Consider the following 54,889-nt stretch of genomic DNA (forward strand, 5'->3'; position numbering starts at 1 on the left):
ATAAAAAAGGATGTTTTGCTTTTTACGGGATACCCTCTGTATTTTACAGGCTCAAATTTAGTGTATTTTATAAACTTTTTGATCTCTTTTTCAAAATATGGAATGTATTTCAAATTGTGATCATTATAAATATCATGACTAAATTGATCCTTCAAAACCTTTCCATTTTGATCTAAAATGAGTGTAACCACCGTGCTTGAACGGTATTTTTGAAAAGACGGATTGTAATTTTCATAGCCTTCCGGATAAATAAAATTATTGAAGAAGTCTTTATTTAACTGATCATTGTCATCTGTATAGCTGAGATACTTACCTTTATAGGTCCACTCACAATGTTCATCGTTATCAAAGATTTTACCAGGATGTTTTTTTACATATAGGGCTACAGATTCTTTAACGAGACCATCCATAAAATCTTTACCAAATTTTTTTTCAGTCAATTCAGTCATTACCGAGTAATAACATTCATCATAATACCAACCTATATCACTGCCCATCCATTCTCCGCCCCAAATGATATTATGCTTTTTTAAAATTGTTTTGAGCTCTTCTCCGGGTAAAAACTTATCACCATCGGGAGCTGCTATATTGATGAAATATTTGTTTTGAATTTCCGAACTTTTTACAGCCCTGATTGAATCTTCGCTGCAATGCTTTTTATTATAGCTTTTTCTTTCAGCAATAGCAATTTTCTGTAATTCTTTAAGAGAGTCACTTTTTAAAGTTGTTGATTCCTGGGCATATAAACAACTTTGCAAAAAAACAGAGAATAAAAATAAATATAGCTTCATTGCTTATTGATAAAAACTACTACCATCCAAATACTCAAAAACTTCTGGTGGCAGCATAGGTCTTACATTTTTACCATCCTTTATCATATTACGGATTTCCGTAGCTGAAAGCTCTATTATGGGTGCTTTTACCAGAGAGATATTTTCATGCTGTAAATATTCCGTATCTTTTTTCTCGCCTTCAAATACTCTTGGGTAAACAATAATATGATGATTTTTGATCAGGATATCAGAGTTTTTCCATTTGTTAAGGCTTTTCAGATTATCCTCTCCCATGATCAGACTGAAAGAATAATCAGGGTATTTCTCATGCAGATATGTTAAGGTATCAATAGTATAACTTGGTTTCGGAAGAGAAAACTCCACATTGGAAGCTCTCATATTGGGGTAATTCTTTACTGCCAGTTGTACCATATCAAGCCTGTTATGATCATTCAGTAAAGACTTTTTGTCCTTAAACGGGTTTTGCGGGCTTACCACAAACCAAAGTTCATCCATATCAGAATTTTCCAGAATATAATTGGCCAGAATAAGATGCCCGATATGAATAGGATTAAATGATCCGAAAAATAAACCGATTTTTTTCATTGTTATAAGGAACTAGGTAGCAGGAATTAGGTTTTAGGGGTGTGAAGCTTTGTAATTATTGCATTCAGCATTTTTGATATTTCAGATGTTTTTTTAATTAAAATTTGAAACTCTTCAGGATTCAAATAATGTAAGTTTTTTGAAATAATCAATTGGGTTTCTAGTTCAGCACAACTACCTCTTGCAATTTTTAAAAACTGGAGGTAGTCATTGGTAGACCTTCTGGAATGGCCTTCAGCAATATTAGATGGAATTGAAATTGATGATCTTCGGATCTGGTTTGTAAGTCCGTAAAGTTCCTCTTTTGGGAAGGCTGTCGTCGCGGTATAGATTTCTGTAACGAGATCTACAGACTTTTGCCATACAATTAATTCCTTATAATTTCCCATATGATTCTCCTATTCCCTTATTGCTAAATCCTAATCCCTGAATTTTACATCCTTGATATTAAGATAATGAGTGACATTGCCTTTCCAGTGATTCTCTTCCAGGGTAAAAGCAAGATCAAAATTTTTATTTTTAAAATCTTCAGCAAACTGTCCGAGTTTGAATCCGACACATTCAATATTTCGTCCCGTAGATTCCTGCTTGATATAAAACTTCAGGTGATTATTATCTTTTCCCATGGTTTTTACATATCCGGAAAGCTTCTGATTGGTTAATGTAAAAATAGGCTTCATATTATGAGGCCCGAATGGCGCCAGTTTTCTGTGGAAATTGATGAACTCTCGGTTGATTTCGTCAATTCTTATTTCCGTATCAATCGTAATAGAAGGTTCCTTTTGGTGCTCCTGGATTTTTTCAGAAACAATTCTTTCAAATTTTTCCTTGAAGGCATCAAACTTATCTTTTTCCATCGAAAGTCCGGCGGCAGCATGATGGCCTCCGAATTTAAGGAAATACTCAGAACACATATCAAGAGCTTCATGTACATCGAAATCAGAAACAGACCTTGCGGAAGCTACCATTTCTCCGTTATTGCCATCGGTAAAAACAAGTGTGGGTTTATAATAGGTTTCAATAAGTCTTGAGGCTACAATACCAATCACTCCTTTATTCCATTCAGGATGATAAACGATAGTAGTATGCTTGGTTTCCTGCTGGGATTCTATAATCTGATTCAGAGCGGAAAGGGTGGAATTCATATCCAGTTCACGCCTTTCATCGTTGAGGTTCATGATATCATTCACAATCTGGTTGGCATGTTTCAGATTGTCAGAAACCATAAGCTCTACAGCTGCTTTACCATGAGAAATTCTTCCGGCAGCATTAATTTTGGGAGCTATTTCAAAAACGATATTGGAAATTTCGAAATGAGAAAGTTTATCCTCAGGAATCAATAACCTTAAACCAAGATTTCTGGTTTTCCTCAGGGTTTTTAATCCCATTTTAGCCAAGACCCTGTTTTCTCCCGTCATCGAAACAATATCTGCTGCAATGGAAATGGCGAGAAGATCTGTAAGTTCAAATAATTCTGCTTCCGGTAATTTATAAATCGTATTCAGTCCCTGGCAAAGCTTAAAGCCAACACCGCATCCGGAAAGTTCTTTGAAAGGATAACGGCAGTCACTTCTTTTAGGATCAAGAACAGCTGCAGCATTTGGAATCTCTTCACCCGGCAGGTGATGATCGCAGATAATAAAATCTATACCCAGATTGCTGGCATAGTTGATCATATCAAGTGCCTTGATTCCACAGTCCAGAGCAATGATTAATGAGAAACCATTTTCTTTGGCGAAATCAATTCCTTCCGTGGAAATTCCATATCCTTCAGAATTTCTGTCCGGGATATAATAATCTAAATATTTTTTCTCAACAATTTTGCTGAGATACAGGTACATTAAAGCAACCGCTGTGGTTCCGTCCACATCATAATCACCATATACCAATATTTTTTCACCGTTTTCAATGGCGGTGGCAATACGCTCTACAGCTTTTTGCATATCTGCCATTAAAAAAGGGTTGTGGATATCGTTAAGGTTCGGTTTGAAGAATTCTCTGGCCTTTTGATAATTGTCAATTCCCCTAAGAACGAGGATTTTAGATTCAAAAGTACCAAAACCAAGTGACGAACTTAGTCTGTCCACAACTTCCTCATCGGGTTCAGGCTTGTAAATCCATTTTTGACTCATTTCACAAAAATAAGGAAAAAAAATAGCATTCAGGGAAGAACTGAAACGAAGTTTTGACTTAATAATTGTTAAAAAAAGACTATCTTCGTGCTCCAAATTTTTAAATGACTATGAAAAAAATTACTCTATGCTTCCTGTTACTGGGAACAGCATGTTCGATCAACGCACAGAAAATTAATCTTGGCAAAGCAGCCGGAATGGTTTCAAATGGTGCAAAAGCCTTAACATTTACCAACGAAGATGCGATTAAATTATCCAAAGAATCAGTAGAGTGGATGGATAAAAATAATCCTGTAGCAGGACCGAAAGATCCTTACACTGTGAGACTGAACAGGCTGTTTGGAAAACACAAATCTCAGGATGGTCTGAACCTTAATTATAAAGTTTATAAAGTAAAAGATATCAACGCGTTTGCCTGTGCAGACGGAAGTGTACGTGTATTCTCTTCCTTAATGGATATTATGACTGATAATGAACTGCTTGCCGTAATCGGACATGAGATCGGGCACGTAAAGAATCAGGATACTAAAGATGCTATGAAATCGGCTTATCTGAAGGCGGCTGCATTAGACGCCGCTTCCTCAGCTTCGTCAGATGTAGCTGCGCTAAATGATAGTCAGGTAGGGAAGATGGCAAATGCATTTTTAGATGCTTCGCACAGCAAAAAGCAGGAATCTGAGGCAGATACTTATTCCTATGATTTCATGAAGGCCAATAAATATGATGTGGTAGGAGCGTATACTGCTTTTAAAAAGTTAGCCTTACTTTCACAGGGAAGCACACAGACTAACTTTGAAAAGATGTTCAATTCTCACCCCGATAGCAATAAAAGAGCGGAAGCGATTAAAAAAAGAGCTGAAAAAGACGGCTTGTGGAAAGATCCGGGAACCGTTTCTTTGCCTGCATCCAAATTAACAAAGTAGGTTTTAATTAACTATTTAAAATAATACAACTGTTTTAAAAGTCAAAATTTTCTGAGCTGTTGTTTGACCATTTCAAACATCACGGTAATCTTAGAATAGGCTTTTAAGGCAGTTTTATTTTTTCTTACCTTTTGATTGCAAAAATTGTAATTTTTATTACTGTCTTATAAGCATGCAATATGATCTAAGGTGGATCAGGATCTCCATTTTCCTTATTTTCTTTCAATAGTTCCAATATGAATGGGCCTTTCAACAAAGCGATTTTGAGCTTTCCAACAAAACGAAATCGTGATGGGCTATGTAATTTTGCTTTATCAGGAATACAGGATAAAGTAAAAATATTTTTTGAATAAACTCCGAGCAAAAAATTAAATAAATTAAAACTAGTTCAAAATGGATTTACAATTAAAAGGAAAAACGGCTCTCGTTACCGGCTCAAGCTCAGGTTTAGGTGAGGCTATTGCAAAATTACTGGCAGACGAAGGGGCTTCTGTGATTATTCATGGCAGAGACAAAGATCGCGCAGAAAAAGTTATGCATTCTATATTGGAGAAAGGAGGCACTGCTGAAATTGCTGTAGGTGACCTTTCAACGGATGATGGTGCAGATCAGGTTGCATCTGCGGCTTTGAATTCCGGGAAGATTGATATCCTCATTAATAATGCAGGCACTACTTCTCACAAATCATGGGGTGAAGCTAGTGCTGAGGATTGGCTGGACATTTACAATACTAATGTAGTTTCGTATGTCCGGATGATTCAACGCATTGTTCCTCAGATGAAAAAATTAGGATGGGGAAGGGTAATACATATTGGTGGAGGACTTGGTATACAGCCTATTAAAGAGCAGCCTCATTATAATGCTACTTTGGCGGCCCGACACAATTTGTCTGTTTCTCTTGCAAGATCAGTTAAAGATACGGGAATTACCTCTAATGTAGTTTCACCGGGAGCAATCATGAATCCAATGGTTGAAGAATGGCTAAAAAATGCTGCACCGAAGTTTAATTGGGGAACTGATCCGAAGGAAATTAAATACAAAGCTGTACAGGAGCTCATTCCTAATGATACGGGCAGATTTGGTGAACCTGAAGAAATTGCAGGAGCTGTGGCCTATCTTTGTAGTCCTTTTGCTGATTATATCAGTGGTTCTGTACTTAGGGTTGATGGCGGTACCATCCGTTGCTTGTAAAACAGATATGATTATAAAAAAGGCTGTCCTGAAAGACAGCCTTTGATTTTTATCTGATATTCTTGAAAGATTAAGAATACATTTTCTCTCTTAATTCTTTTACTTTTTTATCAGCAAGGTACTCGTCATAAGTCATTTCTCTGTCGATGATTCCGGTAGGAGTCAATTCGATGATTCTGTTACAGACTGTTGAAAGCATTTCGTGGTCATGAGATGCCAGTAAAAGGTTTCCTTTAAAGTTGGATAAAGAGTTGTTCAAAGTTGTGATACTCTCAAGATCCAGGTGATTGGTAGGTTCGTCCAATAAAAGAACGTTCGCTTTTTGAAGCATCATTCTACTGAACATACATCTCATTTTTTCACCTCCTGAAAGTACTTTACAGGATTTCAAAGCTTCATCTCCTGAGAATAGCATTCTTCCAAGGAATCCTCTTACGAATTCTTCATGGCGCTCTTCATCATTTTTTGTAAACTGTCTCAACCAGTCAACTAAGCTTAAGTCTTCCTGGAAGAAGTTGGTGTTGTCTAAAGGCATGTGAGACTGGTTTGTTGTTACTCCCCATGCGACTGTTCCTTTATCAGCTTCTACATTTCCAGCAAGAATCTCGAAGAATTCTGTGATGGCTAAAGAGTTTTTAGAAAGTACTGCTACTTTGTCCCCCTTTTTAAGATTTAAATCAATATTTGAGAATAATAATTCCCCGTCTTTGGTTTTTTCAAGACCTTTTACATCTAAAATCTGATCTCCGGCTTCTCTTTCCATTTCGAAAATAATAGCAGGATATCTTCTTGAAGAAGGCTTGATATCGTCAATATTTAATTTGTCGATCATTTTCTTTCTTGCAGTCGCTTGTTTGGCCTTAGCAACGTTAGAACTGAATCGAGCAATGAAGTCCTGAAGTTCTTTTTTCTTCTCTTCAGCTTTTTTGTTGGCCTGAGCTCTTTGTCTTGTTGCCAATTGAGACGCCTGGTACCAGAAAGAATAGTTACCTGTATAAAGGTTAAGTTTAGAATAATCAAGGTCACCGATGTGTGTACAAACCGTATCGAGGAAGTGACGGTCGTGAGATACAACAATTACCGTGTTTTCATAATCCGCAAGGAAGTCTTCCAACCATGAGATCGTGTCGATATCAAGGTCATTGGTAGGCTCATCCAGAATCAAAACATCAGGGTTTCCGAAAAGTGCCTGAGCCAAAAGAACTTTTACTTTGTCTTTGTTCTCAAGTTCGCTCATCAGCTGCCAGTGCATATCATCAGAAATACCTACGTTTGAAAGCATGGTCTGTGCATCAGATTCTGCAGTCCAGCCACCCATTTCGTCATAAATTACACCTAGTTCACCGGCTTTAATACCGTCTTCGTCAGAGAAATCTTCTTTTGCGTATAACGCATCCATTTCCTCTTTTATCTCAAATAATTTCTTATTACCTCTTAAAACAGCTTCAAGAACTGTAAACTGATCATAAGCAAAGTGATCCTGCTCCAAAACTGACATTCTTTTCCCTGGTTCCAGAGATACATGCCCTGTTGTAGGATCCTGCTTTCCTGTTAGTATTTTCAGGAATGTAGACTTTCCCGCACCGTTTGCTCCGATGATTCCGTAGCAGTTTCCTTTGGTAAACATAATATTTACCTCGTCAAAAAGAACTCTTTTCCCGAATTGTAAAGATAAGTTAGATACTGTTAACATATAGTTTTGTAAATTTGGCGCAAAAATACGAAAAGAATTTGGGTATTTTGTAATAATATAATAGTCAAGTTTTTAAATGTACGGTATTTTTTATATATTTCATTAACGAAATTTTAAAATGATGAAGATTGAGAAAACAGTTAACATATTAAACAAAAGAGCCCGTTTTGAATATGAAATTCTTGAAGAATATGAAGCCGGAATGGTTTTAACGGGTACCGAAATAAAATCTTTACGTTCATCCAAAGCATCTATCACAGAATCGTTCTGTCAGTTTATTGATGGGGAATTGTACATCATCAACATGATGATTGATGAGTACAAATTGGGAACTTTTTACAACCACAAAACAAAAAGGGAACGGAAATTGCTCTTGCACAAAAAAGAATTACAAAAACTTGAAAAAAAGTTAAAGGATGCCGGGAACACCATAATACCTTTAAAATTATATATCACCGACCGAGGGAAAGCAAAGGTGCTGATAGCGCTTGGTAGAGGGAAAAAACTTTTCGATAAAAGAGAGGCGATAAAAGATAGAGAAAATAAACGGAACCTCGACAGAATATTAAAGAAAAGTTAAAAATCATTTGAAAAACTTTGTATATAAAGAAAAATTATATTTATTTTGCATTATCAATTATTTAATCATTTAATTCTATGAAAAATCTAAAATTAGGAATTTCAGCATTGGCGCTTACTGTTGCCTCTACTGTTTTCGCACAGACTACCAACAATCCGTGGTTAATCGGAGTTGGTGCTCATGCTGAAAACCATGTAGCAGCAAGAAGTAACTTCAGTAATACGTTCTCTGCTAACAATTTGACAAAAAGTATGTTCAATGTGAACAACTTTTCTATTACACCTCCACTATCTAAGTTAACAGTTGCTAGAAACGTTGGTAAAGGTTTAGTAATTGACTGGCAAACTTCTGTTGGAAATGTTGAAAACAAAAGATTCAACATGGGGAAAGAATTTTTCCTAATGACAGGTCTTGGTTTCCAGGCTCACGCTGCAGGTCTTTTATGGAACGAAGAATCTTGGTTTGATCCATATTTAAGAGTTGGTGCTAACTACTTAAGACATGACTATACAGCTCTTACTTTCCCTAGAACATCTGTTGATGATAACGGTAACCCAATCGAGCCGGTTGTTAACGGTAAGGATGGTAACGAAAACGGTAAAGCAAATCACTTTACTGTAGCTACAGGTGCTGGTGCTAACTTCTGGGTAACTAAGAACTTCGGTCTTGGTATTCAGGGAGATTATGTATCAACTCCAGGTGACCACTCTACAGTGGCTAACTTCTGGCAAGCTTCTGCTTCCATCTTATTCAGATTCGGAAACAGAGACAGAGATAAGGATGGTATCCTAGATAAAGATGACCTTTGTCCAGATACTCCAGGTTTACCAGAATTCCAAGGATGTCCTGATACTGACGGTGACGGAGTTCCAGATAAAGACGATCAATGTCCAGAAGTGGCTGGTCCAGTTGAAAACAACGGATGCCCTTGGCCAGATACTGACGGTGATGGTGTAATCGACAAAGATGACGCTTGTCCTACAGTAGCAGGTCCTGCTGAAAACAACGGTTGTCCTTGGCCAGATACAGACGGTGATGGTATCTTAGATAAAGATGATGCTTGTCCTACTGTTCCAGGTCTTCCAGAATACAACGGATGTCCTAAACCAAAAGAAGTAACAGCTACTGACGTTGAGAAAAACCTTAAGAGCGTATACTTCGATTTCAACAAAGCTACTATCAAGCCTGAATCTAAAGGAGCTTTAGATACTGCTGCTGAAATCATTAAGAAAGACGGAGGTAGATTCCTATTAGTTGGTGAAACTGACAAAAAAGGAAGTGATGCTTACAACTTGAAGTTATCTAAAGAAAGAGCTGCTTCTGTAGTTGCTGCTTTAGATGCAAGAGGTGTAGATACCAACGCATTAAAATCAGTTGGTATTGGAGAGCAAAATGCTAAAGTTGCAGAATCTGCTTCTGACGCTGAAAGACAAGCTGATAGAAAAGTAACTGTTAGATACATTGGTGATGACAGTGAGTGGAACAAATATCAGAAATCTGATGTTGTAGCTCCAGCTAAAAAAGCTACTAAAGCTAAAAAAGCTACTAAAAAAGCTCCAGCTAAGAAAAAAGCTGCTGCTAAAAAGAAAAAATAATTAATTTTTCTAAATAATGAATACCTCCAATTTGATTGGAGGTATTTTTTTTTTGTGGACTTTTGAGTAATTTTGTTGGAAATTTAAAAATTAAAATGGGAAGAGCATTTGAATATAGAAAAGCTTCTAAAATGGCCAGATGGGACAAGATGGCCAAAACATTCTCTAAAATAGGAAAAGATATCGCACTGGCAGTAAAAGCTGGAGGAACAGATCCTGAATCTAATCCTGCCTTGAGAAGATGTATCCAAAACGCAAAAGGGGCTAACATGCCTAAGGATAATGTTGAAAGAGCAATTAAAAAGGCAAGCGGTGCGGATGCAGAAAACTATGAAGAAATCACTTATGAAGGTTACGGGCAAGGTGGTGTTGCTTTTTTTGTAGAATGTACTACAAACAATACTACAAGAACGGTAGCCAATGTAAGAGCTATCTTCAATAAGTTTGACGGTAACCTTGGTAAAAATGGTGAATTGGCATTTATCTTCGACAGAAAAGGTATTTTCACCATAGATTTGGCTCAGATCAAAATGGATTGGGATGATTTCGAAATGGAAATGATCGACGGAGGAGCAGAAGATGTAGAAAAAGATGAAGAAGAAGTAATGATTACTACTGCTTTTGAAGATTTCGGTTCTTTATCTCACAAATTGGATGCGCTTGGAATTGAAGCAAAAAGTGCAGAACTTCAGAGAATTCCTAACAATACAAAAGAAGTAAACGCAGAACAGTTCAAAGCGAATATGAAAATGCTTGAGCGTTTCGAAGAAGATGATGATGTGCAAAACGTTTACCACAACATGGAAATCACAGAAGAGCTGATGAACTCTCTATAAAAAATAATATAGCATTCATATACAGTTAATTTTCAATTAGTTTCTTTGTACAAAACTATGAAAAGAAACGTTGAATTAGTTGTTATATCGGATGTTCATTTGGGAACTTATGGATGTAAGGCTAAAGAATTGCTAAGATATCTCAATTCTATCCAGCCTAAAACTTTAGTTTTAAACGGTGATATTATCGATATCTGGCAGTTTAAAAAGTCTTACTTCCCTAAACCTCATTTGAAGGTAATCAGAAAGATTCTTTCACTGGCTACCAAAAACACAGATGTCTATTACATTACAGGCAATCATGATGAAATGTTCCGTAAGTTCACAGATTTTGAACTGGGAAAACTTAAAGTCTGTAACAAGATCTGTCTGAATATCGATCAGAAAAAAACCTGGATTTTTCACGGTGATGTTTTCGATGCATCCGTCCAGCATTCCAAATGGATCGCCAAACTCGGCGGAAAAGGTTATGATCTCCTTATTATTATCAATAATGTTGTAAATTGGTTCTTGGAAAAAATGGGTAAAGAGAAATACTCATTTTCCAAAAAGATCAAAAACAATGTGAAAAAGGCGGTAAAATATATCGGGGATTTTGAATTGACAGCTTCAGAGCTGGCCATTGATAATCAATATGATTATGTGGTATGCGGGCATATTCACCAGCCACAGATCCGCGAGGTTGTTAATAAAAAAGGATCCTGTACTTACCTGAATTCCGGTGACTGGATAGAAAATCTTTCTGCTTTGGAATATCATGATAAACAATGGAAGATTTTTTATTATGATGAACATAAACATTTACTGAAAGATGATGAAGCAGAAGAAATCCCGGAGATGGATAATTCTGCTCTTTTAAAAATTGTAACTAATTTTTCCTAAATGAAGATTCTGTATGCATTCCAGGGTACCGGAAACGGGCATATTGCCAGGGCACAGGAAATTATTCCTCTTCTCAAGAAGCATGCGTCTGTTGATACCTTGATCAGTGGTCATCAATCGCAATTGAAGGCTGATTTTGACATTAACTTTCAATACAGAGGTATTTCCCTTCTTTATAATAAAACAGGCGGTCTATCTTACCGAAAAACATTTACCGAAAATAAATTCTTTGAAGCAGCTAAAACAATCAGAGAGCTAGAGCTGTCACAGTATGATTTAATTATTAATGATTATGAACCTCTGACTGGCTGGGCTTCCAAACTTAAAAAGCTACCGTTGATAGAACTCAGCCATCAGGCTTCCATGAGTTTTCCTGAAACACCCAAACCAAAGGAAAAAGATTTTCTGGGAGAAATGATCCTAAAATATTACGTTCCCAGTAAAAGGAAAATCGGGTTTCATTTTGAAAATTATCATCCGCAGATCAAAAAGCCTGTCATCAGGAGAAAGATCAGAAACCTTAATCCTTACAAACATGGATATTATCTTGTTTACCTGCCTAGTTTTGCAGATGAAAATATCATCAAGGTTTTAAGAAAAATTCCTGTGGAGTGGAAAGTTTTTTCAAAATACAGCAAAGTACAGGTGAAAATAAAAAATGTAGAAGTATTTCCCATTGATGAAAACCAGTACCTGAAATATTTTGAAGGCTGTGACGGAATTTTATGCAATGCAGGTTTTGAAACCCCGGCAGAAGCACTATTTATGGATAAGAAACTATTTGTGATTCCTATCCACAATCAATATGAGCAGGAATGCAATGCATGTGCTCTGGATAAAATGGGAATTCCCAATTCCAAGGTGTTAAATCTTCAGGAAATAATGGAATGGGTAGCATCAGATCATCATCTCAGAGTAGATTATCCGGATGATATTGAAGATATCCTGGTAAACGAGGTTTTAATTCTTTAGAAAAATATCGTCCACATCACTCATTCTCATCATCACAGACCTTGCATAAGAACAATGCGGATATACTTTCCAGTTATTTTCTCTTGCAAATCTGATGGCTTCTTCCACTAAAAATTTTCCCATTCCTCTGCCTTCAAATTCGGGATGTACCAATACAAAAGAAATAATAAATTTATGATCTTCAGGGAAAATAGTGTAGGTAAGCCTTCCGACTTCTTTTATTTCGTTATTTAAAGTGAGAACTCCGCCGTTCCCGGATTTATTGTTTTCAAATTTCATTGCAGTAAAAATTTGTTATTATTGTTTTTCCAATATTTTTATACGCTTTGTAAGTTCCTGAATTTCTTTTTTTAGAAGGTTAATATATTCCTGCTGATTTTGAAAAAGAAATTCAGGAATGTTATAAAAGTAATTGTTACTAGCGGAATAATTACCAGAAATATTGTCGTAATTATTCACATGATGAATATTAGCTGGATCATCCTCTTTTATATTTTCTACACAAGTATTCAGAACTTTTGCCATACGCTCCCATTCTTCATCTGAAATCTTAATTTCACCCTTTTCTCTTCTATGGTATTGTGATTGCGTCATATGCAGTATTTTGGCCATACTTTCCTGTGTGTATTCTTTGTCCTTTCGGGCTTTGATAAGTTTGTTTTTGATCATCTTTGTGTTTTTATGTTGATACAAATATAGTATTTTACGGATTAGATAAATATAAAAACAGTCATACCTATATCTTTTTTAATAATTCATGAGGGGGTGGTTTTATTACAGGAAAAAATATTATTTAATAATTATAATTAGTATTTATGTGGTAAAATCACATAAAATTCACATAAAAATCATGGATTTATTTCATTCTTGTTTGATATATTTGGAATGGTAAAAACACACAAAACAATTTTAAAAAAATTATTATGAGAAAAATTAAATTACAAAAGGTGCATTTGCATGATGCAAAACCATTATCCAGAACAGAATTGAAAAACGTTTTTGGAGGTAATACTCCGACATCCCCTGGCGGCGGCGGTAATTATAAATGCTGTTCAAATAATAGTGATAGATGCAGTGAATGTGTATATATCGACAGTAATCCTGTTTGTAGTACTGGCTCATATGTTGTGAAATGTTAGATTATTGCCACCATTTATAATAGCTATAATGGTGGCTTTTTATGTAATCTTATAACTTAGTTTTTAATGATGAAAAAAAAGCAAATTTTATTTATTCTGATTATGTTTTATGTATGTTCATCTATAAAAGCACAATATATTCGTTTTATGTACGAATATAGATCAGTTCCTGATACTCTTCAGAAAGATAGTATCATTAAAGAAGTTATGTTTTTAGATGTGTTACCCAATAAAAAATCCATTTTCTATAATGGGAAAAGATTTATTTCAGATTCAACAATGAAAGCTGATGCTAAAAAAGGAGTGATTACAATGCCGGATAAAACTATCAGCACATACTATATAATCAAAAAAAATTATGCAGACTCAAAAACAACTATGGTTATTGATGATCTTTCGACGATCTTAAAATTTCTTGTTGATGAGAATGTCAAATTGGATTGGAAAATCCTTACAGATAAACAACTTATTAATGGATATGATTGTCAAAAAGCCACTGTGGCTTTTGGAGGAAGATTTTGGTATGCTTGGTTTACCAACTATTTTCCATTTAATGATGGACCTTATAAATTTCAGGGGTTACCTGGCCTAATCGTAAAAATAGAGGATGCTCAAAGGTACCATATTTTTCAATTAAAAGGGGTGAAAAAAATTAATCAAGATTCATTGTATGAAGACAATGTCCAAAGTAATAAAAATATAAAAAGACTAAGCAAAGACAAATTTATAGCTTTCTACAGGACGTACCGAAAAGATCCTGCGAGAGAATTTAGACAAAAAGCAATGAATGGAATGATTTATTATGAATCTGATGAAAAAAGACGTGAGCATATTATAATGGTTGAAAAGCTACGGGAAGAAAAAATTCTTCATGATAATAATATAATTGAAATCAATTGGATAAAATAAATGGTTGCAGATGAAATCACTAGTAACACAAAATTGTATGTAAAATCAGACAATGGTTAAATACTTTACGAGCATATGTTGAAGTAAGTCAATAGTAACATGGAAATATGATACAGGAAAAATGTAAATGACCTGATTTTCCTCCTTTCCTTTATACATTACAAATAATGAAAAATATTCTATTTTTTCTTCTTATCATAATAAATATTAATGCTCAAAAGAAGAGATTTATATATGACTATCAATATGTTTCCGATTCTACAAAACACTCAGAAGTAAAATCTGAAACCATGTATCTGGATATTGGGTCAAAAGGGTCTGTCTATTATAGCAGTAGTGCTTATGTGAATGATTCAACTATGATTGCTGATGCAAAACTGGGAAAAATGACTATGCCTGCTGAAGGAAAAATTAATGAGCGTGTATGCAAAAATTACCTGATTATAAAACTTTTCTTTGTACGAAATTCTATATAGAAAAATATAAGGTTTTAGACGAAAGGCAGCAAAATTGGAAAATACATAAAGAGAAGGATAAAATAAGCGGTTTTAATGTCCAAAAGGCCAGCCTGGAATTTGCGGGAAGAAAATGGATAGCTTGGTTTACCACAGAAATCCCAATCCAAGATGGACCGTATAAATTTCATGGATTACCTGGTTTAATATTGAAAATTGAAGATGAGACGAAAAGCCATTGTTTTTTATTGAAGGGCATGAGGTCATTATCTAACAATACAGTTTATCCTAATATTGATCAATCAAAAAAAGAAATAGAGATTAATCAAAGGAAATATGGGAAGTTATTTAGAGAATACAGACAAGATCCTGTAAAAGATTTAAAACAGTTATTTAATGAAGGAAAAATGGTGAGTTATACTGACAGATCCGGAAATATTGTTACTCCTTCACAAATAATTAAAAATTTAGAATCTGAGCGCAAGAGGATGATGTTAAAGGACAATAATATTATAGAGCTTGACTTATTACAATAATTTTCTTTCAGTTACAGATAAGATAATTCAATCAGATTTATTTTGAAGAAACAGTAACAGTTGGAACTTAATATAATCCGATTGGGTTAGACGGTCGTTAAATACACAAAAATGATATTTCTTTCGGCGCAACCAGATGACACATACTTTATATGGCAGCTGGAAATACAACTGAGAAACTTTCGTTCATTAGGAATTTTAAAAGAAAAAATTCATATTGTGATTGGTTACCATCCAATAGTAGGATTGAAGTCTGATTTTAAGGTGTTCATTCATAATAATATGGATTTTGCTCTTTTTTTTCTTTACCCCGATACAAGGAAAAGGAAGAAATACCTTTCTTCCATAAGACCTCATTTGTTGAAAAAGCATTGGAAACAATTTCCATTTCTGGAAAATCATTATATTTTTTATCATGACTCTGATATTTTGTTAAGCAGGATTCCAGTTGTTAATACTAATGCTATGAATTATGTTTCCGATACACGCTCTTACCTGAACTGTCAATATATTACCTCAAGAGCCGATACTGATCTTCTGTATAAAATGGCTGAGTTGGTAGGAATTACGGTAGAGACAGTCTTTAGAAATGATGATCATATGGGTGGAGCCCAATATCTTTTACATGATATTTCGTCTGAATTCTGGGATAAAGTAGAGGAAGATTCTGAAAATATTTTTAATTTACTTACTCAGTATAATACAAAAGAAAAGCAAAAAAAAATAAATCTTCCAGATTATCTGCCAAAAGAAATCAATGCATGGTATGCTGATATGTGGTCTGTACTCTGGAATCTATGGTTTTTTAATAAAGAAGTCCGGATACATGAAGAAATGAATTTTTCATGGCCTACATATCCCATTGAATATTGGAAGACTAACCCAATTCTTCATTATGCTGGAGACCATGATGATAAAAAACAATTTTTTTATAAGAGAGACTATGTACATTATGCCCCATGGTATGATGAAAATTTGCATTTTATTCCTGATACAAACTGTAGTTTCCCAATTATCGAACTTATAAAAAAAAGCAGAGAGGAACGTGATGCTCAAAGACTAGAATTAAGGAATATCACATTTTCTTTTATGGAAGACATCGGAAAGAAATATTTTGATAAATATTTTGTCACCAAAGAAAATCAGAATACCATTGAAATCTCCGGTTTTATAGTAATTCCTGAAAGTTTAGTAAATGAGATAGATATTCTTTTGAAAGAAGACAGCTATACAGAAATACAATTTACTAAAGTGTATATAGTAGATGAGCTCTTTACAGAAGCCTTTAAAAGAGTACTGGATATTATGATTTTAGAATTAAATAGGGGAAAGTTTTCCTTACATGATACAGATTGGATTATAAAAGTTAAAGAAAGTTATAATACAACCCCTCTTAGAATTACTAAAGAAATCTACCTCTTACAATGAATGTTGGCTTGCTCAATGGCTTATCAGGAGAAGCTCTCCGACTATTCTTAAGTGAGAATGAAGCTTGTCATAAAAAAGGTCTGGCTTTGCTGGATTTTATTGCTGAAAAAATATTTTCTTGTAAAGATTATAGTTTTGAAAATGGGATTACGGGATTCGGCTGGCTAATTGCTTTTTTGCATCAAAAAAAATACTTGAACATTAACAGCGATGAAATTTTAGAAGATGTGGATGATCAGATTTATAAAATAACACTTTCTTACATTGGGTATGAAGAACCATATATTGATCAGGTATTAGGGTTAGTTAACTATTTTTTGATTAGATATAGGAATAGCAACGTTGGGGAAAATCATTACAGGAAATTTGCTCATTCGGAATGTCTACATTTACTCTTCAATTATCTCATAAGCTACATTGAAAATTGTATTCGTGATACTCATATTACCTCTTATGAATTTAACTTTTGCTGTAAAATCTTACTAAAGCTGGGATATAGTACTGAGTATATAAGCTTTAAAAATGTCAATGATCAATTAATTGAATTTCATATTCATTTTATTCTTTTGTATGAGGCAAAAATCAAAATATCCAAAGACTTTGGAAACGAAATATGTACTGAAGGATTACTGTACCTTCTTTTGTCTGCGAAACAAAAAAAGTATGAAATTCTTGAGCAAAAACTTCTTTATATAGGCAAAAAAGCAGGGAAATTATTCCTGCAGCATTTTATGTACAAAATATATTCTAAGGGAGAATTTAATTATTCTTTATTAGAAGGTAAAAAATTATTGTTCGTACTCACCAATTATATAGACGAAGAAATATAATTATTTAAATATTAATATGGTAAACATTCATTGTTGAATACCTACCTAATTATCTTTCCCCGTATAATAATTATAATCTTTGATAATTACACCGATGAACTGTCTTTCCGTCATTTTAGTGGGATCTATTTCCAGTTTCAGAATACTTTTAATTTTATTGGATAGTTTACTGATGATCTGGCGGTCATCTGCTTTCAATGCTTTGGTATAATTGTCTTTGATAATTCTCATATCATTATCACTCAAAGCAATCACCTGAGGGAAAGAGGGAATGTAATTTTCATGGATATTCTCCAGAATGGTATGGGAGATATTAATATTGTTCTTTAAAGAAATAACAGCTGTTCCGGAAGCGATATCACCCAAACGCTGATTGTTTTTAGAAACAATCATAGAAATAAGTCCTACTACTCCGGCAAATGAAACATCTACAATTCTGAAAACCCACCGGATCATATAATCTGCGAAACTGGCCTGGTAACCGTCAATTTTCACCACTTTTATTTTCATGAGTCTTTTACCGGGAGTCTGGCCTTCCATCAAACTTTCCAATACAAGAGGATAAACGTAAACAGGAAAAGTAAGGACAAGATATACCGCACGTATCGACCAGCCGTCAAGACCATTCAGAAGATATCCCAAATCAAGAATATTGAAGAACAGATACAGGATAGCAACTACATAAGCAATCCTGATCAGAAGATCAATAATGAAGGCAAGCATCCTTTCTCCTACACCTGCAACAGTAAAATTAATATTTACATTTTGTGAGGTATTTATCGCAATTTGAGACATATTTTTTATTATTTTAGCCTTAATAATTATGAGAGAAGTTTATTTCATTAAACAAAATAAAGAAAAATGGTTGGGAATCGAACAGGTTATTCAAGGGAAAATTAAAAAAAATCCTGATGACCTGTCTTCATTGTATATAAACCTGATCAATGATCTTTCTTTTGCCCAGACTTATTATCCCAAAAGCAATACTACCGTTTATCTGAACCATTTATCTGCCCAGATTTTTCAGAAGATTTATAAAACAAAAAGAGTAGAGGAGAACAGGCTGGTTTATTTTTTCAAAACCGAAGTTCCGCTGCTGATGTACCAGTACCGGAGATATCTGATGTATGCCTTCCTCTTTTTCATTTTATTTACATCAATAGGAGTGCTTTCTGCCATTTATGATAAGAACTTTGTGAATATTATACTGGGCGAAGAGTATGTGAATGAAACGATCGAAAATATTAAAAATAATAATGCGGTAGGCGTTTATCAGAGCGGAAGCACCTGGGGAAGTACAATTGGGATCATTTTTAATAATATTCAGGTTGGAGCAAAGTTGTATATTTACGGTATTGCCGGAGGAGTGGGAACATTGTTTGCACTGCTCTCCAACAGTGTGATGCTGGGTGCTTTTCAATATTTTTTCTATGATTATGGAGCATTGAAAGACAGTGCAAGAGGAATATGGCTTCACGGAGTCTTTGAAATTTTTGCCATGGTTGTGGAAGCCATGTGCGGATTGATTCTGGGAGCTTCTATCTTATTTCCGAGAACGTTTTCAAGATTTAATTCATTTAAAAAAGGATTTAAAGATTCATTTAAAATATTTTTGAGTACGGTTCCTTTCACTATTTGTGCAGGGATTATAGAAGGATATGTCACCAGACACGCATTGAAGATGCCTTTAATTTTGAACCTTATCATCATTTTTGGCTCACTGGCAATTATTGGATACTACTATTTTGTATATCCGTCTGTTGTTTACAAAAAAACTAATAAACACATTAATGATACAATTTTATAAAAAAAGAGACTTCGGAACTTTTATCAGTGATAGTTTCAATTTTTTCAAATTATACGGGAAGAATTATTTTAAAAACTATATTCTGATCAACGGCTTGCTTTTGATCTTAATGGTTACAGTTGTTATTTTCGGCTATAAGGAACTGTTTTCACAGATATTCGGATCTAACCTTGGAGGAGAAACCTATTATTTTGAACAGTATTTTTCAGAAAATTCCGGAATGCTGATCACAGTAGGATTACTGACTTTCCTGCTTTTCATGGTCCTGATGATTGTCAATTATCTGTATCCTGTTTTTTATTTAAAAAGAATTGCACAGGGAGCAGAAAAAATAAAGACTGATGAAATTCTCGGCGACTTTAAAAACAATGCCGGAAGAATCGGAAAACTATGTCTGGGAATGATCTTTATCGTTACTCCGGCCATTTTATTTGTAGTAGGTTTTTCTTATATCCTGGTTCTTATCATTATCGGATTTTTCCTCATCCTGCTTCTTTATCCTACGATATTTAATTTTACTACATTTCTGATGTATGATTATTTTAATTCGGACCGAGGGTTCTGGGGAAGCTTGAGCTATGCTTTGCGTTCTCAGTTTTCTTATCCCAATGGAAGTGAAAAATCACCATTCTGGAAATATTGGGGAGCTGCATTTGTGATGTTTATTATCATGTATATTATAACGTCTATCTTTACGTTTATTCCGATGATGTTTTTTTACGGATCACTGCTTACCTCTACACCGGACGGAAATTTTGAACAGAATCCTTTTACCGGAACTGTCGGAATCATTTTTTTTGTATTCTATGGAGTTTCTATGTTACTTTCATTTTTTCTTTCCAACCTTATGTATGTGAATGCGGGATTAATGTATTATGACAGCAGAACAGATCTTCACCAGAAAGTTGAATTGGCAGAAATAGACACGATTGGAATCAATGAATAAAACTCTTTTTTTCATACTGCTTTTCTTTTCTCCCGGGCTGGTTCATGCTCAGGATAACCCTCCTGCTTCTGATGATCTGGTAGATTCATTGTACACAACCGGGCATTACAGAAATATGCTGCGTGCAGATTCTGTACTGATGAAATACCCGGTATCGGAGAATGAAGTGTACCCGAAAACATTTAAAGAGAATATTCCGTCAAGATACAAAGGAAATGAGTTTGATTATTCCGTTTCAAAGCCGAGAGAATCTTTCTTTCAAAAGCTGATGCGTAAGATCAATCAGATTATACAGGGAATCTTTGGAGATACGGCACTCACGAAGTCGGCAGAACTTACTACTGTTCTTATCAGACTGTTTGCTATTATTCTTGTTGGATTTCTGCTTTATTTCATCATCAGATACATCATGGGAAAAGACGGGAATTTTATTTTTGGTAAAAAGAATAAAAAACTGGATCTTAATGTGCAGGAACTTCATGAGAATATCCATGAAATTAATTTTCCTGAAAGTATCGCGAAATTTGAACTTGCAGGGGATTACCGTTCAGCAGTCCGTTATCAGTTCCTGTTTATTCTTAAAAAGCTGAGTGATAAAAAACTGATCAACTGGAATCCGGAAAAAACCAATAAAGATTATACTGCAGAGTTAAAAGCGGCCCACCTGAAAAATGACTTTTCTGATCTGTCTTATATTTTTGATTATGTCTGGTACGGAGAATTCAGTATTGATGAAGAAAACTACCGGAAATTTAAAAATCAATATCAGGCCTTTAAACCATAACAATAATAACCATGAATAAAACTTTCAAAACATATGCTGTAATTTTCGTCATTGTGATGATTATTCTGGCATTGCTTGAAGTTAACAAAAAAGAAACGACAGACTGGCGGAAGAATTTTGATATCAACGAAAAATCTCCGTTCGGGTTGTTTGTTTTCAATAAAGAAGCCAACAATCTTTTTAAAAATAAGCTGAAGAAGATTGAGCAGGTTCCTTACGAATATTACAGCCAGCATACAAAACAGGCTCACAATATTGTCGTCATTGAAAATAATCTTGACAGAGAGTCATGGCATAAAATTCTGACTCAGATATCTGAAGGCTCAGATGCATTTCTGATGGTAACCCGTATGCCTAAAGAAATTTCAGACAGTATCGGATACTATGATTCTGAAATCTCTTTTGAAGAAGAAAATGTTTTGAAACTTACCGACAAAAAATTTCAGAATGATTTTATTAAGCTGGATAAATTTCCGTCGGGCAGAGGATTCTCATTCATAAAACCGGGAGTGCAAGTACTGGGAAAAACTGTAGAGAAAAAGAATACAGATCAGGCTAATTTTATTAAGGTGAAGTTTGGTAAAGGATATATCTATGCTCATACCGAACCTCTTTTCCTGACGAATTATTATCTTCTGAAGCCCGGAAATGTGAAATATGCTCAGGACGTATTTTCATATCTTCCTGATAGGGAAACCCTTTGGTTTGTCTCAAACAAAAGCTATGAATCGCGTTTTTTTATGAGGTTTATATTGTCAAATCCGGCTCTAAAATATGCATGGTGGGTATTTTTAGGAGGGATGGTTCTTTTTATCTTTTTTAATGCAAAAAGGAAGCAGAGAATAGTCCCAGTAACAGAACCATTGAGAAATACTTCCCTGGATTTTGTGAAAAGCATTGGAAATCTGTATCTTCAGGAAGGCGATTTCCACGATATGATGGCCAAGAAAGCTCAATATTTCCTGAACAAGATAAGAATGGATCTATTGATAGACACCCAGAGTTTAGATGAAGAATTCGCGAAAAAATTACAGTTGAAAACCGGGAAAACTATGGAAATGATCAATGAAGCTATGGCACTTATCAAAAAAGCCCAGGATCCTTACGCCAGCGTAATGAAAGAAGACCTTACAAGGATCAATAAGCTCCTTGATGAAATACTTAAATAATATAACAATAGAAATAACCTAACAATGTAGATTTGCTCAATGCTATCACCAAAGGGATACACTGTTAGAATGATAAATAAAAATTTTATTATGGAAAACCTGGATAACCCCAACATAGAAAACCCAAACTCTATTAATCTTAATAAGCAGGAGGAGCAGTTTCAGTCGAGAATTGATATGATTGAACTTCGTGCAAGTTTGGAAAAAGTAAAATCTGAGATCGGAAAAGTGATCGTAGGGCAGGAGAAAATGATTGAACATCTTTTGGCAGCTTTGCTTTCAAACGGACATGTTTTGATTGAAGGTGTTCCGGGAGTGGCAAAAACAATCACTGCAAAACTATTAGCCAAAACCATTGATGTAGGTTTCAGCAGAATTCAGTTTACACCGGACCTTATGCCTTCCGATATTTTGGGAACATCCGTATTCAATGTGAAAAACTCAGAATTTGAATTTAAAAAAGGACCTATATTCTCCAATTTCATCCTGATTGATGAGATCAACAGATCGCCGGCAAAAACGCAGTCCGCATTATTTGAAGTCATGGAAGAGAGACAGATCACGATGGACGGCACACGGTATACCCTTGAGGAACCTTTCCTGGTGATCGCTACACAAAACCCTATTGAACATGAAGGAACGTACAGGCTTCCGGAAGCGCAGCTGGACCGTTTTTTATTCAAAATCAATGTAGGATATCCTGATCTTGAGCAGGAAATTGCGATCATTAAAAATCAGCACGAAAGCAAAAAAGAAGATAAAACAGAAGGAATCAACCGCGTTATCACAGCTGAACAATTGAAAAACTACCAGCATCTGGTAAAAGAAATCATTGTGGAAAGCCAGCTGATGGAATATATTGCTAAAATTATTATCAATACCAGAGAAAACCAATTCTTATATCTGGGAGCTTCACCACGAGCTTCATTGGCACTTCTTACGGCATCAAAGTCATTTGCCGCTTTAAGAGGCAGAGATTTTGTGACTCCTGAAGATATTAAAGAAGCAAGCTACGCCGTATTAAGACACAGAGTCATCGTATCTCCGGAAAGAGAAATGGAAGGTCTTACCGCAGATGAAATTATCCGTCAGATTTTAGAAGGAATAGAAATACCGAGATAGGTTAGTAGAAGAAGGGTTTGGATTATAATTCCTAAAACCTATCATCTGCAACCTGCCACCTAACCAATGAAAAACTTATACATCAATACACGTTTCTTTTTTGCACTCATCGGAGTGGGGATTCTGTATGTCCTTGCATTTTTCTTTCCGGTGCTGATGTGGGTAGCCCATATCACACTCCTGATTTGTTTTTTGGCAGCAATGGTAGATTTTCTGTTGATTTTTAATCAGAAGAATGCATTGCAGGTTCAAAGGATTCTGCCGGAAAAATTGTCTAATGGAGATGAGAATTTTGTGAAAATTGATATCAAAAATAATTACAACTTTACCATAGCCACTAAAATTATTGATGAAATCCCGTTCCAATTCCAGAAAAGAGATTTTCTGATCGAAAAGCAGATCGCTTCCGGAGGAAATACATTTTTTCAATATTCATTAGAACCTAAAGAAAGGGGAGAATATCATTTCGGAGGTTTGAATGTATATGCATCATCACCAATAGGACTGATTTCAAAAAGATTTATTTTCCAGAAAGATGCAATGCTTCCTTCCTATCCATCCTTTATTCATCTCAGAAAATATGAGCTGATGGCCATTCAGAGTGAATTTTTATTAGGCGGAATCAAGAAAGTCAGAAAGCTGGGACATACCATGGAATTTGAGCAGATCAAAGAATATGTACCCGGAGATGATATCAGAACGATCAACTGGAAAGCAACTTCGAAAACAAATCGTTTAATGGTCAATCAGTTTCAGGATGAAAAATCACAGCGTATTTTTATGCTGATTGATAAAGGACGAACCATGAAAATGCCTTTCAACGGATTGAGTTTACTTGATTATTCTATCAATGCAACCATGGCGCTGTCTCATATTATTTTGAGAAAAGGAGACAGAGCCGGAATGATGACCTTTTCCAAGAAAGCTGAAAATAAAATTGCTGCAGATAATAAATCCGGACAGTTGAAGAAAATTTCCGAGGCACTTTATAATATTAAAACAGATTTCTTCGAAAGTGATTTCAACAGATTGTATCAGGATGTAAAATATTCCATCAACCAAAGAAGTTTAATTCTGCTTTTTACCAATTTTGAAACGTTAGACGGACTAAACCGACAGCTGAAATATCTTCGCGGAATTGCAAAAAACCATTTGCTGGTCGTGGTATTCTTTAAAAATTCAGAACTGCAGACGCTGATCAACAAAAATCCTGAAAGTATGCAGGAAATTTATGACGAGATCATTGCTGAAAAATTTGAGTTTGAAAAGAAACTGATCATCCAGGAACTCCGCAAATATGGAATCTATACCGTTTATACCCTTCCGGAAAATTTGAATATCGATATTATCAATAAATATCTGGAGATAAAAGCGAGAGGAATTTTATAAAATATGTAAATACAAATCACAAAAAATAAATGGAACTAAAAGAAAAAGCAGGTGCTCTGTTGAAAATAGCAGCATTAAATGAAGGGGCAAAGGAATATATTCTTAACAATCCTGAGCTCTTTAAACTCCTGCTTAAAGCAGCTAAAAGATATATAGGAGGCGAAAAAATGGAGGAAGCTATTGCTACTGCTAAAAGAATTAATGCTAAAGGAATTCCCACTTCATTAGAGTTTATGGGAGAAAGTACCCGTTCAGTGAAAGAGTCAGAATCGGTAACTCAACATTTCCTTCGTTTGATTAATAATGTGAAAGAAGAGAATATTAATTCTATTGTTTCTTTGGATTTATCACATATCGGACTTGCAATTGATAAAGATATCACTTATAGTAATTTAGTATTGTTAGCGGAATCAGCTTATAAAAAAGATATTGAAATAGTGATTAGTGCAGAAGGAGTTGAAAGAACTGATGATATTATTAATACCTATTGTAAAATATCAAACGATTTTTCAAATGTGGGAATTACCCTTCAGGCTTATTTAAATCGTACTCCAAAAGACCTTGAACGGATATTGGCTGAAACACAAGGAAAAATAAGAATTGTAAAAGGAGCTTTTGCTGTTCCTCCGGGACATGCTGTAGAAAGAGGAAAACACTTAGACGATTTATATATTAAATATATTGAAACTCTTTTCACTAATAACAGAAAATGTTCAATAGCTACCCATCATAATATCATTCAAAATAGAGTTAAAGAACTTATTGAACAATATGATATTCCAAAATCTAAATATGAATTTGAAATGTTACTGGGAATACAGGAAGACCTGTTGAATGAAATCCATAAAGAAGGTTACCCGTGCAGGCAGTATATTGTGTATGGTGATGAATGGTATCTGTACATGTGTAACCGAATTGCAGAAAATCCCGATAATGTTTTTCAGGCTATGGTTGATATCATGTCTTAGCCTCAGGTTTAATCCACAAAGTTTTTTATATTTGAATAAGAATATAAAAAGAATTCTGAATTATAAATTCTTACAATGAAAATTACACTCAACAGAATAAACGACGATTTTTTATTTGAATGTACCAATGCTCAGGGAAATTCTATTCTTTTAGATAATACTTCCCAGCCGGGAGCAAAAGGAGTTTCTCCAATGGAAAGTGTACTGATGGCTGTAGCAGGCTGCAGCGGAATTGATGTAGTTTCTATTTTAAAGAAGCAGCGTCAGGAGATCAGAAGCTTTCAGGCAGAGGTAGAAGGAGAGAGAGTACAGGTAGAAGATGCGAAACCTTTTAAATCAATTAATGTTAAATTCCTTCTGGAAGGAGAAATTGATCCTAAAAAAGCATTAAAGGCCGCAGAGCTTTCTTTTGAAAAATACTGTTCCGTATCAAAAACATTAGAACCGAATGTGGAAATCGGATACGAAGTCTTTGTGAACGGAGAAAAAATTTAATCTCTTATATAAAAAAGGAAAAGCCGGATGTTTCATCCGGCTTTTATATTACTCACTACCAATTACTCATTGCTAATTAAAAGGTGAGCCTTGGTTTTATCAGTTTTGCTACAGTGGCTGTCCATCCTGTCTGGTGAGAAGCACCCACACCACGGCCGTTATCACCATGGAAATACTCAAAGAAGGTAATATAATCTCTGAAATGTTCATCATAATTGAACTTTGGATTCCCTCCGTTGAAAGCCCTTTGGCCATGTTCATCCTTTAAAAATATTGAGCAGAGTCTTTTGCTGATATTCTGGGCTACTTCATCAAGGTTTCTTTTATCGCCGCTGCCTGTCGGAAGTTCTACTTTCAGACTGTTTCCATAATAATAATGGAAGCGCTGCAGGCTTTCCACAATCAGGAAATTGATAGGAAACCAGATGGGGCCTCGCCAGTTGCTGTTTCCGCCAAACATCCGGCTGTCACTTTCGGCAGGTGTATAGTAGACCATATTTTCCGTTCCGTGCACAGAAAAGACAAAGGGATTTTCTTCATATACCTTAGACATGGCGCGGATTCCGTAAGAACTCAGGAACTCGTTTTCATCAAGCATTCTGGTCAGAACTTTTGTCAGCCTGTTTTTACGAAGTATGCTCATCAGGTGTTTGCGTCCTTGTCCTTCCTCGTCCCAATGGGAAACGAGTTTGGTAAGCTCCGGTTTATTTTTTAAAATCCACTCCATTCGGGTTCTGAAATTCGGCATCTTTTCCAGTAAGCGGTGGTCTACAATTTCAACAGCAAACATGGGGATCAAACCAACAATACTTCTTAACCTCAAAGAAACACTGTCTCCGTTTCCAAGCTGCAATACATCATAGAAAAATCCATCTTCTTCATTCCAAAGCCCTTTTGTGCCTTCACCAAGATTTTCCATAGCCTCAGCGATGTAAAGATAATGTTCAAAAAACTTGATGGCCATATCTTCATACACCTGGTAATATTGGGCAAGTTCCATCGCAATACGCATCATATTCAATGCATACATGGCCATCCAGCTGGTTCCGTCTGCCTGTTCGAGGTGCTGGCCATCCTTTAAAACCATGTTACGGTCAAAAGCTCCGATATTATCGAGACCCAGGAAACCTCCTCCGAAAATATTTTTTCCGTTTTTATCCTTTCGGTTCACCCACCACGTGAAATTGAGCAGGAGTTTCTGGAATACTTTTTCTAAGAATAATAAATCCGGCTTTCCGTTATTTTTTTCATCAATTTTAAAAACACGGAAACAAGACCATGCGTGCACCGGCGGATTCACATCACTCATATTCCACTCATAGGCAGGAAGCTGTCCATTAGGGTGCATATACCATTCTTTCGTAAGCAGTAACAGCTGCCCCTTGGCAAACTCTGCATCGATGATGGAAAAAGGAACACAGTGAAACGCCAGGTCCCATGTTGCATACCATGGATATTCCCATTTATCAGGCATGGAAATAATATCCTTGTTGTGCAGATGATTCCACTCCGTATTTCTTACATATTCATTGAAATTTCTTGGCGCTTCAAAATTGGGATCACCTTTCAGCCATTTTCCGATATTATAATGATAAAACTGTTTGTTCCAGAGAAGCCCGGCAAAAGCCTGTCTCTGTACATTTCTCTCATCTTCGTTAACGGTATCACTCTGAATCTCCTGATAAAATTCTTCAGCTTCAGCCTGCCGGGTATTGAAAATTTCATCAAAGTTTTCAAAAGGCTCATCGGCTTCATCCGGGCACAATCTGAATTCAAAAACCTTTGATTCTCCGGCTCCGATAAGCTCATCAATCAGAAAAGAAGCCTTTGTTCCTCTTTTTTCGGGATTTACCGTATCCGTTTGATGGATAATATAATTATTAATTCCGTCTTTGAAATAAGTGTTTTCAACTGCAGGAGCTCCGTAAAGCTTAGAAGTATTGGTTTCATTATCACAAAATACACTTTGTGCATTTGAATTTCTGGAATACAGCTTCTTTATCGAAATACTGTCGTGGGCAATATTGATACTTCCGTCATGAGAAACATTAAGTTCTGCCTTATAGGTGTTGTATCCCCATTTCCAGTTATTTCTGAACCATGCTGTAGGTGCCACCACGATAGGTGCCTCATGCTGGCTTCGGTTACAGACTGTCACCCTGGCCAGAATATCATTGTGATCGGCTTTACAATATTCTATGAAAATATCAAAATATTCATCATTATCAAAAATCCCGGTGTCGAAAAGCTCATACTCAGGTTCCTTTTTGCTGCGTTTTCCATTTTCAGCAAGAATGTCATCATAAGGAAACTCATTGATCGGGTATTTATACACCATTTTCATATAGCTATGGGTAGGCGTATTATCCAGGTAATAAAAGATTTCTTTGATGTCTTCCCCATGGTTTCCCTGAGGATTGCTCAGGCCAAAGAACCGTTCTTTTACCATTTTATCTTTCTTGTTCCAGAATGAAAAAGCAAAACATAAAAGTTGCTTTACATCGGAAATTCCGGCAATGCCTTCTTCACCCCAGCGGTAGGCATAGCTTTCGGCATTATTATGATTGGTGAAATTCCAGGCATTCCCGTTCGGGCTATAATCTTCACGTACATTTCCCCACTGCCGGTTGCTTACATAAGGTCCCCAGTTTTTCCATTTGGTATCTTGTAATCTATCTTTTTCGGCGGTCATATGGCATCATTTTTCAATACGAAGTTAGTTTTTTTGAGAAGTAATTCCAATTTTTTTCATCTGAACAATTATTAATATGGTCTTGGAATACTTGTATTTAAGGGCTTTTTTAAATATTAAAATAATTTTTTTTTGAAATTAAAAGAAAAGAACTACCTTTGCACCATTCGTTCATTCAAATATTGAAAATGTTATCAAGAAAGGTTGAGGGATTAGACCCTATGAAACCTTAGCAACCCTTTGCGCAAGCAAAGAAGGTGCTACGTTCTACCAAATAATTTTGGACAGATAACTCACTGAAGTTCTTTTTCAGCCATTTCCTGTGGCATTTTCAATTGTATTAAAATTTAATAGAATTGAAAACAGAACTAAACTATATTAATCTTTCTTATCAAACTCATTCCCAAAAGGAATACCATATCCCGTTGAGCTATCAGCTCTTTGGGAAAGATCTGTTTACAGCCCCTGTTATCTTAATCAACCATGCTCTCACCGGAAACTCAAATGTATCCGGAGAAAAAGGCTGGTGGAAACAGCTGGTAGGGAAAAATCAGATTGTTGATACTGATCGATATACTGTTCTATGTTTTAATATACCCGGAAACGGATACGACGATTTTTTAATTGAAGATTATGAAGACTTTACTCCTTCAGATATCGCTGCGATATTTCTGAAAGGGCTTGAAGTTTTACAGATCAAAAATTTATATGCCATTATAGGAGGCTCTCTGGGAGGAGGGATTGCCTGGGAAATGCTTGCCCAGCAGCCTGATCTTGCTGAGATTTTTATTCCTATTGCCTGCGATTACAGAACGCACGACTGGCTTCATGCACAGTGTCTGGTTCAGAAATTTTTATTAAATGATAAGGAAGAACCATTACAGAAAGCAAGAATTCATGCCATGTTGTGCTACAGAACACCGCAGTCGCTCAATGACAGATTTCAAAACCAATATAACCAGGACAAACAACGCCTGGAATCAGAAGACTGGCTGGTTTATCATGGTAATGCACTAAACGAAAGATTTAGTTTGAAAGCGTACAAATTGATGAATCATCTCTTAATGAATATAAATGCTGCTGATACAGCACTGGAGAACATTCAGGCACGAATGCACATGATCTCCGTAGATACAGATTTATTTTTCCCGGCTTCTGAAATCCGAATGTGTTTTGAAAACTTAAAAGAGAAAAATAAAGATGTTTCTTATCACGAGATCCAATCTATACACGGGCATGATGCCTTCCTAATGGAATATCAACAATTAAATAATATCATTAAAAACATTTTATAGAAGTAATGAAAAATGCTAACGAAATAAAATTTTTGAAGAACAGATCAATCGTCAAATTTGAAGGAGAAGATTTCCTGGGAGAAATCGGGATTGACGGACGAATTTTTAAAGCGCTTACTTTGGCGCGTATCAGTGTAGGAGTAATCTCTCAGCAGGCCATAGAAAACGGAATTTCTATTCTGGTTCATGAAAATGATGCAGAAAAAGCAGTTGCCTGTCTTATTGATGAATTTGAGGCAGAAAGAAAATCAGGAAAAGTTTCTCAGATTTATAGTATCAATAATGTTTCTGTGATTGGTTTTGTAGCAGAAGATTTCAATAAAGTTTTTGCTGAGCTGGCAAGAAATAATGTTTTCCCGTTACTTTTAAATCAGGTGGCAGGAGAAAACAGAGTCAATATCGTAGTGACCTCTTCGCAGGATGAAAAAACAAGAAATATCATAGAATCTGAAATTTTCAAAAAGCCGAAGACCGTTCATCTGGCCATTATTGGTCACGGAAACGTAGGGAAAACCTTGATAGAACAGGTACTTGAATCTGCAGAAGAAATTAAAAAACGTAAAAAAATAGACCTTAAAGTAGTTGCAGTAGCCAACTCAAAGAAAATTGCCTTCAACAAAAAAGGGTTTGATGCCAATTGGGGAGATGAGGTTTTAACAGCAGAAAGACCGTCAAATGTTGAAGAACTGATTAATTTCTCCAACGAGAATCAACTGGAAAATCTGATCGTTGTGGATAACACAGCAAGCAAAGATTTTGTTAAAAACTATCATGCCCTGGCAGAAAACGGTTTCGATCTGGTTTCTTCCAACAAGATTTTCAATACCCTTCCGATAGAAGAATACAGAAAACTAAGATATACGTTGAATAAAAATAACAGACGTTACCTGTATGAAACCAATGTTGGGGCTGGATTACCTTTAATTGATACCATCAAATTACTGCACCTTTCAGGAGAAAATATCACAAGAATCAAAGGCGTATTCTCAGGAACATTGAGTTATGTGTTCAATAATTTTTCTTTGAGAGACGATAAATTTTCAACCATCATCAACGAAGCTTTGGAAAAAGGATACACAGAACCGGATCCGAGAGAAGATTTATCAGGAAATGACGTAGCAAGAAAATTATTGATCCTGGCGAGAGAATTAGACTTAATCAACGAGTTCGGAGATATCAATATCCAAAATCTTGTTCCTGAAAGTTTGCTTGAAGTTTCAAAATCAGAATTCCTTTCAAGACTGGAAGAACTTGATGAAGAATATCAGAAAATAAAAGAAAATCAGGAGCCCGGACATGTATTAAGATATGTGGGAGATCTACACGGAGATTTACAGAAAGATAAAGGTGAACTGGATGTAAAACTGGTTTCTGTTCCTGCAACTTCAGCATTGGGACAACTGAAAGGTTCAGACTCCATCTTTGAAATCTACACAGAAAGCTATGGCGAAAATCCAATCGTGATTATGGGGGCCGGAGCCGGAGCAAAGGTAACAGCAAGAGGAGTATTCGGGGATATTCTAAGAGTAAGTGAAACAAAATAATATTTAATGTAACAATCTAATAATGTACCAGTTTACCAATAATTGGTGTCGTTATTCTGAGCAAAGCGAAGATTTTAATTGGTACATTGTTAGACTGCTATATTGGTAAATTAATTAAAACTATATGGAAAATTTTGAAACATCAGCAATAAGAACCCAGACGGAAAGATCTCAGTTTGATGAGCACTCTACACCATTATATCTTACCTCCAGCTTTATATTTCAGGATGCAGAGGATATGAGAGCAAGCTTTGCAGAAGAAAAGTCTAAGAATTTATACAGCCGTTTCTCTAATCCAAACGTAACCGAGTTTACAGATAAGATTGCTAAAATGGAAGGTGCAGAAGCAGGATATGCCTTTGCAACAGGAATGGCAGCCATCTATTCTACATTTGCGGCGTTATTGAATGCTGGTGATCATATCGTAAGCTGCCAGTCGGTTTTCGGGTCGACACACACTTTGTTTACCAAATATTTCCCGAAATGGAATATTGAAACTTCTTATTTCAAGGCAGAAGATGCAGCAAATGTGGAGCAATACATCAAACCTAATACAAAGATCTTATACCTTGAAACTCCTACCAATCCCGCTATTGAAATTCTGGATCTGGAGTTTTTCGGACAAATTGCAAAAAAGCATAACCTTATTTTCATTGTAGATAACTGTTTTGCAACACCTTATCTTCAGCAGCCTATCAAATATGGTGCAGATATTGTTGTACATTCAGCAACGAAACTAATTGACGGGCAGGGAAGAGTTTTAGGAGGAATAGCAGTAGGAAAAGAAGATCTGATCAGAGAAATTTATCTTTTCGCAAGAAATACAGGACCTGCATTATCTCCTTTCAACGCGTGGGTATTATCAAAAAGTCTGGAAACATTGGCAATTCGTGTAGAAAAGCACTGTGAGAATGCCTTGAAGGTAGCGGAGTTTTTAGAAAGCCATCCTAATGTAGAATTGGTAAAATATCCATTCCTGAAATCCCATCCAAGCTATGAAGTAGCCAAAAAGCAGATGAAGCTCGGGGGAAATATCGTAGCCTTTGAAATAAAAGGAGGAATAGAAGGAGGAAGAAACTTTTTAGATAAGATACAAATGTGTTCATTGTCCGCCAACTTAGGTGATACAAGAACGATCGTTACCCATCCGGCTTCTACAACGCACTCCAAATTGTCAGACGAAGAAAGAAATGAAGTAGGAATTACTGCGGGGCTGGTACGTTGTTCAGTAGGATTGGAAAATGTGGATGATATCATTGCAGATTTAAAACAAGCCTTGGATTAATCCAAATAGCAACTGGTTTTAGCCAAAAAAGATTAAAATGAAAAATTCAGAACAATTATATAAAGCTTTATCCGAAAGAATTTTAATTCTTGACGGAGCGATGGGTACCATGCTTCAGAGATACAAATTCGAAGAAGAAGATTACCGTGGAGAGCGTTTCAAAGACTGGGAACATCCGGTAAAAGGAAATAATGACCTCCTTTCTCTGACACAGCCGCAGGCGATTGAAGAAGTTCACAAGAAATATCTGGAAGCCGGAGCAGACATCATTGAAACCAATACGTTCTCAGGAACTACGATTGCGATGGCAGATTATCATATGGAAGATCTTGTATATGATCTGAATTATGAATCTGCAAAGATTGCAAGAAAAGCCTGTGACGAGTACACCGCAAAAAATCCGGACAAACCGAGATTTGTAGCAGGATCTATCGGACCTACAAACAGAACAGCAAGTTTAAGCCCTGATGTGAATGATCCGGGATACAGAGCCATCACCTTTGAAGAATTGAGAGTAGCTTACAAACAGCAATGTGAAGCTTTGCTGGATGGAGGTTCAGATATTCTTCTGGTAGAAACCATCTTTGATACCTTGAATGCGAAAGCAGCTTTATTTGCGATTGATGAACTGCAGGATGAAAGAGGAATTAAGATCCCGATCATGGTTTCAGGAACTATTACAGATGCTTCAGGAAGAACATTGAGCGGACAGACCGCAGAAGCTTTTCTGATCTCAGTTTCCCACCTGAATTTACTAAGCGTAGGTTTCAACTGTGCATTGGGAGCAGATCAGCTGACTCCTTATCTTGAAACACTGGCTCATAATTCAGAATTCTATGTTTCAGCATACCCGAATGCCGGTTTACCAAATGCTTTCGGAAAATATGACGAAACTCCTGAGGACATGGCAAGACAGATTAAAGAATATGTAGAAAAAGGATTAATCAATATTATTGGAGGATGCTGCGGAACTACCCCTGAGCATATCAGGGCGATTGCAGATCTGGTGAAAGATTATCCGCCTAGAAAATTGAAAGAATTTGTCTGATTTGATAGATTTTTTTAATTAAAATCAAGAATGAAGGCTCGGTTATAAATATTATCTTTAAATAAACCACAAAATTTAATGTAATGGAAAAGCCGATTTACTTAAAAGATTCAGAAGATGTTAAGCTTTTTAATGAGTTGAGGAAGAAAGTAAACCAAAGGGTGGAAGGGATTTCTGAAAACAGGGACATCTATATTCAGATTAAAGCAGTTATTCTGCCGATGATCTATCTGGGATTATATGTTCTGGCTTTTTTGAATGCTGAAAAACACTGGATTTATATTCTGAGTTTTGTTTTAATGGGAATCTCTCTGGTTTTAATTTATTTAAACTTAATCCACGAAGCAGCCCATAATAACATTTATAAGAGTAAAAGACTCAATGGGCTAGTCCTTCACATTTTTGATTTTATAGGTGCCAACTCCTATATCTGGAAAAAAAGACATATCGCAAGCCATCACGCCTATCCTAATGTAGATGGATGGGACACGGATATCGAACAGAGCGGACTGCTTTTAATCGTACCGTGGATCAAAGCGAAAGGTATACAGAAGTATCAGGATAAGTTTTTCTTTTTAGTCTATCCGTTGTATTTGTTCAACTGGATGTTTATAAGAGACTTCAGAGACTTCTTTGATAAAGAAAGAGTGATTTTAAAAACCCAGGGAAAAATTCCCACCATTGAAAAAGTAAAAATGATAAGCTATAAGCTGTTCTATTTCTTTTATCAGATTGTGGTTCCTGTAATGTTCTTTAAAGTATCAATAGGGTTGGCTTTAGGAGCGTGGTTTTTACAGGTGATATCAGCAAGTATTTTTGCATTGTTTGTGTTACTGCCTTTGCATCCGCTTCCTGATAATGCCTTTCCAAAATTAAATAAAGAGAATGGTTTGCCGTTTAGCTGGCTTCGTCACCAGCTGGAAGTAACCAATGATCTCAAAGAAAATAACTGGTTTGTAAGAAATGTGTTGGGAAATTTCAATTTTCACGTTGCTCACCATCTGTTTCCCAATTACAGTTATATGTATTATAATGAAATTACAGAGGAGATTGAGGAGTTTGCTAAAGAACATGGTTTAGCATACAAAAGATTTCCGCTGATTACGGCTTTAAGTAAGCATAGGGATTTATTGAAGCAGAATGCCAATAATGCCTACTATATTTTAGAAGAATAAAATGAAGTATTTAAGATTATCAGGCCTCGAGCCTCTTATCATAACCCCGGAAAGTAATTTCATCAACGTTGGTGAAAGAACGAATGTTGCCGGTTCCAAAAAGTTTTTAAGACTTATCAAAGAGGAGAAATTCTCTGAAGCATTAGATATTGCCCGCCATCAGGTAGAAGGAGGTGCCCAGATTCTGGATGTTAACTTTGATGATGGTTTGATTGATGGGAAAGCTTCCATGATCAAATTTCTGAACTTAATTGCCTCAGAACCGGATATTGCAAGAATTCCGATCATGGTAGACTCTTCCAAATGGGAGATCCTTGAAGCAGGTCTTCAGGTGGCTCAGGGAAAATGTGTCGTGAATTCCATTAGCTTAAAAGAAGGCGAGGAAGAATTTATCAAACACGCCAAGGCCATCAAAAGGTATGGTGCAGCTGTCATTGTAATGGCATTTGATGAGGTAGGGCAGGCTGACAATCTTGAACGAAGAATTGAAATTTCAAAACGTTCCTATGATATTTTGGTGAACCAGATTGGTTTCCCCGCAGAAGATATCATTTTCGACTTAAATATCTTTCCGGTGGCAACTGGAATGGATGAGCACAGAAGAAATGCCATCGACTTTATTGAAGCCACACGCTGGGTAAGACAAAATCTTCCTTATGCATCCGTGAGTGGAGGAGTGAGTAATGTTTCATTCTCTTTCCGTGGAAATGATACGGTGAGAGAGGCCATGCACTCCGTATTCCTGTACCATGCGATTCAGGCAGGAATGAACATCGGTATTGTAAATCCGGCTATGTTGGAGGTTTATGATGAAATCAATAAAGAATTGCTGGAGCTGGTAGAAGATGTCATCCTGGATAAAAGAGAAGATGCTACAGAAAGACTTCTCGACTATTCCGAAAAGCATAAATCAGTTAAGAAAGAAAAGACTGAAGACTTAGAGTGGAGAAATAATCCTCTACAGGAAAGGATTACCCATGCTTTGGTAAAAGGAATCGACCGTTTTATTGAAGAAGATGTAGAAGAAGCAAGGCTAACAGCCGAAAGACCGCTTCATGTCATCGAAGTGAACCTGATGACAGGTATGGGAGTGGTAGGAGATTTATTCGGAAGTGGAAAAATGTTCCTTCCACAGGTAGTAAAATCCGCAAGGGTAATGAAAAAGGCAGTAGCTTATTTACAGCCTTTCATTGAAGCAGAAAAAGACGGAACAAAACCTGCCAACGGAAAAATATTAATGGCAACCGTAAAAGGAGATGTTCATGATATCGGCAAAAACATTGTGAGTGTCGTTCTGGGTTGTAACAACTATGAAATTGTTGACCTTGGAGTAATGGTTCCTGCCGAAAAGATTATTCAGACTGCCATTGAAGAAAAAGTAGATGTTATTGGGCTAAGCGGACTGATTACCCCTAGTTTGGATGAAATGGTGTACATCGCTTCAGAATTGGAAAGACAAAATTTAGATTTTCCATTATTAATCGGTGGTGCTACAACTTCAAAAGCACATACCGCAGTGAAAATCGATTTGAAATATAAAAATGCCGTCGTCCACGTAAATGATGCTTCAAGAGCAGTAAATGTTGTGAGTTCATTGTTAGGTGACAGAAATAAAGAATATGTTTCGGATTTAAAGAACGACTACTCTGATTTCAGAGAAAAATTTCTGAACAGACAGGTTGATAAAGATTATGTTTCAATCAAAGAAGCAAGGGAAAATCACTTTAAAATTGACTGGGAAAATGAAGAAATTTTCACACCGAATAATCTCGGAATAAAAGTAATTGAAAATCAGGATCTGAGAGAACTTCTTCCTTTCATCGACTGGTCCCCGTTTTTCAGAAGCTGGGATCTTCATGGAAAATACCCGAATATTCTGGAAGATGAGGTGGTAGGAGTTCAGGCGAAAGAACTATTCAAAGATGCTCAGGTCATTTTGAATAGAATTCTGGATGAGAAACTGTTAACAGCAAAAGCCATTTTCGGAATCTTTAAAGCCAATTCCAATGAATCTGATGATATTTTGATTTTTGACGAAAATAATAATGAGCAGGCAAAATTTTTAACCCTAAGACAACAGGCTCAAAGATCAAAAGGAAAAGACTATCTGGCGCTAAGTGATTTCATTGCTCCTCAAAGCTCTGGAAAAACCGATTATGTGGGAGCATTCTGCGTAACCACCGGATTTGGAACCGATGAGCTGTCTGCGGAATACGAAAAAGCCAATGATGATTACAATTCTATCATGGTCAAAGCTTTGGCAGACCGTTTTGCAGAAGCTTATGCCGAATTCTTACATAAAAAAGTCAGAACAGAATACTGGGGATACGCCAATCAGGAAAACTTAAGCAACGAAGAGCTTATTGCCGAAAAATATAAAGGAATCCGTCCGGCTCCGGGATATCCGGCATGCCCGGACCATCTGGAGAAGAAAACCATCTGGGATCTTTTAAAAGTAGAAGAGAATACTGGGGTTTTCCTTACAGAAAGCCTTGCCATGTTCCCAACAGCATCTGTTTCCGGATATTATTTCGGAAGCCCGCATGCCAAATATTTCGGATTAGGAAAAATTACAGCAGACCAGCTTGAAGATTATGCAGCAAGAAGAGGTTGTAGCATCCAGGAAGCGAAAAAATGGTTGTCACCCAATTTAGCAGATTAACATTAACATGAAGATAACAGAACACATTAAAAATGCAAATGGAAAAACTTTATTCTCCTTAGAAGTTGTTCCACCACAAAAGGGAATAGGTATTGAAGATCTTTATACAAACATAGATCCGTTGATGGAGTTCAAACCTCCTTTCATTGATGTTACCACATCCAGAGAAGAATATATCTATCTGGACAAAGGAAATGGCTTGATGGAGCGTCGTATTACAAGGATGCGCCCCGGAACCTTAGGAATTTGTGCAGCCATCCAGCATAAATATAATGTAGATACAGTGCCGCATCTTCTTTGTGGAGGTTTTACAAAAGAAGAAACAGAATATCTGCTGGTAGATTGTATGTACCTTGGAATAGATAATGTAATGGCCTTAAGAGGTGACGCCATGAAAGGGCATCAATATTTTGAACCTACTCAGGGAGGGCACGCCAGTGCGATGGATCTTGTTAACCAGATTAATGATCTGGGAAGAGGAAAATATCTTCATAACGAAGAACAGGTTTGTGATGAACTGAACAAATTCTGCATCGGTGTTGCTGGATATCCCGAAAAACATATGGAAGCGCCCTCCATGAATTATGATCTGAAGTGGCTGAAGCAAAAAGTAGATGCCGGAGCAGATTACATCGTTACCCAAATGTTTTTTGACAATAAAAAGTATATTGAATTCGTTCAGAAAGCAAGAGAAATGGGAATAACGGTTCCAATTATTCCGGGAATCAAACCTATTGCCACTAAGAAGCACTTGAAAATCCTGCCACAGGTATTCAAAATAGATCTTCCTGAAGAACTGATCAATGAGGTGGAAAATGCAAAAAATAATGAAGCGGTAAAACAGATCGGAATAGAATGGTCTATTGCTCAGTGTAAAGAACTTCTGGACTTTGGAGTTCCTGTTCTCCACTTTTACTCAATGGGGAAAAGTGATAATATTAAAAAAGTAGCCGGCGAGCTATTCTAATAAAAGTACCAAAATGAAGGAACCCTGCCATAAAAAGCAGGGTTTTTATTTTTAAAATCTGATACCGAATTAATTTTAAAGATAGAAGAAATGAAGAAAGCCGTAGGCTATACACCCGCTTAGAAAGAATCAACTTTGTTGATTCCATCTTTGCTCCCTATAAAATATAACATCAGCAAATAAGACTTTGCGTCAAATAAATTAAAGTATCCAAGAAAAATTAAACTTCTATCTTTCTTACTCTAAAGACCAGTATGTCTCTCAAATTCCTTATTTCTGTCAAACAAATACCGGTAAGTAGCAAGCTTTCGCGTTACTGTAGTGTCAAGAGTTTCTGCAATCTTGATCATTTTCGGATTAAAATCACCAATCCACTGTAGTTCAGTAATCGTAAAATCGGTATGTTTTCTCAAATGCTGAGTTCCTTCCCAGATCATATATCCGTCAATACCTTTCTTCTGCCATTCGGGGACAACACCAAAAACAAGCCCCACCATTTTTTCATTCTTTTTAAAACGTTTTAGAAACAAAAATTTAAGCTTTTGAAAAATCCCGAATTTCCCGTTCAGATATTTAAACCACTGGTTGAGATCAGGAATATTGATCCACATCGCAATCGGTTTTTCGTTTTCGTAGACAAACCAGGAGATATGTTCATTAATGATTGGTTTCATGGTGTTGAACATCTTCAGAACTTTTGCTTCTTCCAGATGCTTTCCTTCTCCATGAGATGCCCATGCTTTATTATAAATCTCTGTAAAATCCTTTGCAAACTTTGGCAGATTATTCTTTTTCATTGATTGTGCAGAAATCGCAGGATTTCTTCTGTTCTTTTCATGCGCAATAGTAAATATCCTCGACACTTCCGCAAAAACAGGTCTGGTAAAACATAGCTGCTCAAAATAAATCTGAAAACCATAATTTTCAAAAAGATCTTTGTAATAAGGGAAATTGTAGTTCATTCCAAATAAAGGCTCAATAAAACCTTCAATTAGAAGCCCCCAGAATTTATCCCGTTCCCCAAAATTGATAGGTCCGTCCATTGCTTCCATTCCTTTTCTTTGAAGCCAGTCTTTACAATGGTCAAAAATAAAATTGGCAGTTTCCTGATCATTAATACAGTCAAAAAAGCCAATTCCTCCCGTAGGCTGCTTTTGCTCATAACAGCCGTTCACAAAAACAGCTACTTTCCCAACGGTGTTGCTATTTTTTTTAAACAGAAACCTTTTACATTCTCCGTTTTTGAAGAATTTATTCTTGGCAGGATCAAAAATCTCCTCAATATGTTTATCTAAAGGACGGATATAATTTTTGTCGTGTTCATAAAGGCGGGCCGGGAATTTCAGAAATTCCCTTTTATGGAGTTGGTTTTGTACTTCTTCGACAATAATCATAGGCTTTCTAATCTGAGCTGGTTATAAAAGATAATGTTTTTCATCCCAATTGAATAGAGATGAACAGATATTATCCGTATTTTTGCTGCAAATTAAATAAAAATGGTTGATTTTACTGATAACGACGATGATATTTTCACTGGAAAAGAACATACGCCTATAAGGGAAGATGCTTTTGATAAATCGCCACAGGAAAAAATTGAAAAAATTACTGAGCTTTTTGGTGAGATTATGGAAACGTTGGGATTGGATATGACAGATGACTCTCTGAAGGATTCTCCAAGACGTGTTGCCAAAATGTATGTGAACGAGATTTTCGGAGGACTGCTTCCTGAAAACAAACCAGGAATCTCCACTTTCTCCAACAAATACAAATACCGCCAGATGCTGGTAGAAAAGGATATCACGGTATACTCTTTTTGCGAGCACCACTTTTTACCCATCATAGGGAGAGCCCATGTTGCTTATATTTCCAATGGCGAAGTAATCGGTCTTTCAAAAATTAACAGAATTGTTGATTATTATGCGAAAAGACCACAGGTTCAGGAAAGACTTACCATGCAGATTGTAGATGCTTTGAAAGAAGCTTTGGGAACGAAAGATGTGGCGTGTATCATTGATGCAAAACACCTTTGTGTCAACTGCAGAGGAATAAAAGATACAGCAAGCTCCACAATTACTGCGGAACTCAGTGGTATTTTCAGAACAAACCCTATCACAAGACAGGAATTCTTACATTACGTAGGAAGTCATGCAAAGCTTGATTAATAAACAATGAACTACCAGATCCTTAAAAATATTATTGATGCAGAGCTTCAGAGATTCCAAAATATTACTGAAGAAGAATGGACATATAAAAATTCCTCGGAAAAATGGTCTAAAAAAGAAATTATTGGCCATCTTTGTGACAGCGCTTTTACAAATATCCGTAGATTTGTTGTGACACAATATAAAGAGAACGAAAATATTGTATATGACCAGAACTTCTGGGTAAAAGCTCAGAACTATCAGAATGTTCCTACCTCAGATCTTATTAATCTGTGGAAATCCTTGAACTATCAGATTGTTCATATCGTAGAAAATATCCCGGACGAAGCATTACAGAGAACCTGTGATACGACCAAAACAGAACCACGGGTCTATACATTGGAGTTTATTATCGATGATTATGTAGATCATTTACAGCATCATTTAAAAGCGATTTAATTATGATAAAATTTAAAAAAGTTTCAGATAAGATTTTTATCACGACAATTATTTGTTGTGACAAAAATATTTTTTAACTCAATTTTGAATCTTTAAAATCATTAAATCTTTAACTTAAAATAAATGCAATTAAAATTATATAACTCCCTTACAGCGGAAAAAGAAATATTCAAACCTATTTTGGAAGGAAACGTCGGAATGTATGTCTGCGGACCTACCGTGTACAGCAATGTACATTTGGGAAATGTAAGAACTTTCCTTTCTTTCGACTTTATCTACCGTACCCTGATGCATTTGGGATACAAAGTAAGATATGTAAGAAATATTACCGACGCAGGACACCTTACCGATGATGGAAATGTAGATAACGACAGATTCGTAAAACAAACCAGACTTGAAAAGCTGGAACCTATGGAAATTGTACAGAAATATACTGTAGATTTCCACAAAGTACTGGATATGTTCAATCTGCTGCCACCCAATATCGAACCTACCGCTACAGGACATATTGTAGAACAGATCGAATTAACTCAAAAGCTGATTGAAAGAGGTTTTGCCTACGAAAGCAACGGTTCAGTATACTTTGATGTTTTGGAATACAATAAAAGAGGACTGAATTACGGTGAACTTTCAAAACGTAATATAGAAGAGCTTTTTGCCAATACCAGAGATCTCGACGGCCAGGGAGAAAAGAAAAACCCACAGGATTTTGCATTGTGGAAAAAAGCATCCCCAGCTCACATTATGAGATGGAATTCCCCTTGGGGAGAAGGTTTTCCGGGATGGCACCTTGAATGTACTGCAATGAGTACAAAATATCTTGGCGAAACATTCGATATCCATGGAGGAGGAATGGATCTTAAATTTCCCCACCACGAATGTGAAATCGCACAAGGGAAAGCCTGCAACGATGCTGCGCCGGTAAATTACTGGATGCACGCCAATATGCTGACGATGAATTCTCAGCGTATGAGCAAATCTACAGGAAACTATATCCTGCCCATGCAGCTGGTGACAGGAGATAACGACTTCTTTGAAAAACCGTTCCACCCTTCAATTGTACGTTTCTGCTTCCTGCAGGCGCACTACCGAAGCGTTCTGGATATTTCAAACGATGCCATGATAGCGAGCGAAAAAGGATTTATCAGATTAATGGAAGCTGTGAAAGTATTGGCTTCTATTACCCCTGATGATTCAAAACAATCCGGTTTCAGCCTGAAAGAATGGAAAAATAAAGCCTATGAAGCATTAACAGATGACTTTAATTCACCAATCCTGATTGCCCACTTGTTTGAAGCGGTGAAATATATCTTTGCGCTGAAAGATGGCAAAGAAACAATTGCAACAGAAGATCTTGAAGACTTAAAATCAACACTGAATGCTTTCATCTTCGACGTTCTGGGATTACAGACCGTAGAAGAAAATAACAATGAAAAACTTGATCAGACCTTAAAAGTTTTGATCGAATTGAGAAACCAGGCAAGAAAATCCAAAAACTTCGAACTTTCAGACCAGATCAGAGATAAACTGCTTGCAGAAGGGATCGAATTAAAAGACGGAAGAGACGGAACATCATACGTTCTGAACTAGAAATATAACTTCGTTTTATCCCCATTCCGTAGGAGTCCCACATATTTAGGATTCTTACGGAATGTTTTTTTATCCTTTCTAGAGAATATGTCCGTATTTCAGATTATGTCTCTTTGTCCTTCACTTTCCCACTCTCAAACTCTATTACCCTCCAACTCTCCAATTTTCTCAGGAGCTATTTCCTGCTATCCATTCATACTCCTCGCGCCCTCGCCCTCCAACGCTCTCACCCTGAGCGAAGCCGAAGGGCCCCCACCCCTAAAACCCGCCCTCCAACGCAAGCTGCGGGGTAACCATTACTATCAGGGCTAGGGTAGGAGTTGTTAATGATGAGAGGTTCGGGTTATTGAGTTTCGAGTTTCGGGTTTTTAGGTAGAAAAGGAACATTGTTGTTGAATTTTCATATTGTAGATTTCTATGGAAACATATTATTGAGTGCAAATCTCTATTCCCCTTGTATCATTCCGCAGGAATCCCAACTTCTTTATGAGAATCCTTAAAGGAAGTGAAATGACAGTATAATATCTAAGACTCTCTAGCGGTTAGTATTAGCAATGTCATGCTGAGCTGAGTCGAAGCATTTTAATTCATTACGGGGTAGTATGTAAATGCTATTACTCCGCTCTCTCTATATATATTATATAAATATACTCTTTAGCATTTCCATCCTTCCCATTCTATATATAATATAAATGTATACATAAAGCAGGCCCCTCTTATCTGTGTAAATCTGCGAGATCCGTGGGCAATGATCATCCCCATACATAAAAAACAACAATCTCCCTTCATTATATATAATCTTCCATCAATAGGAGCGGGCTATAATCCCGAGCTTAATCGAATGAAGCTTATTCTCTTATATAGGCTAGTCTCTCTCTTATATTATATATACCTTATTTTTTTTGATCTTCCTCACCCCAAACCCCGCATCCGGCACCCCGAATCATACCCCTCTCCCCTCAAACACTCAAACTCTCCCACGCTCCCACACTCTCACCCCGATTCTCCAAACAAATGTTTAAAATTTTTCCCCCTGCTACCCAGTTCTTTAGGAACAAATATCACCGTAATGTAAAATTTATGTTAAATAAACTTGTTTTGCGTTGTAGGAAGTTGCTATCTTTGCCCCACTGAAAACGAGAGTAGAACAGTAGCGCAGAAGCGCCTTTAGATAGGCATAAACGATATTACTTCAAAAAAGAAACAAGCGAAAAAAACTTCAAAACTTTTTGTAAAAAAAGTTGCCAGTTAAAAAAGAGTTTGTATCTTTGCAGTCCCAATTAGAGGGAGCGCAGGAGTATAGAGATTGAGGTTTTGAGAAGGGTTAAGGTTACTTAAAAAACTTTAAAATTTTCTTCAAAAACATTTGGTCATTAAAAAATAAAGTTTTACTTTTGCACTCGCAAATACGGAGCGACACTGACAGAGAGATTGCTTCGGAAAAAGCGGAAGATATAAAGATCATTGACATACAATATAACAACCAAGTAAGGAAAAACTAAAGCGTTAAAAACTTTGAGTGAGTCAGACAAACATACAATGGAGAGTTTGATCCTGGCTCAGGATGAACGCTAGCGGGAGGCCTAACACATGCAAGCCGAGCGGTAGAGATCTTTCGGGATCTTGAGAGCGGCGTACGGGTGCGGAACACGTGTGCAACCTGCCTTTATCTGGGGGATAGCCTTTCGAAAGGAAGATTAATACCCCATAATATACTGGATGGCATCATTCGGTATTGAAAACTCCGGTGGATAGAGATGGGCACGCGCAAGATTAGATAGTTGGTGAGGTAACGGCTCACCAAGTCTACGATCTTTAGGGGGCCTGAGAGGGTGATCCCCCACACTGGTACTGAGACACGGACCAGACTCCTACGGGAGGCAGCAGTGAGGAATATTGGACAATGGGTGAGAGCCTGATCCAGCCATCCCGCGTGAAGGACGACGGCCCTATGGGTTGTAAACTTCTTTTGTATAGGGATAAACCTACCCTCGTGAGGGTAGCTGAAGGTACTATACGAATAAGCACCGGCTAACTCCGTGCCAGCAGCCGCGGTAATACGGAGGGTGCAAGCGTTATCCGGATTTATTGGGTTTAAAGGGTCCGTAGGCGGATCTGTAAGTCAGTGGTGAAATCTCACAGCTTAACTGTGAAACTGCCATTGATACTGCAGGTCTTGAGTGTTGTTGAAGTAGCTGGAATAAGTAGTGTAGCGGTGAAATGCATAGATATTACTTAGAACACCAATTGCGAAGGCAGGTTACTAAGCAACAACTGACGCTGATGGACGAAAGCGTGGGGAGCGAACAGGATTAGATACCCTGGTAGTCCACGCCGTAAACGATGCTAACTCGTTTTTGGAGCGCAAGCTTCAGAGACTAAGCGAAAGTGATAAGTTAGCCACCTGGGGAGTACGAACGCAAGTTTGAAACTCAAAGGAATTGACGGGGGCCCGCACAAGCGGTGGATTATGTGGTTTAATTCGATGATACGCGAGGAACCTTACCAAGGCTTAAATGGGAAATGACAGGTTTAGAAATAGACTTTTCTTCGGACATTTTTCAAGGTGCTGCATGGTTGTCGTCAGCTCGTGCCGTGAGGTGTTAGGTTAAGTCCTGCAACGAGCGCAACCCCTGTCACTAGTTGCCATCATTAAGTTGGGGACTCTAGTGAGACTGCCTACGCAAGTAGAGAGGAAGGTGGGGATGACGTCAAATCATCACGGCCCTTACGCCTTGGGCCACACACGTAATACAATGGCCGGTACAGAGGGCAGCTACACTGCGAAGTGATGCAAATCTCGAAAGCCGGTCTCAGTTCGGATTGGAGTCTGCAACTCGACTCTATGAAGCTGGAATCGCTAGTAATCGCGCATCAGCCATGGCGCGGTGAATACGTTCCCGGGCCTTGTACACACCGCCCGTCAAGCCATGGAAGTCTGGGGTACCTGAAGTCGGTGACCGTAACAGGAGCTGCCTAGGGTAAAACAGGTAACTAGGGCTAAGTCGTAACAAGGTAGCCGTACCGGAAGGTGCGGCTGGAACATCTCATTTTAGAGCGTCTTTTGACGTTAAACAAAATCAGTACGCAAGTACATTATACTTACTTAAAGTATAGCTTTAGTTTTTTTGTTTGGTTGATATATAAAAATACAAAACCCACTAGAAATTAGTAAAGGGATTGAGAGAGGCAAAGAAGATAAAAGCAGAGAGAGAAAGACGAAGAAATTAGTCTATTATCAATCAGTCTATCATCTTTTACGTCTAAAAGACAGTCTCGTAGCTCAGCTGGTTAGAGCGCTACACTGATAATGTAGAGGTCGGCAGTTCGAGCCTGCCCGAGACTACTAATTAAAGCGGTAAGCATTAAGCTGGAAGCAGTAGGCAATACGCCTAAAGCTTATAGCGTAAAGCCTGCAGCACCTAGAGGGGAATTAGCTCAGCTGGCTAGAGCGCCTGCCTTGCACGCAGGAGGTCAAGGGTTCGACTCCCTTATTCTCCACAGTTTTGGAAGACTGATTTAAAAGTTACGAATGGAGCCAAAAACAACATTTGTTCATCAGTTGGAAAAGAAGAAATTAAGATCATTGACATTAACGGTAAAGACATCACAAAGAGAAAACCGAGCGTATAAAGCGCTTGAGTAACCAATAGGAAAGAAATCGTTAAGGGCGTATGGCGGATGCCTAGGCTTTCAGAGGCGACGAAGGACGTGGTAAGCTGCGAAAAGCTGCGGGGATTGGCACACACGAATTGATCCGCAGATATCCGAATGGGGCAACCCGGCATATTGAAGATATGTCACCTCGTAAGAGGAGCAAACCCGGAGAACTGAAACATCTAAGTACCCGGAGGAAAAGAAATCGAAGAGATTCCGTAAGTAGTGGCGAGCGAAAGCGGATTAGCCCAAAAGTCTTTTTATGTTTAGAGGAATGTTCTGGAAAGAACAATCGTAGAAGGTGATAATCCTGTACTCGAAAGGCATAATAAGATGATAAATGAGTAGGGCGGGACACGTGAAATCCTGTCTGAATATGGGGGGACCATCCTCCAAGGCTAAATACTCCTGAAAGACCGATAGTGAACAAGTACTGTGAAGGAAAGGTGAAAAGCACTTCGAATAGAAGGGTGAAATAGAACCTGAAACCGTACGCCTACAAGCGGTCGGAGCAGCGTAATGCTGTGACGGCGTGCCTTTTGCATAATGAGCCTACGAGTTAATTTTACTAGCGAGGTTAAGGTATTAAGTACCGGAGCCGGAGCGAAAGCGAGTCTGAATAGGGCGTATAGTTAGTAGGATTAGACGCGAAACCTTGTGATCTACCCATGGGCAGGTTGAAGCTCTGGTAACACAGAGTGGAGGACCGAACCGGTTGACGTTGAAAAGTCTTCGGATGACCTGTGGGTAGGGGTGAAAGGCCAATCAAACTGGGAGATAGCTCGTACTCTCCGAAATGCATTTAGGTGCAGCGTCGTATATAAGTTTATTAGAGGTAGAGCTACTGATTGGATGCGGGGGTTTCATCGCCTACCAATTCCTGACAAACTCCGAATGCTAATAAATGTTCTGCGGCAGTGAGGGCATGGGTGCTAAGGTCCATGTCCGAGAGGGAAAGAACCCAGACCAACAGCTAAGGTCCCCAAATATATGTTAAGTTGAAGCAACGCGGTTGGACTGCATTGACAGCTAGGATGTTGGCTTGGAAGCAGCCATTCATTTAAAGAGTGCGTAACAGCTCACTAGTCGAGCGGTCCGGCATGGATAATAATCGGGCATAAACATATTACCGAAGCTATGGATTTATATTTTAGATATATCTGGTAGGAGAGCATTCTATTTGCGCCGAAGCAGTACTGTGAGGTATTGTGGAGCGGATAGAAAAGAAAATGTAGGCATAAGTAACGATAAAGCAGGCGAGAAACCTGCTCACCGAAAGACCAAGGCTTCCTCAGCCATGCTAATCAGCTGAGGGTTAGTCGGGACCTAACGCGAACCCGAAAGGGGTAGTGGATGGACAATGGGTTAATATTCCCATACTTGCTCACAATAAAAGGGGACGGTTGGATGTAGCTGCTGGAGACTGACGGAATAGTCAAGGCCTAGCCTTCGGGCGAAGCTGCTGTAGTGTAATCTGATCCAAGAAAAGCCGAAGTGAAGCAACCCGTACCAAAACCGACACAGGTGGTCGAGGAGAGAATCCTAAGGTGCTCGAGTGAGTCGTGGCTAAGGAACTAGGCAAAATAGTCTCGTAACTTCGGAAGAAGAGACGCCATCAGCAATGGTGGCCGCAGTGAAGAGGCCCAGGCGACTGTTTATCAAAAACACAGGACTCTGCTAAATCGAAAGATGCTGTATAGGGTCTGACACCTGCCCGGTGCTGGAAGGTTAAGGAAGGTGCTTAGCGTAAGCGAAGGCATTAACTGAAGCCCCAGTAAACGGCGGCCGTAACTATAACGGTCCTAAGGTAGCGAAATTCCTTGTCGGGTAAGTTCCGACCTGCACGAATGGTGTAACGATCTGGGCACTGTCTCAGCCACGAGCTCGGTGAAATTGTAGTATCGGTGAAGATGCCGATTACCCGCAATGGGACGAAAAGACCCTGTGAACCTTTACTATAACTTCGTATTGACTTTGAGTAAGTAATGTGTAGGATAGGTGGGAGGCTTTGAAGCAGGCACGCTAGTGTTTGTGGAGCCGACGTTGAAATACCACCCTTTACTTACTTGGAGCCTAACTTCTTTCAGAAGGACATTGCGTGGTGGGTAGTTTGACTGGGGTGGTCGCCTCCAAAAGAGTAACGGAGGCTTTCAAAGGTACCCTCAGCACGCTTGGTAACCGTGCGTAGAGTGTAATGGCATAAGGGTGCTTGACTGTGAGACCAACAAGTCGATCAGGTGCGAAAGCAGGACATAGTGATCCGGTGGTTCCGTATGGAAGGGCCATCGCTCATAGGATAAAAGGTACTCCGGGGATAACAGGCTAGTCTCCCCCAAGAGCTCACATCGACGGGGAGGTTCGGCACCTCGATGTCGGCTCGTCACATCCTGGGGCTGGAGAAGGTCCCAAGGGTTGGGCTGTTCGCCCATTAAAGTGGCACGCGAGCTGGGTTCAGAACGTCGTGAGACAGTTCGGTCTCTATCTATTGCGGGCGTTAGATGTTTGAGAGGGCTTGATTCTAGTACGAGAGGACCGAATTGAACAAACCTCTGGTGTATCAGTTGTACCGCCAGGTGCACCGCTGAGTAGCTACGTTTGGAAGAGATAAGCACTGAAAGCATATAAGTGCGAAACTCGCCTCAAGATGAGACATCTTTTAAGGGTCGTTGTAGATGACGACGTTGATAGGCTATAGGTGTAAAGACAGTAATGTCATAGCCAAGTAGTACTAATTACCCGTAGATTTATAGCCTTTGGTTGCTATATCATATAATAAATGACAAGTTCTTTATGCGCAGCGAAGGTTTTGTCTTTGTGAAAGTTTTTATCGCTTAAAACGCAATAAGCTTAAGGCTTCAAGCCTGATGCTTAAAGCTATATACCTTCTTTAGGGTGGTTTTAGCGGTGGGGCTCACCTGTTCCCATTCCGAACACAGAAGTTAAGCCCACCAGCGCCGATGGTACTGCTAACGCGGGAGAGTAGGCCGCCGCCAGTTTTTATTTTATTTTTAAAAAATCCTTTATCATAACGATAAAGGATTTTTTTTGTTTGTCTCGTCCTGAAAAAGGTTGACTAAAAAACCATAAAATTAGTCATCCTTATGAATCTAAAAAAAACATCGTCCCCTGTCCAAGAATACAGTGAGGCATTCAAACGACAAGTTGTCTCTGAATATGAACGGGGATTATATACAAAATCCCAATTGCAAACTCGATACAATATTCGGGGTAATTCATGCATTTCTAGTTGGTTAATAAAATATGGTAACTTTACTTATGAAAAACAATTAAGTAAAGGCAGACCTATGAAAGATCCACAGAAACAAAAGATTAAAGAGCTTGAAGCTGCTTTATCCAAAAAGGAAGAAGAGCTCAAAGTGTTTAAGAAATTTATAGAAATCGCAGAGCGTGAGTTGAAGATTGAAATTGTAAAAAAGTCTGGTTCCAATCAATCCAGGAAATAAGGCCGTATACAAATCTTTCACTGGAAGATATCTGCCGATTGTTTGGATACAGTAAACAAGCTTATTATAAAAGGAAGAAACAGCCTGATTCTATCAATAATCAAAAAAGGATTATAGAACTGGTATTATCAATTCGTAAAAAGATGCCTAAAATAGGGACTCGAAAACTTTATGTATTACTTAAAAATGATTTTTCAAAAGAGGATCTTCATATAGGAAGAGATCGGCTGTTTCAACTTTTAAGATCGAATTATCTTTTAATTCCCAGAAGACACAGTTATTTTAAAACAACCAATTCCAGACATTGGATGAAGAAATACCCGAATATTATTAAAGAAAAGGAGTTGAAATGTTCAGAAAAAGTTTGGGTTGCAGATATTACCTATCTGAAGACCAAAGAGAAAAATTATTATCTTCATTTGATTACCGATGCCTATTCAAAGAAAATTGTAGGATATGAACTAAGTGATAATTTACAGACTGCCTCCACATTGAAAGCATTAAAACAAGCCCTAAAGAACAGGGTGTATAAACATTCTTTAATTCATCATTCAGACAGAGGATTGCAGTATTGTAGTAAAGAATATACTGAAACGTTAAGGAAAAATGATATTCTTATCAGTATGACCGAGAACTCGGATCCTTATGAGAATGCTGTAGCAGAGAGGGTAAACGGCATTCTGAAATATGAGTTTGGATTGATTGATACTTTTGAAAACTTTAAGAATCTCTCACAGCAGCTTGACCAATCAATTTATTATTATAATAATTTAAGACCTCATTTTTCCCTAAATTATAACATCCCCAGCCAAGTGCATATGAAAAATAACGTGAAATTAAAAACATACAAAAAACAAAATCAGAATAGGAAAATTCCTACTCTGATTTAAGTATATTTGAAATATTAAACTAGTCAACCTTTTTCAGGACTAGTCAGTTTTATACCCAGCTCAATGTATGAGTAATGAGTAATACATCGATTATTCATCATTCATCACTTATCATTCATCATCTATCATCCATCATTGATCACTTATCAATGATAACGGACAGTACACCCTCCAATGGTCACTCCGGTAGGAGTCTCAACAAAGTATCATCAAATAATTTACAGTATTAAATCGTCTGGATTAAAGGAATCATAAAGACTCTAATAAAGGAGGCTGGATTCCTGCGGAATGACACAGTGGAAAGAAGCGGTGTAAATGAAAAAGAGAGACGCCATTGGAAGCACTAGATCAATTGGAAGGAATGTTTAAGACACTGTTGAAAGATCATTATCCGGTTCAGCATAAAATTATTCATTCTTATGGCTGATATCTTGTTTGATTTCACTACTATCGTTTATTCCACCCATTGTCACTCCGATTTCTATGACAAAAACAAAGAATTATTATAGTTTTTTTCATAAAGTTTCCCTGTTCTGATTATTGCAAAAATTCTATGAATAATTTTGTTTCTCACAGCGTTTAAAACTGCCATTTTGTTTTTACCATCACTTATTTTTCTGTGATAATATATTTTTAAATCATTTTCTAGTCTCACAGCTCTCATTGCAGCCATATGAAGTACTGTTTTCAATGATTTATCCGCATAATAAGAAAGCTTAGGTTTACATTTTATTGATGTTCCAGATTGATAGCCAAAGGGGACCACACCTGCATAACAAGCTAATTTTCTGGGGTTATTAATCTTTGTCAACCCTTCTGTTTTAGCAATAATCATCCAGCTTAATACTTTTCCTACTCCTGGAATACTTTGTATACATTGCTTCTTGGAGTATAAATCTGAGTCATTATCAATGAGTTGTTCTATTTCATTTTCTAAAAAATCTATATGCTTTTCTAAAACTTCAATCTCCTTTTTATTCATTTTTAAAAATTTAGAATCATATCCTATACTTTCAAGTTGTGAATAAAGATGTCTTTGCTTTAATAAAGAAGCTCTTAGCTTTATCTTAGAATTTCGCTCAGAAAACAGCACTTTAATTTTCTTTATGTTATCAGAGCATGGTTTCCATTCTATAAGCTCTTTTTCATGTTTCTCTGTGAACTCACAGATCCTTTTAGCATCAATTTTATCATTTTTACCCCTTATTAAGCCTATACTTTTCTTTAAGTGTAAGGGGTTAAGTACAAAAACTTTAAAATTAAAATACTCCAGAACCTGATATAATTCCCAATTATATCTTCCTGTATTTTCCATGGAAACTATAATCTCAGATTTCGGCTCTTGAAAAATTTTGAAGAATACTTTGATTGCCTTAGCTTCATTGGCAATAACATTAAAAGAATAAGAACCACACTTTTTAATACAGATATCCAGTGTCTTGGCACTAATGTCAATACCTATTACAATTTTTTCCATACTTTTGGTTTAAGTTATAAATGTAAGAGCAATTCATCTGATTCTTAACACCTTGATAATGGGCTTTAAATCCCGAATTTCTATTTAAGTCTTTTGATGAAAAAGCATTTAGTTCTTTATCGGAGTATGAATCATATTCTAAGGAATCTATAGTGTAACTAAATGCTTGCTCTTTTCTAAATGTAATCATTTATTTCATAGAACTAATCTAAAGGCAGGAGTCTCAACAAAGTCTCATCAGTATTAAATCGTCTGAATTAAAGGAATCATAAAGACCCTAATAAAGGAGGTTGGATTCCTGCGGAATGACACAGTGGAAAGAAGCAGAGCAAATGAAAAAGAAAGACGTCATCGGAATCAATAGATCAATTGGAAGGGAATGTTTAAGACACTGTTGAAAGATCATTACCCCGGTTCAGCATAAAATTATTCATTCTTACAGCTGATATCTTGTTTGCTTTCATTACTATCGTTTATCTTAACCGATATTGTTACCCTGCAGAGAGTCAAAGATCTATTTACTACAAAATAGATTTGAAATTGTCAAATCACTTAAGTATTAAAATCTTTATACTTCATCCTATTCTTGATGATGCGTTTACATTCTTTATTTTTGTGATTATCAATAACTTATTTTTCTTAAATACTTAAATGGATTAATATTATTTTTGCTAGCTGTTTGTCTTTACTTTCATGTCTTTGTATGGTTTGCTGGTTAAGAATTAAATATATCTCAAATTACTACTAACTGCAGTAAATTGAATTTCATGGTTTATCCAAGTAATTAGGTTTATAAACAATAATGTGGATAAGTTAAATTTTTACATAAGTACTTGTTTAGTAATAATATATGAATGTAGTTTTCCACATTACATGTTTTTATGTTAAATAAACTTGTTTTGCGTTGTGGGAAGTTGCTATCTTTGCCCCACTGAAAACGAGAGTAGAACAGTAGCGCAGAAGCGCCTTTAGATAGGCATAAACGATATTACTTCAAAAAAGAAACAGACGAAAAAAAAAATCAAAACTTTTTGTAAAAAAAAGTTGCCAGTTAAAAAAGAGTTTGTATCTTTGCAGTCCCAATTAGAGGGAGCGCAGGAGTATAGAGATTGAGGTTTTGAGAAGAGTTAAGGTTACTTAAAAAACTTTAAAATTTTCTTCAAAAACATTTGGTCATTAAAAAATAAAGTTTTACTTTTGCACTCGCAAATACGGAGCAACACTGACAGAGAGATTGCTTCGTTACAAAGCGAAAGATATAAAGATCATTGACATACAATATAACAACCAAGTAAGGAAAAACTAAAGCGTTAAAAACTTTGAGTGAGTCAGACAAACATACAATGGAGAGTTTGATCCTGGCTCAGGATGAACGCTAGCGGGAGGCCTAACACATGCAAGCCGAGCGGTAGAGATCTTTCGGGATCTTGAGAGCGGCGTACGGGTGCGGAACACGTGTGCAACCTGCCTTTATCTGGGGGATAGCCTTTCGAAAGGAAGATTAATACCCCATAATATACTGAATGGCATCATTCGGTATTGAAAACTCCGGTGGATAGAGATGGGCACGCGCAAGATTAGATAGTTGGTGAGGTAACGGCTCACCAAGTCTACGATCTTTAGGGGGCCTGAGAGGGTGATCCCCCACACTGGTACTGAGACACGGACCAGACTCCTACGGGAGGCAGCAGTGAGGAATATTGGACAATGGGTGAGAGCCTGATCCAGCCATCCCGCGTGAAGGACGACGGCCCTATGGGTTGTAAACTTCTTTTGTATAGGGATAAACCTACCCTCGTGAGGGTAGCTGAAGGTACTATACGAATAAGCACCGGCTAACTCCGTGCCAGCAGCCGCGGTAATACGGAGGGTGCAAGCGTTATCCGGATTTATTGGGTTTAAAGGGTCCGTAGGCGGATCTGTAAGTCAGTGGTGAAATCTCACAGCTTAACTGTGAAACTGCCATTGATACTGCAGGTCTTGAGTGTTGTTGAAGTAGCTGGAATAAGTAGTGTAGCGGTGAAATGCATAGATATTACTTAGAACACCAATTGCGAAGGCAGGTTACTAAGCAACAACTGACGCTGATGGACGAAAGCGTGGGGAGCGAACAGGATTAGATACCCTGGTAGTCCACGCCGTAAACGATGCTAACTCGTTTTTGGAGCGCAAGCTTCAGAGACTAAGCGAAAGTGATAAGTTAGCCACCTGGGGAGTACGAACGCAAGTTTGAAACTCAAAGGAATTGACGGGGGCCCGCACAAGCGGTGGATTATGTGGTTTAATTCGATGATACGCGAGGAACCTTACCAAGGCTTAAATGGGAAATGACAGGTTTAGAAATAGACTTTTCTTCGGACATTTTTCAAGGTGCTGCATGGTT

The 54,889-nt window shown here is 37.1% G+C and carries 42 protein-coding genes, 2 tRNA genes, 4 rRNA genes and 1 riboswitch (2 of these 49 running past the window's edge); of the genes, 37 read left to right on the forward strand and 11 right to left on the reverse strand.

The annotated features are described in order from the left end of the window. The 4 genes in view from V0410_RS18050 to recJ are tightly spaced (at most 30 nt apart) and all read right to left on the reverse strand, a layout consistent with a single transcriptional unit that may run on beyond the window. A protein-coding gene (locus V0410_RS18050) for a hypothetical protein (protein ID WP_330745127.1) crosses the window boundary here: on the reverse strand, window positions 1–791 show its 5' portion. The gene continues 13 nt to the left of window position 1, outside the view; the window shows 791 of its 804 coding nt (coding positions 1–791); it begins with the start codon at window positions 789–791; its stop codon lies off the left edge, out of view. A gap of 3 nt (window positions 792–794) precedes the next feature. Next, window positions 795–1,379, reverse strand: coding sequence for a nicotinate (nicotinamide) nucleotide adenylyltransferase (gene nadD / locus V0410_RS18055; protein ID WP_330745128.1), 585 nt, complete (start codon window positions 1,377–1,379; stop codon window positions 795–797). A 26-nt stretch (window positions 1,380–1,405) separates the two neighbouring features. Next, window positions 1,406–1,768, reverse strand: a complete 363-nt coding sequence (locus V0410_RS18060) for a four helix bundle protein (RefSeq protein ID WP_330745129.1) — start codon at window positions 1,766–1,768, stop codon at window positions 1,406–1,408. Between the two features lie 30 nt (window positions 1,769–1,798). Then, window positions 1,799–3,511: a single-stranded-DNA-specific exonuclease RecJ gene (gene recJ, locus V0410_RS18065; protein ID WP_227940877.1), complete on the reverse strand. Its 1,713-nt coding sequence runs from the start codon at window positions 3,509–3,511 to the stop codon at window positions 1,799–1,801. A gap of 110 nt (window positions 3,512–3,621) precedes the next feature. Here recJ and V0410_RS18070 point away from each other — a divergent pair, with 110 nt between their 5' ends. Both V0410_RS18070 and V0410_RS18075 read left to right on the forward strand, forming a co-directional pair. Further along, a complete protein-coding gene (locus V0410_RS18070) occupies window positions 3,622–4,434 on the forward strand; it encodes a M48 family metallopeptidase (RefSeq protein ID WP_330745130.1) in 813 nt (270 codons plus the stop codon). 393 nt (window positions 4,435–4,827) lie between these two features. Next, window positions 4,828–5,625, forward strand: a complete 798-nt coding sequence (locus V0410_RS18075; protein ID WP_330745131.1) for an SDR family NAD(P)-dependent oxidoreductase — start codon at window positions 4,828–4,830, stop codon at window positions 5,623–5,625. 70 nt (window positions 5,626–5,695) lie between these two features. On the opposite strand, the gene V0410_RS18080 is transcribed toward V0410_RS18075, so the two are convergent. Beyond that, a complete protein-coding gene (locus tag V0410_RS18080) occupies window positions 5,696–7,318 on the reverse strand; it encodes an ABC-F family ATP-binding cassette domain-containing protein (protein WP_330745132.1) in 1,623 nt (540 codons plus the stop codon). Window positions 7,319–7,439: 121 nt separating this feature from the next. Between V0410_RS18080 and smpB the strand changes: the two genes are divergently transcribed. The 5 genes from smpB to V0410_RS18105 all read left to right on the forward strand — a co-directional run bounded on the left by smpB (window position 7,440) and on the right by V0410_RS18105 (window position 12,183). After that, window positions 7,440–7,898 (forward strand): SsrA-binding protein SmpB, encoded by a 459-nt coding sequence (gene smpB / locus V0410_RS18085; protein ID WP_047427948.1) that lies wholly within the window; start codon window positions 7,440–7,442, stop codon window positions 7,896–7,898. Between the two features lie 77 nt (window positions 7,899–7,975). Then, complete coding sequence (locus tag V0410_RS18090) at window positions 7,976–9,493, forward strand: OmpA family protein (RefSeq protein ID WP_330745133.1); 1,518 nt, start codon at window positions 7,976–7,978, stop codon at window positions 9,491–9,493. 95 nt (window positions 9,494–9,588) lie between these two features. Next, the gene (locus tag V0410_RS18095) at window positions 9,589–10,329 is read left to right on the forward strand and encodes a YebC/PmpR family DNA-binding transcriptional regulator (RefSeq protein ID WP_076596963.1); all 741 of its coding nucleotides are present in this window, start codon (window positions 9,589–9,591) and stop codon (window positions 10,327–10,329) included. Window positions 10,330–10,386: 57 nt separating this feature from the next. Continuing rightward, window positions 10,387–11,211 (forward strand): UDP-2,3-diacylglucosamine diphosphatase, encoded by an 825-nt coding sequence (locus V0410_RS18100; RefSeq protein WP_330745134.1) that lies wholly within the window; start codon window positions 10,387–10,389, stop codon window positions 11,209–11,211. Further along, complete coding sequence (locus tag V0410_RS18105) at window positions 11,212–12,183, forward strand: glycosyltransferase family protein (protein WP_330745135.1); 972 nt, start codon at window positions 11,212–11,214, stop codon at window positions 12,181–12,183. It begins immediately after the preceding gene. Here V0410_RS18105 and V0410_RS18110 read toward each other — a convergent pair. Together V0410_RS18110 and V0410_RS18115 are read right to left on the reverse strand one after the other, a co-directional pair. Continuing rightward, window positions 12,172–12,462, reverse strand: coding sequence for a GNAT family N-acetyltransferase (locus tag V0410_RS18110; protein ID WP_105683371.1), 291 nt, complete (start codon window positions 12,460–12,462; stop codon window positions 12,172–12,174). The two genes, V0410_RS18105 and V0410_RS18110, sit on opposite strands and share 12 nt — an antisense overlap. A gap of 18 nt (window positions 12,463–12,480) precedes the next feature. Then, window positions 12,481–12,852: a helix-turn-helix transcriptional regulator gene (locus V0410_RS18115; RefSeq protein ID WP_330745136.1), complete on the reverse strand. Its 372-nt coding sequence runs from the start codon at window positions 12,850–12,852 to the stop codon at window positions 12,481–12,483. A gap of 536 nt (window positions 12,853–13,388) precedes the next feature. Here V0410_RS18115 and V0410_RS18120 point away from each other — a divergent pair. The 5 genes from V0410_RS18120 (at window position 13,389) to V0410_RS18140 (ending at window position 17,480) form a co-directional block, all read left to right on the forward strand. Beyond that, window positions 13,389–14,231 carry a GLPGLI family protein gene (locus tag V0410_RS18120; protein ID WP_330745137.1) on the forward strand — a complete coding sequence of 281 codons (843 nt, stop codon included), beginning with the start codon at window positions 13,389–13,391 and terminating at the stop codon, window positions 14,229–14,231. 167 nt (window positions 14,232–14,398) lie between these two features. Beyond that, on the forward strand, window positions 14,399–14,707 hold the full coding sequence (locus tag V0410_RS18125) for a hypothetical protein (RefSeq protein ID WP_330745138.1): 309 nt from the start codon (window positions 14,399–14,401) through the stop codon (window positions 14,705–14,707). Further along, window positions 14,656–15,222: a GLPGLI family protein gene (locus tag V0410_RS18130; protein ID WP_330745139.1), complete on the forward strand. Its 567-nt coding sequence runs from the start codon at window positions 14,656–14,658 to the stop codon at window positions 15,220–15,222. The genes V0410_RS18125 and V0410_RS18130 overlap by 52 nt, the downstream gene beginning before the upstream one ends. Before the next feature lie 111 nt (window positions 15,223–15,333). Next, complete coding sequence (locus V0410_RS18135; protein WP_330745140.1) at window positions 15,334–16,650, forward strand: hypothetical protein; 1,317 nt, start codon at window positions 15,334–15,336, stop codon at window positions 16,648–16,650. After that, window positions 16,647–17,480: a hypothetical protein gene (locus V0410_RS18140; RefSeq protein ID WP_330745141.1), complete on the forward strand. Its 834-nt coding sequence runs from the start codon at window positions 16,647–16,649 to the stop codon at window positions 17,478–17,480. Before V0410_RS18135 ends, V0410_RS18140 begins: the two co-directional genes overlap by 4 nt. A gap of 45 nt (window positions 17,481–17,525) precedes the next feature. On the opposite strand, the gene V0410_RS18145 is transcribed toward V0410_RS18140, so the two are convergent. Further along, window positions 17,526–18,275, reverse strand: coding sequence for an RDD family protein (locus V0410_RS18145; RefSeq protein WP_330745142.1), 750 nt, complete (start codon window positions 18,273–18,275; stop codon window positions 17,526–17,528). A 28-nt stretch (window positions 18,276–18,303) separates the two neighbouring features. On the opposite strand from V0410_RS18145, the gene V0410_RS18150 reads away from it, so the two are divergent. The 8 genes from V0410_RS18150 to V0410_RS18185 all read left to right on the forward strand — a co-directional run bounded on the left by V0410_RS18150 (window position 18,304) and on the right by V0410_RS18185 (window position 26,160). Continuing rightward, window positions 18,304–19,287 (forward strand): stage II sporulation protein M, encoded by a 984-nt coding sequence (locus V0410_RS18150; protein ID WP_110008586.1) that lies wholly within the window; start codon window positions 18,304–18,306, stop codon window positions 19,285–19,287. Continuing rightward, complete coding sequence (locus tag V0410_RS18155; RefSeq protein ID WP_330745143.1) at window positions 19,271–20,233, forward strand: DUF4013 domain-containing protein; 963 nt, start codon at window positions 19,271–19,273, stop codon at window positions 20,231–20,233. Before V0410_RS18150 ends, V0410_RS18155 begins: the two co-directional genes overlap by 17 nt. Continuing rightward, window positions 20,226–21,017 (forward strand): DUF4129 domain-containing protein, encoded by a 792-nt coding sequence (locus V0410_RS18160; RefSeq protein WP_227940847.1) that lies wholly within the window; start codon window positions 20,226–20,228, stop codon window positions 21,015–21,017. The genes V0410_RS18155 and V0410_RS18160 overlap by 8 nt, the downstream gene beginning before the upstream one ends. A gap of 11 nt (window positions 21,018–21,028) precedes the next feature. Next, window positions 21,029–22,186, forward strand: coding sequence for a hypothetical protein (locus V0410_RS18165; protein ID WP_330745144.1), 1,158 nt, complete (start codon window positions 21,029–21,031; stop codon window positions 22,184–22,186). Between the two features lie 90 nt (window positions 22,187–22,276). Continuing rightward, window positions 22,277–23,308, forward strand: coding sequence for an AAA family ATPase (locus V0410_RS18170; protein ID WP_330745145.1), 1,032 nt, complete (start codon window positions 22,277–22,279; stop codon window positions 23,306–23,308). A gap of 66 nt (window positions 23,309–23,374) precedes the next feature. Further along, a complete protein-coding gene (locus tag V0410_RS18175) occupies window positions 23,375–24,697 on the forward strand; it encodes a DUF58 domain-containing protein (protein WP_330745146.1) in 1,323 nt (440 codons plus the stop codon). 29 nt (window positions 24,698–24,726) lie between these two features. Further along, on the forward strand, window positions 24,727–25,665 hold the full coding sequence (locus V0410_RS18180) for a proline dehydrogenase family protein (protein WP_330745147.1): 939 nt from the start codon (window positions 24,727–24,729) through the stop codon (window positions 25,663–25,665). A 75-nt stretch (window positions 25,666–25,740) separates the two neighbouring features. Continuing rightward, the gene (locus tag V0410_RS18185; protein ID WP_330745148.1) at window positions 25,741–26,160 is read left to right on the forward strand and encodes an OsmC family protein; all 420 of its coding nucleotides are present in this window, start codon (window positions 25,741–25,743) and stop codon (window positions 26,158–26,160) included. A 76-nt stretch (window positions 26,161–26,236) separates the two neighbouring features. On the opposite strand, the gene V0410_RS18190 is transcribed toward V0410_RS18185, so the two are convergent. Beyond that, window positions 26,237–28,852 carry an MGH1-like glycoside hydrolase domain-containing protein gene (locus V0410_RS18190; protein WP_330745149.1) on the reverse strand — a complete coding sequence of 872 codons (2,616 nt, stop codon included), beginning with the start codon at window positions 28,850–28,852 and terminating at the stop codon, window positions 26,237–26,239. Window positions 28,853–29,040: 188 nt separating this feature from the next. Continuing rightward, window positions 29,041–29,147, forward strand: a riboswitch (SAM riboswitch). 61 nt (window positions 29,148–29,208) lie between these two features. Here V0410_RS18190 and V0410_RS18195 point away from each other — a divergent pair. From V0410_RS18195 to metF, 7 genes are all read left to right on the forward strand, one after another. Next, a complete protein-coding gene (locus tag V0410_RS18195; RefSeq protein WP_330745150.1) occupies window positions 29,209–30,147 on the forward strand; it encodes an alpha/beta fold hydrolase in 939 nt (312 codons plus the stop codon). 5 nt (window positions 30,148–30,152) lie between these two features. Beyond that, entirely contained in the window at window positions 30,153–31,691 is a 1,539-nt protein-coding gene (locus tag V0410_RS18200; protein WP_110008596.1) for an ACT domain-containing protein, read from the forward strand. A gap of 124 nt (window positions 31,692–31,815) precedes the next feature. Beyond that, entirely contained in the window at window positions 31,816–32,976 is a 1,161-nt protein-coding gene (locus V0410_RS18205) for an O-succinylhomoserine sulfhydrylase (RefSeq protein WP_330745151.1), read from the forward strand. 37 nt (window positions 32,977–33,013) lie between these two features. Next, window positions 33,014–34,024 carry a homocysteine S-methyltransferase family protein gene (locus V0410_RS18210; protein ID WP_202840782.1) on the forward strand — a complete coding sequence of 337 codons (1,011 nt, stop codon included), beginning with the start codon at window positions 33,014–33,016 and terminating at the stop codon, window positions 34,022–34,024. Window positions 34,025–34,107: 83 nt separating this feature from the next. After that, a complete protein-coding gene (locus V0410_RS18215; RefSeq protein WP_330745152.1) occupies window positions 34,108–35,199 on the forward strand; it encodes a fatty acid desaturase family protein in 1,092 nt (363 codons plus the stop codon). Window position 35,200: 1 nt separating this feature from the next. After that, entirely contained in the window at window positions 35,201–37,861 is a 2,661-nt protein-coding gene (gene metH, locus V0410_RS18220; protein WP_330745153.1) for a methionine synthase, read from the forward strand. A gap of 7 nt (window positions 37,862–37,868) precedes the next feature. Further along, on the forward strand, window positions 37,869–38,828 hold the full coding sequence (gene metF / locus V0410_RS18225) for a methylenetetrahydrofolate reductase [NAD(P)H] (RefSeq protein ID WP_110008601.1): 960 nt from the start codon (window positions 37,869–37,871) through the stop codon (window positions 38,826–38,828). A 242-nt stretch (window positions 38,829–39,070) separates the two neighbouring features. Here metF and V0410_RS18230 read toward each other — a convergent pair whose 3' ends face one another. Next, window positions 39,071–40,222 (reverse strand): hypothetical protein, encoded by a 1,152-nt coding sequence (locus V0410_RS18230; protein ID WP_330745154.1) that lies wholly within the window; start codon window positions 40,220–40,222, stop codon window positions 39,071–39,073. A 102-nt stretch (window positions 40,223–40,324) separates the two neighbouring features. On the opposite strand from V0410_RS18230, the gene folE reads away from it, so the two are divergent. The 9 genes from folE (at window position 40,325) to V0410_RS18275 (ending at window position 51,029) form a co-directional block, all read left to right on the forward strand. Continuing rightward, window positions 40,325–40,990 (forward strand): GTP cyclohydrolase I FolE, encoded by a 666-nt coding sequence (folE, locus tag V0410_RS18235; protein WP_002983392.1) that lies wholly within the window; start codon window positions 40,325–40,327, stop codon window positions 40,988–40,990. A gap of 6 nt (window positions 40,991–40,996) precedes the next feature. Beyond that, window positions 40,997–41,428 (forward strand): DinB family protein, encoded by a 432-nt coding sequence (locus V0410_RS18240; protein ID WP_330745155.1) that lies wholly within the window; start codon window positions 40,997–40,999, stop codon window positions 41,426–41,428. A gap of 123 nt (window positions 41,429–41,551) precedes the next feature. Next, on the forward strand, window positions 41,552–43,018 hold the full coding sequence (cysS, locus tag V0410_RS18245; protein WP_330745156.1) for a cysteine--tRNA ligase: 1,467 nt from the start codon (window positions 41,552–41,554) through the stop codon (window positions 43,016–43,018). A 1,536-nt stretch (window positions 43,019–44,554) separates the two neighbouring features. After that, a 16S ribosomal RNA gene (locus V0410_RS18250) occupies window positions 44,555–46,071 on the forward strand. A gap of 219 nt (window positions 46,072–46,290) precedes the next feature. After that, window positions 46,291–46,364, forward strand: a tRNA-Ile gene (locus V0410_RS18255). A gap of 81 nt (window positions 46,365–46,445) precedes the next feature. Continuing rightward, window positions 46,446–46,519, forward strand: a tRNA-Ala gene (locus tag V0410_RS18260). Between the two features lie 153 nt (window positions 46,520–46,672). Continuing rightward, window positions 46,673–49,427, forward strand: a 23S ribosomal RNA gene (locus V0410_RS18265). Window positions 49,428–49,563: 136 nt separating this feature from the next. Continuing rightward, a 5S ribosomal RNA gene (rrf, locus tag V0410_RS18270) occupies window positions 49,564–49,671 on the forward strand. The 16S, 23S and 5S rRNA genes sit together here with 2 tRNA genes alongside, the layout of an rRNA operon. Window positions 49,672–49,776: 105 nt before the next feature. Further along, window positions 49,777–51,029 (forward strand): IS3 family transposase gene (locus V0410_RS18275; RefSeq protein WP_330744717.1). Its coding sequence is split into 2 segments (ribosomal slippage): window positions 49,777–50,104 and window positions 50,104–51,029, totalling 1,254 coding nucleotides; the frame shifts between segments, so codons are not numbered across the junction. Window positions 51,030–51,510: 481 nt separating this feature from the next. Here the strand turns inward: V0410_RS18275 and V0410_RS18280 are convergent. Next, the gene (locus V0410_RS18280; RefSeq protein WP_330744043.1) at window positions 51,511–52,506 is read right to left on the reverse strand and encodes an IS110 family transposase; all 996 of its coding nucleotides are present in this window, start codon (window positions 52,504–52,506) and stop codon (window positions 51,511–51,513) included. A 1,340-nt stretch (window positions 52,507–53,846) separates the two neighbouring features. On the opposite strand from V0410_RS18280, the gene V0410_RS18285 reads away from it, so the two are divergent. After that, window positions 53,847–54,889 (forward strand): 16S ribosomal RNA (locus V0410_RS18285); it runs 474 nt beyond the window's last position.

The sequence above is a fragment of the Chryseobacterium sp. CP-77 genome (assembly GCF_036362765.1).
GTDB classification, from domain to species: Bacteria; Bacteroidota; Bacteroidia; order Flavobacteriales; family Weeksellaceae; genus Chryseobacterium; species Chryseobacterium cupriresistens.

Coding starts and splice junctions, on each gene's coding strand:
- nadD (WP_330745128.1), bottom strand. CDS start 1,379: ATGAAAAAAATCGGTTTATTTTTCGGATCATTTAATCCTATTCATATC.
- V0410_RS18060 (WP_330745129.1), bottom strand. CDS start 1,768: ATGGGAAATTATAAGGAATTAATTGTATGGCAAAAGTCTGTAGATCTC.
- recJ (WP_227940877.1), bottom strand. CDS start 3,511: ATGAGTCAAAAATGGATTTACAAGCCTGAACCCGATGAGGAAGTTGTG.
- V0410_RS18070 (WP_330745130.1), top strand. CDS start 3,622: ATGAAAAAAATTACTCTATGCTTCCTGTTACTGGGAACAGCATGTTCG.
- V0410_RS18075 (WP_330745131.1), top strand. CDS start 4,828: ATGGATTTACAATTAAAAGGAAAAACGGCTCTCGTTACCGGCTCAAGC.
- V0410_RS18080 (WP_330745132.1), bottom strand. CDS start 7,318: ATGTTAACAGTATCTAACTTATCTTTACAATTCGGGAAAAGAGTTCTT.
- smpB (WP_047427948.1), top strand. CDS start 7,440: ATGAAGATTGAGAAAACAGTTAACATATTAAACAAAAGAGCCCGTTTT.
- V0410_RS18090 (WP_330745133.1), top strand. CDS start 7,976: ATGAAAAATCTAAAATTAGGAATTTCAGCATTGGCGCTTACTGTTGCC.
- V0410_RS18095 (WP_076596963.1), top strand. CDS start 9,589: ATGGGAAGAGCATTTGAATATAGAAAAGCTTCTAAAATGGCCAGATGG.
- V0410_RS18100 (WP_330745134.1), top strand. CDS start 10,387: ATGAAAAGAAACGTTGAATTAGTTGTTATATCGGATGTTCATTTGGGA.
- V0410_RS18105 (WP_330745135.1), top strand. CDS start 11,212: ATGAAGATTCTGTATGCATTCCAGGGTACCGGAAACGGGCATATTGCC.
- V0410_RS18110 (WP_105683371.1), bottom strand. CDS start 12,462: ATGAAATTTGAAAACAATAAATCCGGGAACGGCGGAGTTCTCACTTTA.
- V0410_RS18115 (WP_330745136.1), bottom strand. CDS start 12,852: ATGATCAAAAACAAACTTATCAAAGCCCGAAAGGACAAAGAATACACA.
- V0410_RS18120 (WP_330745137.1), top strand. CDS start 13,389: ATGATGAAAAAAAAGCAAATTTTATTTATTCTGATTATGTTTTATGTA.
- V0410_RS18125 (WP_330745138.1), top strand. CDS start 14,399: ATGAAAAATATTCTATTTTTTCTTCTTATCATAATAAATATTAATGCT.
- V0410_RS18130 (WP_330745139.1), top strand. CDS start 14,656: ATGCAAAAATTACCTGATTATAAAACTTTTCTTTGTACGAAATTCTAT.
- V0410_RS18135 (WP_330745140.1), top strand. CDS start 15,334: ATGATATTTCTTTCGGCGCAACCAGATGACACATACTTTATATGGCAG.
- V0410_RS18140 (WP_330745141.1), top strand. CDS start 16,647: ATGAATGTTGGCTTGCTCAATGGCTTATCAGGAGAAGCTCTCCGACTA.
- V0410_RS18145 (WP_330745142.1), bottom strand. CDS start 18,275: ATGTCTCAAATTGCGATAAATACCTCACAAAATGTAAATATTAATTTT.
- V0410_RS18150 (WP_110008586.1), top strand. CDS start 18,304: ATGAGAGAAGTTTATTTCATTAAACAAAATAAAGAAAAATGGTTGGGA.
- V0410_RS18155 (WP_330745143.1), top strand. CDS start 19,271: ATGATACAATTTTATAAAAAAAGAGACTTCGGAACTTTTATCAGTGAT.
- V0410_RS18160 (WP_227940847.1), top strand. CDS start 20,226: ATGAATAAAACTCTTTTTTTCATACTGCTTTTCTTTTCTCCCGGGCTG.
- V0410_RS18165 (WP_330745144.1), top strand. CDS start 21,029: ATGAATAAAACTTTCAAAACATATGCTGTAATTTTCGTCATTGTGATG.
- V0410_RS18170 (WP_330745145.1), top strand. CDS start 22,277: ATGGAAAACCTGGATAACCCCAACATAGAAAACCCAAACTCTATTAAT.
- V0410_RS18175 (WP_330745146.1), top strand. CDS start 23,375: ATGAAAAACTTATACATCAATACACGTTTCTTTTTTGCACTCATCGGA.
- V0410_RS18180 (WP_330745147.1), top strand. CDS start 24,727: ATGGAACTAAAAGAAAAAGCAGGTGCTCTGTTGAAAATAGCAGCATTA.
- V0410_RS18185 (WP_330745148.1), top strand. CDS start 25,741: ATGAAAATTACACTCAACAGAATAAACGACGATTTTTTATTTGAATGT.
- V0410_RS18190 (WP_330745149.1), bottom strand. CDS start 28,852: ATGACCGCCGAAAAAGATAGATTACAAGATACCAAATGGAAAAACTGG.
- V0410_RS18200 (WP_110008596.1), top strand. CDS start 30,153: ATGAAAAATGCTAACGAAATAAAATTTTTGAAGAACAGATCAATCGTC.
- V0410_RS18205 (WP_330745151.1), top strand. CDS start 31,816: ATGGAAAATTTTGAAACATCAGCAATAAGAACCCAGACGGAAAGATCT.
- V0410_RS18210 (WP_202840782.1), top strand. CDS start 33,014: ATGAAAAATTCAGAACAATTATATAAAGCTTTATCCGAAAGAATTTTA.
- V0410_RS18215 (WP_330745152.1), top strand. CDS start 34,108: ATGGAAAAGCCGATTTACTTAAAAGATTCAGAAGATGTTAAGCTTTTT.
- metH (WP_330745153.1), top strand. CDS start 35,201: ATGAAGTATTTAAGATTATCAGGCCTCGAGCCTCTTATCATAACCCCG.
- metF (WP_110008601.1), top strand. CDS start 37,869: ATGAAGATAACAGAACACATTAAAAATGCAAATGGAAAAACTTTATTC.
- V0410_RS18230 (WP_330745154.1), bottom strand. CDS start 40,222: ATGATTATTGTCGAAGAAGTACAAAACCAACTCCATAAAAGGGAATTT.
- folE (WP_002983392.1), top strand. CDS start 40,325: ATGGTTGATTTTACTGATAACGACGATGATATTTTCACTGGAAAAGAA.
- V0410_RS18240 (WP_330745155.1), top strand. CDS start 40,997: ATGAACTACCAGATCCTTAAAAATATTATTGATGCAGAGCTTCAGAGA.
- cysS (WP_330745156.1), top strand. CDS start 41,552: ATGCAATTAAAATTATATAACTCCCTTACAGCGGAAAAAGAAATATTC.
- V0410_RS18280 (WP_330744043.1), bottom strand. CDS start 52,506: ATGGAAAAAATTGTAATAGGTATTGACATTAGTGCCAAGACACTGGAT.